The following is a 57,671-nucleotide window of genomic DNA, read 5'->3' as shown; positions in this document are numbered from 1 at the left end:
CGGCGAACTGGACGCGGGTGGGCTGTGCGACGTCAGGCCGTACCGCGATCCCGTCGATGGTCAGCTGCTCACCGTAGATGTCGCTGATCCTGAGCGCGCCACCGCAACCGCTGCCCTGCTCGGAGAGGAAGTAGTTGAAGCTGGTGCGCGCCAACCGGACCCAGCCACTGCCGGTACGGACTTCGAGGCGCGCCAGCGGATTGCGGTGGCCGATGACCTGGATGCCGCACCAGTACTGGCTGGACCCGGTCTTGTAGCGGATCGAGATCGGGTCGGCCGTGGCAGGGCTCAGCAGGCTCCACGTGATCGGGATCCGGCCGGCCACGGGGGCGGCGAGCTTGGCGAAGGCCTGGGGGCTGAGGTCGAGTTGGCCGGGGAGGCAGTCCCCCGGGCATTCGTTGGTGATCCGGACCGTGACGGAGGCCCCGCTCGCCGCGCGGACGAGGATGTACGCCCCGCACGCCATGGACGTCTCGTAGTCGGCGGTGTTCATCGCGGCGGTCATGACGTCGGAGGTCGGTCCGTACAGGCAGGCGCCGTCGCCGCTGCCGGTGTCGTAGAAGGTGGCGACGCCCGTGTAGGTGGTGCCGGGCCGGATCCGGCCCGCCAACGGCGCCGCGCCCGAGGCCGGCCGGGTTGCGCCGCCACCGCTCGTGGCCGGGGGCGTGGGCTTGGATGTGGGCTTGGACGTGGCCTTGGGCTTGGGCCTGGGTTTCGGAGCCGCCGCGGCGGTCGGGGTGGCCGTCGGGGTCGGGGACCGGGTGGCCGAGGGCTTCGTCGGGGACGGCGTCGGCTCCGGCGTCGTGGGCGGGGCTGCCGCCCGGGCGCCGGCGGCGGACGTGGCCGCTCCGAGCCCTTCGTCGGCCTGGTGGTCGGGGCGGAAAGCCACGACCAGGGATATGACCAGCACGACGGCAGCCGCGGCGGCGCAGACGAGCAGGCCCCGCCGCTGACGCGGAGAGCGGCGCGGAGAACGGCGCGGGGAACGACGCTGAGATGGGGACGCCACGGCTGAGGTCCTTACCTGGTGCGGAAGTTCGTGTGCTCGATGTTCGTGTGCTCGCTGCGAGGCTCCGGTTGAGGCAGCTTCCGGCCCATAGTCTCCGCCGCGCCCCAAAAGGTTGCCGGGGTTTTCACCGATCCCACGGTTCTCTGCGCCGCCGGAAGCGGGTTCACCGGCCTGCCGGGCGACATCCGTATCCCGTGTTCATCCCAGCGGTGTGTCGTTCCCGCAGGTCACCGGCGCGTGGGCGTCCCGGCGTCCCAATCCGGAGCGAGGGGATCTGCTGCGGGACGCCCGCTGCCAGCATGACCAGCGGCCGGGGGCTCCCGGTCACTCACATGAGGGGGAACACCAGATGGGACAGAGGACGCTCCTGCGGGGTCTGACCCTCGCCGTTGCAGCGGTCCTGCCGATGGTCGGGCCCACGGCGGTGCAGGCGGCGCAGTCCGCGGCCACCGCGGTCGCGGTCTGCGGGCACACGAGCGCACAGCCCACACTGCAGCGGGGATCGACGGGTGACCCGGCGGTCGTCGAAGCGCAGTGCGAGCTCAGTCTGGCGACGAAGCCGAGCCGGTACACGCCGATCGGGGCGGACGGCTCGTTCGGGCCGGCGACGGAGACGCGGGTCAAGGAGTTCCAGCGGTGTGCCGGGCTGGGCGTGGACGGTGTGCTCGGCCCGCAGACCTGGGCGGCGCTGAACACCTGGGCCGCAGAGCCGCACACCTGCGCGACCCAGGGCACGTCGAGCACGGCCCAGACAACCCTGTGCGGCCACACCGACACACGCCCGACGCTGAAACGGGGCGCGAAGGGCATCGAGGTCAAGGAGGTGCAGTGCAGGCTGAACCTGGCCATGGAGGCATTCCACTACCCGCCGCTGACGATCGACGGCGACTTCGGGGGCGGCACCGAGTCCCGGGTCATCGAACTCCAGCACTGCGCCAACCTCAGCGCCGACGGCACGGTGGGCCCCAACACCTGGGCGAAACTGGTGGACTGGTCCAGCCGTAACACGTACTGCACGCCGCCGCGCCCCGCCGGCTACCCGATCGACGGCCTGGACACGGCCAAGTACCAGCACCCGGGCGGCGCGCCGATCGACTGGAAGGCCGTACGGGCCTCGGGTGTCGAGTTCGCGACGGTCAAGGCCACCCGGGGTCTGAACGTCACCGACGATTACCTCACCGCCGACCTCCAGGGAGCCAGGGCGGCGGGGCTGGCCGTCGCGCCGTACCACTTCTACACGGGCACGGCGGCGGACACGGGCGCAGCGCAGGCCGACCGGTTCATCGCCGCGGTGCGGGCGACCGGCTACACCGGACAGCGGGCGGGCGATCTGCCGCCGATCTTCGACCTGGAACGCATGGACGACGGCAGCGGCCGCTGCCCCACCTACGGCACGGTGGGCGACGCCAAGGTCTGGCTCGACCGGGTGGAGGCGGCCTTCGGCCGCGTTCCGATCATCTACACCCAGAAGTCCTTCCTGGACGACTGCCTGGGTTCGACCACCGCCTTCGCCCGGTATCCGCTGCAACTCGCGGACTACCGCCAGTCGATCACCCAGCCGCCGGTGCCGAACGGCTCGACGACCTGGGCGATGTGGCAGTACACCGACGCCGCGATCGTCCCGGGCATCCAGGCACCGGCGACCGGTGATGTGTTCAACGGCACCCAGGCCGATCTCGACCGGCTGGCCAACCGGTGACCCCGGCCGCCACCGCCGCCGTACCTAGGAGCGTCCCCATGACCGCCCGGTTCGCCCGCGCGTCCCTCGTCGCCCTGCTTGTCACCCTGGGCCTCACCGTCCCGGGGCCCGCCTCGGCCGCCACAGCCACCTCCTCCACCGCCGCCACGAGCTGTTACGGCGGAGCGGTCACGGTGCACTACGGGGAGGTGCGCGACTTCGGCCCGTACGTGACCACGAGCCGCTGCACGGACATCAACATGCGGATGACCGGCGGCGACGCCGAGTTCGGCTGGGCCTGCGTGCAGTTCGCGAGGGCCGGCGCCTGCAATTACTGGACCAAGATCGGCCGGAGCTGGACGACCATCGCCACCGACGTCCTGAACGGAACCAAGTTCACCGTGCCCAACGGCGTCGACCTGGAAGGCAGTTCCGCCACCTTCCAGATCGCCTTCTGACCCTCTCACCCACTTCACCGAACGGAGACCCACCATGATCAGGACCAGGGCGCTCGCCTCGGCTCTCGTCACCGTGGCCGCACTGCTGGGAGCGGGTGCCGCGCCCGCCGCCGCACAGGCCTCGGCCGCGGCGACCAGCTGCTACGGCGGCGCGAAGAACCTGAACTACCGCTACAAGGGGGACGGGCCCAGGGAGTACGGCCCCTTCACCACGTCCTCGCGGTGCGGTGACATCAACATGCGGCTCACCACGGACGACCAGAGCTTCCTGTACGCCTGCGTGGTGTTCGTCGACCACACCGACAAGTGCAACCACGACAACACGTACTCCCTCCACGGCACCCCGTGGGCGACCGTCGCCACCGACGTCAAGGACGGCACCCGCTTCGTCCTGCGCGTCGGCCCCTATGACACCGACGCGCAGAACGTGAACTTCCAGCTCGCCTACTGACCTCTTTCCGCTCCTTCTCGCACCACCGTTCCGAAAGGACGACGATGACCTTCCTCTTCCGTTCCGCCGGCGGCCGCTCCGTCGGCAGCCGCCCGCTCGACCGCCGCAACATGCTGCGCGGCACGCTGGCTGTCGGCGCCGGCCTGGCGTTCGGACCGCTGCTGCTCTCCGGTACCGCGCAGGCCTACTCGTGGTCGCGCACCATGAAGCAGGGTGACAACGGCGCCGACGTGCTGGAGTTGCAGATCCGGGTCGCGGGCTGGGCGGCCGACAGCGCGAGCCACACCCGGGTCGGCCTCGACGGTGACTTCGGCCCCGGCACGGCCGCGGCCGTCAAGCGGTTCCAGGCGGCGTACGGTCTCGACGACGACGGGGTCGCCGGTCCCAACACCCAGGCGAAGCTCAACGCGCTGGAGCAGTCGGACGGTTCCACGCTCCACTTCAACTGGAGCGAGTTCGTGGACCAGTCGAGCGGCAACTTCAACGGCGGCAAGGTGAGCGCGGCGGCCGCGAAGGAGAACGCACGGCGCTGCATGTACAAGCTGGAGGCACTGCGCAAGAAGCTGGGGGACAAGCCGATCACCGTCAACTCCGGCTTCCGCAGCATCGCCCACAACGCCGACATCGGCGGGGCCAGCGACAGCATGCACCTGTACGGCACCGCGGCCGACCTCGACGTGCCCGGCGTGGCCACCAAGACCGTCTACCAGAAGGCGGAGACCTGCGGCTTCTCCGGGCTGGAGAGGTACACCGTCGACCACCAGCACGTCGACAGCAGAGCGGACCTCGGCCGTGACTGGTGGTGGGAGAGCGGCACGATCTGACGGCGGCGCCGCCACGGACGAACGGACGAGTCGATGAGCCGATGCCTTGGGGGGCATCGGCTCATCGGTGTGTGCCCGCCGGGTGGATGTCCGGGATCTGCAAGCGCCCAGGTCTGCCACAGGAAAGACGGCGCTCGCCCCCGCGGGATTGACTTCCGGGAATTCCGCGACGAAAGAGGCCCCGCATGCCCGACACGCCCGCCGGAGAGTTCTGGAAGGACCTCAGGCCGATCGAGAACTCCCTCCGCCCCGACGCCCTCCCCGAGGTCTACCTGTCCAAGGTCGCCACGGACGACGACCGCTATTACGTGCCGTTCACCGAGACCGTCGGCTCCCGCCCGCTGTGGATCAACGTCAAGGACAACAGCTGGGCCGACATCCTGCGGGCGAAGGAGGCGGGGCTGGTCAACCGGCACTACCACCCGCACGAGGTGTTCGCGTACACGATCTCCGGCAAGTGGGGCTACCTGGAGCGGCCCTGGACGGCGACCGCGGGCGACTTCGTCTACGAGGCCCCGGGTGAGGGCCACACGCTGGTCGCCTATGAGAGCGGCGAGCCGATGAAGGCGTTCTTCATCGTCAAGGGCCCTCTCGTCTGGCTGGACGAGAACGGCGAGCCCGATGGCTTCTTCGATGTGCACGACTACATCAAGATGTGCCGCGAGCACTACGAGAAGGTCGGGCTCGGCGCCGACTACGTCAACTCCCTGTTCCGCTGAGCGCCATGACGCAAACCGCCGTCGCGCCGCACACCGGTTGCGAGGAAGCCGTATGAAGGCAGCCGTCTGGTACGGGGCCAAGGACATCCGCGTCGAGAGCGTGCCGGTGATGCCGCCCGGGCCCGGCGAGGTGACGATCGAGGTCGCCTACTGCGGGATCTGCGGGAGTGACCTGCACGAGTACGCCGACGGGCCGCACGCCATCCCCGTGGGCGACCCGCACCCGGAGTCCGGCGTGGCCGCCCCGCTCGTCCTGGGGCACGAGTTCTGCGGCACCGTCACCGAGGTGGGCGGCGGCGTCACCGGTCTCGTCCCGGGCGACCGGGTGGCGGTGGAGCCGCACTACCGGTGCGGCAACTGCCCGCGGTGCCTCGCCGGGGAGTACAACATCTGCCGCCATTTCGGGTTCGCCGGGCTCATGGGGCACGGTGGGCTGGCCGAGCACGCCACCGTACCCGCGTACATGCTGCACAGGCTGCCCGAACAGGTCTCCCTGGAGCAGGCGGCGGTGTTCGAGCCGGCCGCCGTGGCCCTGCACGCGGTACGACGGGCCGGGATCCGCCCCGGCGAGACCGTCGCCGTTCTCGGTCTGGGCCCGATCGGGCTGCTCGTGACCCAGCTCGCGGCCCGGTACGGCGCCGGGCGCGTCGTCGCCGCCGACCGGTCCCCGGCCCGCCGCGAGTTGGCGCTGCGCCTGGGAGCCGCCGACACCGGCACGGACCTCGCCGACGTCGTCGGCGGCGAGGGAGCGGACGTCGTGTTCGAGGCGGTCGGCTCGGAGGACACCCTGCGTGCCTCGCTGGCCGCCACCCGGCGGGGCGGACGGGTGATGTTCCTCGGCCTGACCGGCACGGTCCGTCTGGACGCCTTCGCCCTGGTGAACAACGAGCAGACGATCATGACCAGCGTGGGATATCGCGACGCCTATCCCGAGCTGATCCGCATGGTGGCGGAGGAAGGCGTGGACCTGGCGGGGATCGTCACCTCCACCATCGCTCTGGAGCACGTCGTACGTGATGGATTCGAGGCGCTGCTGCGCGGCGAGGAGCAGGTCAAAGTGCTGGTACGGCCACTCGTACAAACAAAGGAGCAGCGTCCGTGAGCGGCGAGTTCGTAGGGCAGCGGGCGTTCGTGACCGGTGGGACCTCGGGGATCGGCGCGGCCACGGCCGTCCTCCTCGCCGAGCTGGGCGCCGAGGTGACCGCACTCGGTCTGCCACCCGCCGACCCCGCCGACCTGCCCGACCACCCCCGCGTCCGCGTCGTGGAGCACGACGTACTCGACCGCGCCGGGCTGACCGATCTGCTGTCCACGCACCAGCCGCTGGCCGTCCTGGTGAACTGCGCGGGCGTCAGCCACGACCGCGAGGAGTACGACCTCGCCCGCTGGCAGCGGGTCATCGACATCAACCTCACCGCCACCATGGCCGCCTGTCAGGCCGCCCGCCCGGCCCTGGCCGTGAGCGGCGGCACCGTTGTGAACGTCTCGTCCATGTTCGCCTTCTCCGGCAGCAGGGACCGCCCCGCCTACAGCGCGAGCAAGGGCGGCGTTTCCCAGCTGACGAAATCGCTGGCGGCCGAGTACGCCGCCGACGGCATCAGGGTCAACGCCGTCGCGCCCGGCTTCGTGCTCACCCCGCTGGCCCGGGGGGTGCTCGACGATCCCGAGGTCACGGCCCAGGTGCTGGCCCGTATCCCGGCCGGGCGGCTCGGGCAGCCGCACGAGGTCGCCTCGGTGGTGGCGTTCCTGTGCTCGGCGGCGGCCTCGTACGTCACCGGCGCGGTCGTCCCGGTGGACGGAGGCTATCTGGCCGTATGACCCGTCACCTAAGCTGAGCCTCCCTGACATGCACGAACACGGGAGGTCACGTGTCCGTCCCCGCCGTGATCTCCCGGGCCACCACCGAGCACATCGCGCCCGCCGAGCGCATCCACTACTGGGAGGACTACAACCGCAGGGCCTTGGTGGGCCTGTCCTGCACCTCCTATTCCGAGCAGGGCCTGCTGGCCAGGCAGACCAACATCGAGGTGGGCGGACTGCGCCTCGCCGACATCTCCGGCAACGCCCACGCCATCGAGCGCAGCCCGCAGACGGTCAGGTCGGCGCCCAAGGACTCGGTGTTCGCGAGTCTCCTGCTCAAGGGGGAGGCGGTGTTCCTGCACGAGAACGGCTGCCTCGCGGCCACTGCGGGCGAGTTGTTCGTCTACGACACCCGAAGGCCGTATCTCTTCGGGTTCTCCTCCTCGATGCGCCAGATCCTGGTGGACGTGCCGCGTGATCTGTTCACGCAGGCGTGTGTGGGCGGCGGGTTGCCCGGGCCGATGCTGTTCGGGCGGGGCACGGCGCGGGAGGGCGCGCTCGTGGCCGCGCTGGGTTCCCGGCTCACGGGGCTGACCGCGCTGCGCGGCGGGCCGTACGATCCCGCCGACGCCGAGGGGACCGTGCTCGACCTGCTCGGGCAACTCGCCGAGGAGCGTACGGGCGGGAGGCCGGGAACCGACGTCTACCGGTCGCAGCTCATCGTGGCCGAGGACTACATCGACCGGCACCTGCACGACCCCTGTCTCTCAGCCGCGCAGGTGGCCGGCGTCATGGGCATCTCCGTACGGCACCTGGGGCGGATCTTCGAGTCGACCGGCAGGTCGCCGGTGCGGCACATCGTGGAACGGCGCATGGTCGGGGCGCGTCAGGAACTCACCGGCCCCGGGGCGCGGGAGACCAGGATCGCCGACGTCGCGCACCGGTGGGGGTTCTCCAGCCAGGCCCACTTCGCCCGTCTCTTCCGCTCCCGGTTCGGCCTCACCCCGAGCGAGGCCCGCGCGGAGGCGACGAAGTAGGACGTCGGCCTCCTGGCTTCCGCGGTTGACGGCCCGGCAGTACCAGGACCTCAGGCGTCGTCCGTTCCCCGGGTCGCGGCGCCGCGTGAGGTCAGTCCGGTCTCGTACGCGAAGACGACCGCCCGGGCCCGGCTGTTCAGCGTCAGTCGGTGCTCGAAATGCCGACCGACACCACCGCGTAGACGACGTCCGCCACTTGCGAGAAGGACCTGCGAACCGCTGTGCTCCACGTGCGCTGCGCGAACATCGTCCGAGCGCAGGCCAGGAGCGATCACTCCACCCGGCTCTCGGCCACGGCTACACCCCTGGTTGTACGCCGACAACCACCCTGGTTGCAGACGCGGTTCAACCCCTCGTTGGACGAGGGGGAACGGCCTTTCCCGCTACCTTTCCAGCTGAACGTCGAACGACCTGACCGCACACGGGGGATCACCATGCGTACCACCTACAAGAGCTGGAAGGCCTGCGCCCTGGGAGCCGCGGCCCTCACCGCCCTCCTCTCCACCACGGCCTGCGAGCCGGACGGCACGAACAACGGCACGGGCGCCATCCCGTCCACCCCGTCCGTCCCGTCCTCCTCGTCCGCCCCGCCGAGCGCGACCACCTCCACCGAGCCCACCTCCACCTCCACCCAGCCCAGCGCCAGTACGACCGACGCCTCGCAGGTATCGGGCGGCGGCTCGGGGAACTCCAGTGAGCCGAGCAGCAACGGCGGCGGTACGACCGTCACCGCCGCCTGCAGCGACGCGAACATCTCGATGGCCACGACGCTCTACGCACATGACTCGGCCCGCCACCTCCTCCTCACGGCCACCAACACCGGCGACAAGGAATGCGTCCTCTACCGGTACCCGATCGTCCGCTTCGACAACGGGCGGGAGGATCAGGTCGGCCCCATGGAGTCCGAGATGAAGACAGTCACGGTCGGGCCGGGCAAGAAGGCGTACGCGGGCATGCTCCTCTTCCGGACCGGCGCGCCGACCGAGGCCGTGGAGACGGTGACCGTCAGCCTCCAGGGCCGCGTCTCCAACGCCGACCCGGACAGCGCGCCGATCAAGGCCCCGCTGCCCGCCGAGGCCGACTTCCTGAACATCGACGACAACCCCGCGGTCTCGTACTGGAACGCCAGCCGCAAGACAGCCGAGAGCTACATGTTCAAGGCCGCCGGCGGCAACTGACCTCGTTGCGAGGCGCGTTGCGAGGCCCGGTCCGGACGGGGGTCGGGCCGGGCTTCGGGCGTTATCCCGTCCAGCCGGTCCACCGCACGGAGGCGTCGGTCGGGCAGCGCGTCGCCTGGTGGGCCGGCGCGGTCGTGGCCCGTCCCGCCCGCAGTACTGCCAGTACGGTGTCGTCCCGGTCCGCGCCGCCCCCGGTCCAGGGTGCGCCCGGTCCGCCGAATTCGTGGCCCAGCGGCTGAGCGGCGTATCCGGCCTCGGTCAATGCGAGCCACACCCGCATCAGCGCCACACCCGCGTCGAACCGGTCGGTGACTGTCCGCCGGGGGCCCCGCAGGACCAGTACTGCCCCGCAGTTGCGCAGTCTCCGGGCCCGGAGCCGGGCCGTCACCGTGGTGGGCGGCGTCGCCCATCGGGGCGGCATCGCCCGGCTCCCGAGGACGCGGCCGACGGCACGGGCCGCTCCCGAGACGCCGAGCAGATCACTCGGATCGCCGAACGAGCGTCGGCCGTCCTCGGTACGTGCCCGTTCCCTCAGCCACTCCCACAGCTCACCGTCGTCCGAGCGGCCGTCCTCCTGCGCGTCGAGTTCACCGCGGGCGAGCCGGTCCAGGGCCGTGGTTCCGGTGACCGTTTCCAGGGTGAGGTTCCGCTCGGTGCACGTCAGTTCGATCCGCTTCATGGTGGTCCCGTCGAGCGGTGTCCGCAGCAGATCGTCCCGGTGGGTGCTGCGCAGGCCGAGGGCTCCCTGCCGGGCGAGCACGTCCTCGCGCAGTCGGTCGCAGTGGAACCGGCCCGCGTACCAGTCCGCGTCACCCGGATCAGCGGCACAGGCCTCCCACTCCCCGTGTGCGAGGTAGGACATCGCCCCCAGCGCGCAGCCGAGGCTCTCCGCCCAGCCCAGCGCGTCCCGTGCGGCGGACGGCCAGCGCCCGGGGTCGGGCGCCAGGCGCACCGTACGCCCGTCGACCGGCTCGAAGCGCCAGGGCTGGGCGTTGTAGGTCGACGGTGCGAGCCGGGCGCCCCGCAGCACGATGGCGAGCCGTTCGGGGAGCGGACGCCCGGGCGGGGTCGTGGACGCGGGCGCGGGCGCACTCGGGCGGAGACGGTCCGATGCCTGAGCCGCTTCCCGGGCCGCCGCCGCCCGGGATGCCGTCCGGACCGCTCGCAGGGTCCGCGCGAGTTCCAGTGGCATGCGGGCCCGGTGGGCGAGCGCCGCCGCGCGGGGCATGGCCGCGGCGTGCAGGTCCACGGTGACGACGTGCCGCGTTCTGCGGTTCATCAACAGGTCCAGGACCACTCTGCTGCCCAGCGCGCCCATGCCGAGCACACAGTAGGAGATCTGCGGCCAGGTGCCGCCGTTGGACAGTCGGTCGGTCATGACCGGGAGATAGTCGCTGGGGAAATGGGTCCTGCCGAACCACCGTACGGAGTCCCAGACGCGGCCCTCCCGGTGGGCCTCGGCGGTGGCGGTGCCGTAGAAGGGCACGGGACGGCGCCGGTAGTCGAAGACGTACACGGCCGGTTTCCCGCCGAAGTCGGCGCCCGCGACGACGGGGATGCCACGCTGCGCGGCACGCACATGGAGCTGGTACTTGACCCACGCGGACATCGCCGGGTCGATGGCGTCGAAGGCGACATGGACACCGTCCAGTGCCTCGTCCAGGTTCTCCAGCGTCAGCCCCTCCGGACAGACGGTCACCTCGGCGGACGGGTTGATGGCCCGCACCCGCCGGGCCAGCACCTCGGGCTTCGGCAGGCCCGCGTCGGCGAGCACACAGGCCTGCCGGTTCAGGTTCGTGACGTCGAAGTGATCCGGGTCGGCGAGCCGGAAACGCATCACGCCGAGCCGTGCCAGCGGTTCCACCACCGCGCCGCCGACACTGCCGCAGCCGGCCACGAGCACCGTCGCCGCGCGCAGCGCCGCCTGCTCACGCTCGTTGACGATGCCGAGGTTGCGGGTCACCGCCTCGGCCCCGGTCACCGCCACCGCGATGTCCGACAGGTCTGTGCCGTAGGGGTTCGTGTGATGGGGATCCGTGTGATGGGGATCCGTGTCATAGGGGTCCGTGTCATGCGTCATGGCGGAGCCCTCCCTCCGTACGCCGGGCGCGGACTGTTCTGGTCGGGTGCGTCTGGGGGCGGGCGCTCATGGTGTGCGTTCGTCGATCAGCCGGAGCAGCTTTCCCGTCCGGGAGTTGACGACGAGCCCGGCGGCCGGAACGCACTCCACCGTCAGCGGGTTGATCAGCCCGGCCTCGACGTGCTCCGCGAACATCGGGCGGATCTCGTCGAGCCGGCTCGCGACGGCCTTGCCCACGGTGTCCGGGTCGCCGAGGTCGCCCGCGATCCGCACCACCAGCTCGTCCCGGGTGTCCTTGCGGCGCTGCACCACCTGCATGCCGACGAGGGGCCGGCCGTCCGCGACCTGTTGCACCACGGCGCGCAGATCCTCCAGGTACACGGTGATCGGCCCGACCCGGGCGCCCTCGTCGGAGCGGCCCAGCAGCCGGAACAGCCCTTCCTCGCGGTCCACCCAGGCGCCGCGGTCCCCGGTGGGGTACCGGATCACGGGCATCAGCCGGCGGGCCAGATCGGTCACGACCAGCCGTCCGGGCCGGCCCGGTTCCCTGATGGGCTCGCCGGTGTCGTCGTCGACGATCTCCATCACGGTCTGCGGCCGGTGGGTGCGGTGGACCCGGGGATCGGGGTCGTCCGCCACGGGTGCTCCGAGCATGCCGCCGTCCACGCTGCCGTAACCCATGGAGCGGATACGGGCGTTGGGGAACGCCGTTTCGAGGAGCGGGCGTTGGTCCTCGTAGAAGGACTCGCCGCCGAACATCACGAGGTGGACGTCGGGTGCGGGGCGGCCCGACTCGGTGAGCTGGGCGGCGAGTTGGCAGATCGTGGTCGGCGGCCCCAGCAGTGCGGTGGCGGCGAACTCGTGGATGACGTGTGCCGTGTACTCCAGCGGGGCGGACGCGATGGGCAGGTGCACGTTCGGTACCGACGACTCCTGCAGGCACAGCACGTTGAACAGGAAGCTGGCGTACAGCTCCCCGGCGTAGAAGAGGTTGGCGACCCGGTCGCCGGGGCGCAGTCCGGCCTGCTCGAAGCCGTTGCCCTGCAGCAGGCTCATGCCCAGCAGCTCCTGCCGGGTGTAGACGGAGAGTTTGGGCTCGGTGGTGGTGCCGCCGGACTTGAAGACGATGCCTTCGGTGAGCGGGCCGGTGAGCACCCGGCTGTCGTGGGCGGTGTTGGCGCCCCAGAAGGACTCGTGGTCCAGGACGGGCAGGTCCTCCAGGACGACGGGGCCGGACGGCACCTGGGCGTACAGGTCGCGGTAGTAGGGCGAGTGCTGACGGACGAAGTCGACAAGTTCGGTGAGGTCGTCGGCGTAATACGCGGACGCCGACACGGACTCGGCCACGGACTCGGCCACGGACTCGGACTCGGACTCGGCCACGGTGAAACCTCCTTGGTTCGCGGGGAAGGGAGGGAAGAGAGGGGAAGGGAAGGGCGGAGCGTCTCAGCCGTCGTCCTCGGTCAGTCCGAGGCCGAGGTCGGTCACGTGGTAGATGCGGGTGCCGTCGGCCCACAGCCAGGCCTCGGCGACGGCGTAGGGCCCGCGTTCGGTCTCGCCGGTCTCGGTCACCTCCAGTTCGACGGTGATCGTCCTGTTGCGCGGGGTCACCTGGCCCCGGTACTTCCAGGTGACGGGCCGGCCGGGGAGCACCGGTTCGAAACGCGGCCGGCGCAGACCGTCACCGAGGCCGCTCTCCACGGCGTAGAACTGGAGAAGCTGGTACATGGCCTGCACGCCCAGTGATCCCGGCTGGACGGGGTCCTGGAAGAAGTGGGCCTTGAAGAACCAGTCGTCGGCGTCCACGTCCTTCTCCGCCCGCAGCCGCCCGAGCCCGGCCCGTCCGCCGTCCGGCCACCAGCCGGTCACCCGGTTGAGCATCAGCAGCATCGGACCCGGCAGGTGGAGCGGGCCGTCGAAGTACTTCGCGGGCCGCGGGCCGAGCTCGACACGGAGGTCGCACGGCCGCTCCAGGGCGCGCCGTTCGTCGTCGGTCGGCGGCAGCCCGATCTGGTTCTCGAACGCGGCCGGGGGGAAGAAACCGAACACGGTGGTGAGCGAGAACACGGGCTCGCCGTCGGCGAAGCACTCCACCCCGAACGTCTCGATGATCATGTCGCCGCTGTGCGCGATGTCGAGCAGCCGGGTCCGGGTGCGCAGGACGCGGGTGCCGGGCCGGATCTCGCCCAGCACCGTTCCCGTGCCGTCGAGGTTGCGGAACAACAGGTCCTCGTCGTGACCGAGGGCGCTGCCGACATACGAGGCCAGCCAGCCGCTGGCCTGCAGGACGACCTCCATGAGCACCCCGAACGGCATGACGGGGAAGCCGTTCTGCTCGAAGTACCAGACCTCGTCCGGCACGTCGTACTCCACCTCCACCGCGCTGCCGGCCTCCGGTACCCAGGCGGGACCCTCCACGGCGACGGCACGGCTCATGAAGTGGAACGGCGGCCCCGGCAGCCGCGCCAGTCGGCGGGCGCTGTCGAACGGGGCGTAGGCGGCGCCGAAGGCCTCGCTCGGTTTGCCCCACGCGCAGGCGAGCATCGAGGCGTAGTCGTAGCGGAAGCCCTGGGCCTCGGCGATCTCCGTCGTCGGCTCGTGGTGGCCCGCGAGACCGGCGAGGGCGTGGTGCGGGACGTGCGCGCCGGTCGGCTGGACGGCGGCGGGCCCCAGCTGCCGCCAGTGGGTCAGCGGCCAGTCCGGGACGAGCCGCAGCCGGATGCCGCGCGCATGGAAGGCCTTGACCCCGTCGACCGTGCACAGCACGTCCGCCACCAGCTCCGGTTCGGGTCCGGCGGACATCCCCGACACGAACACCTCGTACGTCAACTGCGTGCTGTCGGGCGTCACTTGCCCTCGGCACAGCATCGGCACCGGGCTGCCGGGGGCCGGTTCGAAGCGCCAGCCGTCGTGGTCGACGGTGCAGCCGAGGGCGGCGAGGTGGAACGCCATGGCCTGCAGACAGCCCTCGAACATGAGGGTGCCGGGCATGCACGGGTCCTCGGGGAAGTGTCCCTCGAAGAACCAGTCGTCGCGTGAGACCGGGGTGACGGCGCGCAGGTAGCCGCGGCCCCAGGGGCCGCCGGTGGGGTCGAACTCCGGTATCTCGTGCAGGAGTCGCATCCGCCCGTCGCCGGTCCGGGGCGAGCGGATGTGGGTACGGGTGAGTTCCCAGCCGGCGCCGAAGCAGTCGACGGGCCGGCCCTCGGCGAACGCCCGCACCGCGTCGGGACCGAAGGAACGCGCCGGGGAGCTGACGGGCGGTGGGTCGAGCGGCAGCGCGGGGTCGGGGGTCTCGGTCTCCGGATCCCACAACACGCCGCCGGTGCGCGCGAGTTCGTCGTCGGTGAAGAAGCCGGCCTGGCCGCCGCGCATGCTCAGCCGGAGTTCGCCGTCGACGTAGCAGTCGTAGTGGAAGAAGAACAGCCGGATGCCGCCGTGCTCGCCGTGGCCGTCGATATGGATCTCGTAGCGGAGGGTCTCGCCTGGGAGCGGCGGGCTGCCGTGGTAGGTCAGTTCGCAGCCGAGGAGACGGTAGACGCGTTCACCGCGGTTGAGGAGATCCACACCGAGCCAGCTGATCAGCAGCAGGTCGGCCTGGCCGGCCTCGACCATGATCCCGGCGGGCATGCGTCCGCACGGGTCGAGATACCAGCTGTCGAGCCGGACGTCGGTCTCGGTCCGGATGGTGCCGGTGCCCATGGACCCCGGTTCGGCGTCGATCCCCGTGACCCGGTCCGCGAGCAGCATCGGCGGCGCGGGCATCCGGGTCTGCCGCCGGTACTGGTCCTGCGGGGCGAACAAGGGGCCGAACAGGGCGGACACCGGGCCGGTGGCGAGACGTTCCAGGTCGGCGCGGGTGAAGACGGGGCCGTGGGGCCCGGCGTCCGCTGCGGGGGCCTTGGTAGCTGCGGGGGTCTTGGTAGCTACGGGGGCTTCCGTGGCCGCGAGCGTCACCAGTGCTGGAGGCGGTGGCATCGGGAGCGGCGGCGAACCGACGGCGTTCAGATGAGCCGCCAGGAGGTGTGCCGCCGCCCGCTGACGTGTCGCCAGGAACTCCTCGTGTACCCGGGCCTGGACGGCGAGGAAGTGACGGTGGGCGGAAATGGCGTGGTGCTGCGCCTCCATGACCGCGGTCATCGCGGGGTGGTGCGTGAGGGCGCCGGGGGCCGGGACGGCGCCGCCCCGTGGAGCGGGGGTCCGGGCCTGGGCGGGCGACATAGCGGCGGCGGCCGGTGAAGGGAGCAGGACCCGCGCCGGGGCCTCAACTACCCCTGGATCAACAGGTGTTGACGTGTCCCGAGCCACAACTGTGACCGCACCAGGCGCCGGCGTTCCCGGCAGCCGGGGTGCCCTCGCCATCACCTCGTGGGACGGTGGCGTGCCGGGATCGGGCAGTCGTATCGCCGGTGAATGCGCGGGCAGGGTGAGCCGGCGGCCCGCGGGACGGGGCTCGGGCCGGGCAGCGGCCAGCCGGTCGCACAGGGCGTCGGTGTCCGCCTCCACTCCCGCCGCGACCAACTCCAGTGCGGCCCGCAGAAGTTGGCCGATGCCCCGGCCGGCAGGAGCATCCAGGGACACCGCGACGTGCTCGCGGTCCCCCAGGACCCGCCTGATCCATGACGCGCAGTGGCTGCGGGGACCGTGTTCGACGAAAACCCGGACACCGTCCTCCCAGGCCTGTTCGACGGTACGGCCGAAGTCGATCGGCCCCAGGGCCTGTTCCGTCACGGCGTCGGCCGCCGCGTCGGCGCTCGCGCGGTACCAGCGGCCGGTGGAGCAGGTGTAGAAACGCACTCCCACGTCCGTGGTGGGCAGATGGTGCATACGCCACCAGGTGTCCCGGATCTCCGCCAACTCCGGTACGTGGGCGGCAACTTGGTAGGGAATGTGCAGCGCCTGGGTGGTGCGCAGGCGGTCCAGGACCCGCAGACAGCCGTTCGCCTCGCCGCCGAACACACATGAGTCGGGGGTGTTGACGACCATCAGGTGAACCCCGGGCTCGTCCCCGATGGCGGCCCGCACCCGTTCGACGGGCTCCTCCACCTGGTAGCTCGCCCAGGTGGTGCCCTCGACGCCCAGCTTCCGCCAGGCGCGGCGCGGCACCTTCAGCTCGCCCACCACGCCGTCCGCGAAGAGCTCCGCCCGCCGGGCCTGCGCGGACAGGCTCGTGACGTCCGGCCAGGCGCCCAGCGATGCCAGCGCGCTGGACTCGCCCGAGGAGTAACCCAGCGAGGCATGCGGTTCGATCCGCAGCAGCGTACGAGTGATCCGGGCGTGCAACTGGCCGAGTACGGACGCGCCCCAGATCTGGTCCAGCGCGTGCCCGGGCCGTGGCTGCTCGCCCTCGTGGGCCCAGCCCACCAGCCCGTGCAGCGGACCGCTGCGGTCCTCGACGGCGGCAAGCAGGTCGGGGAAGGCCAGCATGACGTCGGCGCCCATACCCGCGTACGCCATCGAGCCCCCGGAGAAGACAAAGGCCACCTCTCCTCCCACGGGCCGGTCGCGGAAGGCCGTGAAATCAGGCCGTACGCCGTCCTCCCCGGCGAGCCACCTCCGCGCCGTCTCCGTACGGTCGGCGAGATCCTCGGGGCCGGCGGCGGCCAGCGCCAGCCGGGCCGGGCCGTCGGCCGACTCACGCCCCTCGACGAGCGCCCGCACGACCTCCGCGCGACTGTCTCCCGAGAACACATGGATACGGTGCGGGAGTTCGGTGAGATACGGGGCCCGGTCGGCGGCGCGCAGCCTTACCTGTCGGGCAGGCCCGCCGAGCGGTTCCACGCCGGCGACGGCGGTCCGCGGGCGCAGTGCGGGCCGGGCCGGGGCACCGGCCCGCGGGACGGCCCGGTGGTGCAGGGCCAGCACCGAGGACACCACGGCGAGCAGTCCGTTCGCGGCGTGCGCACGGCCGAACAGATCGGCCGGATCGAAGTGATCCGGTGTGGCGTCCGGTTGCGTGGGGTCCCCGACGGTCCACCGCCGCGCGGCGGCATCATCCCGGTCCTGGGCCTGTCCCTGGGCCTGTCCCTGGCCCTGTCCCTCAGGCGCGGGCGCGTCCGTCAGTTCCGTGTCCAGTAGCGCGAGAACGGTGTCGTCGGCGGCTCGTGCGTCGGCGAGTCGCTTGAGCACCAGTACGACGGCCGCGTCTCCCGGCCGGTCGTCCCGGCCGAGTTGGGACAGGGCCGCCCGGTGGACAGGCTCGTGCGAGAGGTCCACCGCGCCGACCAGCACGGCGTCGGCGTCACCCGCGCGCAGCGCACGCGCGCCGACCTCGAGCGCCGCCAGACCTGAGGCCTCCTCCGCGCTGATCGTGAACCCTGGTCCGGACAGGTCGAGTTGGGCACTGATCCGGTTCGCGACCACATTGGGCATGGTCCCCACGACTGCGGACGCGGACTGGGCCGGCTGCACGGCGTCCCGCAACTCGCGTACGCGATCGAGGGTGCCGTTTCCGTTCTCGGACAGCAGTTCCGGGATCCGCCAACGCGTGATGTACCGGGCCACCTCGGGATCGCAGCCCATGCCGATGAGCACCATGGTCCGGTCGCCGGGCAGGGTCGTGCGGTCCGCGGCCTCGCGTGCCACCTCAAGGACCAGGAGCTGCTGGGCGTGGGTGCTTTCCAGGTCCAGCGGCGGGAACCGCAGCCCGTCCAGGGCCACTTCCACGGTCTCCCGTGCGGCGTCCCTGCGCTCCCCGCCGAACAGGGCATCCCGCAGATCGTGCAGATCCCGGCCGTCACCGACCCGCGCGCCGACGGCGACGACAGCGACCGGTTCGGGCGTCCGCGCGGGGCGCGTCGGCGGGGGGAACGCCGGGGCTCCGCAGTCGTCGCCGGTCCACGCGTCGACGATCAGGTGGGCGTTGTTGCCGCCGAAGCCGAACGCGCTGACCGCCGCACGGCGCGGCCCCCTCCACTCCTCGGGTTCCTGCAGCAGCCGCAGCGGAGTCCCGGAGAGCGCCGCGAGGGGCTCGTCCGCGCCGACCGTCGGCGGGCGGATCCCGGCGCGCAGCGCGCCCAGCGTCTTCAGCAGACCGGCGGCGCCGGCGGCGGTGATCAGATGGCCCACATTGGACTTGGCCGAACCCGTCGGCAGGTCCGCCGCGTCGGCGAACACCCGCGCCGCGCTGCGTACTTCGACCGCGTCACCGACGGGCGTACCGGTGGCGTGGCATTCGAGCAGGCCGACGCTCTCCGGGGCGATGCCCGCGGCTTCGTAGGCCTGCCGCATCGCACGTTCCTGGCCGTCCTCCGACGGGACGAGCAGCCCGCTGCCCCGGCCGTCGTTGGACAGGCCCACACCGCGGATCACCCCGAAGACGGGCGCACCTGCGGCGAGCGCGTCGTCGAGGCGCATCAGGGCGACGAAGCCGGCGCCCTCGCCGGGCACGAGACCGTCGGCGTCCCGGTGGAAGGGCCGGCTCGACCCGCTGCGGCTCATCGCGGCCAGGCTGCAGAAGCTCACCTGGAGAAAGAGGTCGTCCGCGCGGTTCACCCCGCCCGCCACCATCAGGTCGGCCCCGCGCTCCTGGAGCTTCCGGCAGGCGAGCCCGATCGCGTAGAGCGCGGAGGCGCAGGCCGCGTCGAGGGCGAACCCGCCGAGTCCCAGGCCGAGTTCACGGGCGGCGAGATGTGCGGGCAGACCGGACATGAAGCGGTTGCGGGGATCCGGCGGCGGGCCGCCCGACGTCAGATGCTGGTCGCGGTACTGGTCGCGCAGCCAGATGTGTTCGGCGTAGGACGCCATGCCGGTGGTGGGGAACGACAGGTTGCCCAGCACCAGTCCCGCGTTGTGCAGCAGCCGGTCCTGGCCGGCCTCCCGCAGTGCGGCGGCGGCGCCGTGCCACGTCCAGTGGAAGACGGGGTCCAGCGCCGGGTCCAGCGGACCGGAGGCGGTGAAGTCCGTGACATAGCCGGCGGTCCGGCTCCAGGTCCGGTCCGTGCAGTCGGCCGGATCGCCGAGTGCCCAGGCGTCGGACAGGCGCCGGCGGTCCGGCGGGGTGTCCCGCAGACTGACCCGGCCCGCGAGGACGTTGTCCCAGAAGGTGTCGGGGTCGGGGGCATCCGGCATGACGCAGCCGCGTCCCACGACAGCGATCGGTTCGAAGCGCATGACTCCGCTCACCTCCGGCCTCGCTTCCCGGCGGGTACCGGACGCGTTCGTACGGGACGGTCGCCGCCGGAGGCGGAACCGGAACGGGAAGCGGTGGTGACCTTGGCGGAGTCCGGAGCCCCAGCCGGGGCGGGGGCCCGGGACGGAGAGTCCGGGCGGCGGACGAGGGTCACCCCGAGCAGTTCCGTGTGCACCGACCCGTCCGGCCCCAACAGGGCTACGTCGCAGGAGACATCGAGGTCCCGTGCCGCGCCCCGGGCGAGCACCACACACCGGGCGCCCTCACCCACCGGGCCCCGGCCCGTCGTCCGGACCTCCACCGCACCCATCGGCAGGAACGCTCCGTCGTGCGCGTACTCGGCCCACTTCAGGGCGAGTTGGAGACCCGCGTCGACCGCGGCGGGATCGGTGTGCCAGCCCTCGCCGGTCCACTCCAGTTCACGTACGCCGCGTACGAGAGCGGCGGCGCCCGTCGCGGAGATCCCCTCCAGGGCGGTGATCGCGTGGAACGCCGGCCCGTGGAACAGCACGTGGCCGTCGTAGATCTCCTGGATCTCCTGGTCCGGAGGGCTGCCGAGATCCCCCACGTCGTACCGGACCGGCTCGGTGAACGGCCGGTCCGCTTCCGTCAGTACCTCGACCGCCGCCCGGTAGTGCGGCAACGCGGCATCACTGGTGAGTTCCAGGACGAGTCGCGACGACACGGGGGCCCCGGTCGGATCCGCCAGGCCCCGGACCCTGAGCCGTTGCCCCTGCCCCTGCCCCTGCCCCTGCCCCGAGGACGCGTCTGGTCCGGCGAGGCCGATCCGGCTGAGTACCTCCAGGTCACGCAGGACGAAGCCCGGTGCGTCGGGACGCCAGGCCCGGGCGGCGCCCAGGAACCACTCCATGACCAACGCCATCGGCACGACGGGGATCGCGGCGACGCTGTGGTCCACCAGATACGGGTGGGAACCGATCCCTACCTCGATGTCCCCGGACACGGCTTCCGCCGGGGGCGCGCCCAGCGAAGCGGAGACGTCCGCGTCCCCGGCGGTCAGGGTGATCCGCACCCGCGCGGGATCGGGTTCTTCGTGCAGTTCCCGGAGCAGAGCCCGGGCGCCGGCGTCCGTCGGGATCAGTGGCACGCCCTGCTCACGGAAGTGCTCCCGCAGCTCCGGTCCCACCATGCCGCCGTCCCAGGGACCCCAGGCGATCGACTTCACCAGGCAGTCCGGACGGTTCACGGCGACGGTGGACGCGACCTGCGCCAGGACCTCGTTCGCCATGGCGTAGTCGGCCTGGCCGGTGTTGCCGAAGCGACCCGTCACGGAGGAGAACACACACACCAGGTCGAGCGGATCGTCCGCCGTCGCCGCGAGCAGCGCCCGCAGTCCTTCCACCTTGGTGTCGAAGACGTCCGCGAACTGCGCGTCGGTCTTGTCGGTCAGCCGGCTGTCCGCGAGGACGCCCGCTCCGTGGACGATGCCGCTGATGGGCCCGAACTCCTCGCGCGCCGTGTCGAGAGCCCGGTGCAGTGCCTGCGGGTCGCGGGTGTCCACAGGCAGATAGCGCACCCGGGAGCCGGTCGCCTCGATGGCGTCGAGGGTCGCCCGGATCTCGCGGACCGCGAGTACCCGGACGGCTACGGCGGCCAGCTCCGCCGGAGACAAAACCGTGCCGCCCTGTCGGCGGGCCTGGGCGGCGAGCAGCCCCTTGAGCTGCTTCTCGTCCGTGGCCCCGGCCAACCCGGCTGGTTCCTCGGTGAGTTCGGTGCGGCCAAGAAGGACGATGGACGGCAGATGAGCCTCGGCCAGGGCGCGCAGCGCCACCGCCGTGACCCCGCGGGCGCCGCCGGTCGCGACGATCACGGAGTCCGGGCTCAGCGGTCCTGCGTGTTCCTCTGTTGCCTCGCCCGGTCCGGCGGGCGTGCTCTTGTCCCGCAGCGCCCAACGGGTGCCGTCGGCGCGCAGTCCGATGTCACTGGCCGAACCGCCGCGCAGCAGTTCGGTGGCGAGTACCTCGGCGAGGGCGTCGGCGTCGCGGTCACCGCGCTCGCAGTCGACGGCCTTGACCCGCGCGTCGGGCCACTCCTTCGCGGCGCTCCTGGCAAGCCCGGCCGCCCCGCCGAGCCAGGCCCTTTCACCCTGGCCGCCACCGAGCCCGAAGTCGCCTCCGGTGTCCTGGACGGTGACGAACACCCCGCCGCGGGCGGCCAGTTGCCGGGCCACGGAACGCGCCGCGCCGAAGATCTCCCGGTTGACGGAGGTCGCCGCCTCGGCGGAGGTGACGGGGCGCAGACCGGTGAGCAGCACCACGCCGCCGCCCTCCGCGTCGGCCACATCGGCCGCATCTGCCAGCAGTGCCTCCGTCACGACCGCGGCCCGGACACCGCGTTCCCCCAGCCGGTCCACCAACCTCCGGGCCACGCCTGTCCCCTCGTCGGTGACGAGGACCGGCCCGTCGCGCAGTCCCGCCAGCTCCATCCCCGGGAGCGGCGCGGCCACCATCACACTGACGGCCCGTGCCAACGGGGGTGGCGGCGGAGCCTGTTCCAGCGGGGCCTGTTCCTCGACCGCCCGGGGCGGCGGCGCGGACAGAGCGACCGGCGCGGCGCCCGACTCGGCTTCACGAAGCTTGTCGGTGATCTGCTGGAGGGTGCGCAGGGGGGCGAGTTCATGGGCGTCGACCCGGGCGAGCGCAGGCACACGCTCACGCAGGACCGACAGAATCTGCACCCGCTTGATGGAGTCAATACCGAGATCCGTCTCCAACTCCATCCGAAACTCCAGGATGTCCGCCGGGAACCCCGTCTTCTCAGCGACCACTTCCATCAGCAGTGCACCCACGTCCAGACCCGGGGCGACCGGGACTGAGACCGGGGTGGGCATGGCTGCGGGACTGTCGGACTGCTGCGCCTCCCGCAGTTTGTCGGTGATCTGCTGGAGGGTGCGCAGGGGGGCGAGTTCATGGGCGTCGACCCGGGCGAGCGCAGGCACACGTTCACGCAGTACCGACAGAATCTGCACCCGCTTGATGGAGTCAATACCGAGATCCGTCTCCAACTCCATCCGAAACTCCAGGATGTCCGCCGGGAACCCCGTCTTCTCAGCGACCACTTCCATCAGCAATGCGCCCACGTCCAGACCCGGGGTGGCGGGAGCGGTCTCCGTCGTCGTGGTGGGCGTTGGCGTCGGCGCTGTCGCCGCTTCGGCCTGTGGTGGCACCGGCGGCGGTGTGAACACCGCTGCGGGTACCGGTAGTTGAGGTGACGGCGGGATCAGGGGAGCCTGGGCCGGAAGCGGGGTGCCACCGACCGTGCCGAGGGACGATGCCTCCAGCGTCCGCAGGAACTGCACATGGCTCTCCGCCATGGTCCGCTGGAACTCCGTGTGCGCTTCGGCCGCTTGGCGCTGGGTCTCCTGGAAGGCAGACAGCCAGGGATCGGCCGGAGCCGCTCCGACGGACGGCGCCGGCGCGAACCCGGGCTCCGTGCCCACCTCGGTCAGCACTGCCGCTGGGGCGGGGACGGGGACGGGCCGGGGCAGTGCCTCCGCTCCCCCGGGCGGCGGGTAGAGCGCACCGTGGTTGGCGCCGGAGATCGGCACGGCCATCCGGGGCCGGGGCCGGGAGGGGGACTGGACCTGGGACTGGGACTGGGACTGGGACTGGGACCTGGAGCGCGAACTACCGTCGTCCTCCTCGTGCGTCTCCGACGCCCGGCCCTCCGCCCACAGTGCGTCCAGGTCCACCGCGACACCGGACACCGCCAGGGTGCCCAGGGCCTGCTGGAGCGCTGTGACGCCATGCACGCCCCGACGGTCCAGGCTGAGGGCCAGGTGTTCCCGGCCGTCGAGGATCTCCCCGGTCAGTCCGGTCAGCGTGGACCCCGCCCCGACCTCGACGAACGTGCGTACCCCCGACTGGTACATCGCCTCGACACCGGCGACGAACCGTACCGGTGACAGCAGATGACCGGCGACCCGCTCCCGGATCAGCGCGGGGTCCTCCGGGTACGGTTCCGCGTCGGCGTTGCCGTACACGTCGAGCTTCGGCGCCCGCAGGTCCAGGTCGTCCAGGAACTCCGTGAACGGCTCGACCGCACCGGCCATCAGCGGAGTGTGGAAGGCGCCCGACGCCCGCAGTCGCCGGACCGGGACACCCTGCGCCCCGAGCCTGCGCTCCAACTGGTCCACGGCGTCGGCCCGTCCGGACAGCACCACCTGGCCCGGAGCGTTGTCGTTCGCGGCCCACACCGTGTCCTCGAAGCCGTCGAGCAGCGTGGCGACGTCCTCGCGCGAAACCCCCATCACCGCGAGCATGGCGCCCGGCTCCTTACCCGCGTCACGCATCAACTCCCCGCGCCTACGGGCCAGTCGCAGCAGCACCTGCTCGTCGAGGACTCCGGCGGCGTGCAGCGCGACCAGCTCACCGAAGCTGTGCCCGGCGACGCAGTCGGGCTCGACGCCCGCCGCACGCAGTACGGCGAGCAGTGCGACGCTCTGCACGGCGAGCGCCGGCTGCGCCCACTCGGTGCGGGTGAGCAGGTCCTGTTGGGCGGCGCGGCTCTCCTCGGCGAAGGCGGGAACCGGGAACACCACCCGGTGCAGAGGGAGTTCGGCGTCGGGTTCATGCCCGGCCGCCCGGTCCCAGGCCTCCCGGGCCCCGGGGAGATGGATGGCGAGGTCGGCGCCCATACCGGTGTACTGGCTGCCCTGCCCGGAGAAGAGGAAGGCCGTCCGGCCGGGCGCGGTGGGTCCGGTGCGGTAGGTGACACCGTCCGGCGTGGTCAGCGGGCGGTCGGGATCGCGGCGGATCAGTGTGCCCAGCGACTCCAGCCGCTTCGCGAGCTCCTCGGGACCCGTGGCGGTCAGGGCGAGCCGGTACGGATCGGACGGACGGAAGGCCCGCTGTGCCGCCAACGCCGCTCCGGCCCACGTGCCGTCCGTGGCCTCTACCGCCAACTCCCTTGCCTGCGTGAGGAGTTCCTCCGCCGAGGACGCCCCGAAGACAAGCAGTTCGGTGGGCACCGTCCGGGCCGGGGGAACCGGACGGGACCGCACCCCTGGCGCGGGAACGTACTCCTCCAGCGTGAGATGGAAGTTGGTGCCACCGAACCCGAAGCTCGACACGGAGGCGCGGCGGGGCTGCGACGCGTCCTTCACCCAGGGGCGGGCCTCGGTGTTCAGGTACAGCGGGCTGTTCTCCAACTCCAGTGCGGGGTTGGGCTGTTCCACCTTGATCGTGGGCGGCAGTACCTTGTGCCGGAGCGCCATCACCGCCTTGAGCAACCCGGCCGCGCCCGCAGCCGACTTGGTGTGCCCGATCTGCGACTTCACCGAACCCAGCGCACACCACTGGCCGTCCGTACGGCCCGATTCCTGGAACACGGTGCGCAGTGCGGTGAACTCGGCGGCGTCACCGGCCGTGGTCCCGGTACCGTGCGCCTCGACGAGTTCGACGGTTTCGGGGCCGTACCCGGCGGACACGTAGGCCCGCCGCAGCGCACGCGCCTGCCCCGCGGGTACGGGCGTGTAGATGGCGCTTCCCCGGCCGTCGGAGGAACTGCCGATCCCGCGCAGCACCGCATGGATCCGGTCACCGTCGCGTTCCGCGTCGTCGAGCCGTTTCAGCGCGAACATCACCAGCGCCTCGCCGAGCATCGTGCCGTCGGCGGCGTCGGAGAACGGCCGACAGTCCCCGGAGCGCGAGAGAGCCGGGGTCTTGCTGAAGCACATGTACATCAAGATGTCGTTGAGGGTGTCGACGCCCCCCGTGATCATCAAGTCCGCGGTGCCGACGGCGAGTTCGTTGGCGGCGGCGGTCACCGCGGCGAGGGAGCTGCCGCAGGCGGCGTCCGTGGTGTAGTTGGAGCCGTGCAGGTCGAAACGGCTGGCGATCCGCCCGGCGACGACATTGCTGAGCACCCCGGGGAAGGACTCCTCCTGCCACGGCACGTAGTGGTCGGCGATCCGGTCACAGATGTCCTGGGCCCGCTCCTCCGGAATACCGCTCTCCCGCAGCGACTTCAGCCACACCGGACGCTGCATACGGTTGCTCATGGTGTGCAGGAGCTCCAGCGCGGCCGTACCCAGGATGACCCCGGTCCGCTCCCCGTCGAACCGCTCGGCTCCGCTCAACCCCGCGTCGGCCAGCACCCGTTCGGCGACCGCGAGGGCGAGCAGCTGGGTGGTGTCGGTGGCGGGCAGCGCGTTGGGCGGGATGCCGTACGCCGACGGGTCGAAGTCGATCGCGGGAAGAAACGCGCCGCGCCGGGCGTACGTCCGGTCCGGCGCGGCCGGATCGGGATCGTAGTAGTCCTCGATGAGCCAGTGGTCGGCGGGCACATCGGTGATCAGGTCCCGTCCGGTGAGAACGTTCCGCCAGAACCCCTCGGCGTCAGCGGCACCGGGAGTCAGCGCGGCGGTACCGACGACGGCGATGGGAACGTGACGCGGGCGATTCTGCCGGGCTGATCCGGTCGGCCCCGTTGAGCCGACCGCCACGGAACCGGCGAGGCCGGACGAACCGGCCGCCGCAGAAGCGGTCGCCCCGGACAACTCGGCCGGGGCGAAACCGGCGGGGCCGGAAGACTCGGCCGACGCGGAACCGGCGAGGCCGGACGACGCGACCGGAGCGAACCCGGCGGGGCCGTCCGAGCCGGCCAGCGCGGAACCGATAGGTCCGTCCAAGCTGGCCGGCGCGGAACCGGTGGGGCCTGACGAGCTGGCCGGTGCGGAACCGGTCGGCCCGGACGAGCCGGCCGGGGCGGAAGGGGTGGGGCCGGATGACGCGGTCGGTGCGGTCATGAGGGTTCTCCGTCTGCAGCATTGGGGGGATGCCGGGCGGTATGGAACGGCATGCGGGCGATACGACGGTGTTCGAGTGCTGGGCGGGGCCGGCCTCCGGAGCCGGAGCCGGAGCCGGAGCCGACCCCGCCTACTCAGGAGAGGCCGGTCGGTGCGGCGGACTGCCGGATCCGGCAGCCGAGCCGGTTGGCCCGAGGCGAGTGCCCCGGACGGTTGGCCGAGGCGGGTGGCCCCGGACGGGTGGCCCGGGGCAGTTGGCCCGAGGCGGGTGGGCCGGTGTGCGAGCCGGGGGGCTCAGGCCAGTGGCCGGGGCCGGTAGGCGAAGGCGGCGGTGGGCAATGGCACGCCGTGGCTGCGCAGTTGCTGGGCGCGCGTGACCACGGCGGCTCCTTCGAGGAGGTTGAGCGCGATCTGGACCACGGAACGGTTCTCGGGCAGCGCGAGGAAACTGCCCTTCGTCCAGCGGTTGAAGGCACCCATCGCGGGACCGCACCAGATCTGGTAGTCGGTGCGCCGGGCCGCCTCGCCAGTGATCGCCCAGCGGCTCGACTGCCCCAGATAGGAACGGAACAGCAACGCCATACGGTGCTTGGGATCCCGCTCCGCCCGGTCGAGCTGTCCCGGATCGCGGTCCTGCCAGTACTGCCGGGTGCTGCTCCACAGCTCGGCGACGGTGCCGCCCAGCACATCGCGCTCCAGCCGGCCGCGGACGTCCTCGGGGATCGCCTCCAGCGACTCGCAGGTCCGGTACACCTCGTAGAGTTGGTGGGCCCGCGCGGGGAACATCGTGCCCCGGCGCAACACCTGGAGTTTGACGCCGAGTTCGAACATGTCGGACGCGGGTGCCATGGTGACGTCCGCGACGTCCGCCTGACCGAGCAGGCCCTTGCCCTCGTCGGACAGCCCCGCCTCCAGGGCCACCTGGTTGACGGAGCCGGTGACCACGTACGCCGCGCCCATGGCGTACGCGGAGGCCAGCGCCTCCGGGGTGCCCAGGCCGCCGGCCGCGCCCACGCGCGGCGGCACCCGGTAGCCGTGCCGCGCCGCGAGTTCGGCGCGCAGCGCGAGCAGAACGGGCAGGAGTACGCCCAGTGGCCGGTTGTCGGTGTGGCCGCCGCTGTCGGCCTCCACGGTGAGATCCTCGGCCACGGGCACATGGGCCGCGAGGTCGGCCTCCCGTTCGGTGATCTCGCCGCGCTCGACGAGGACCCGGAGGACAGCCGGCGGGGCGGGCGACAGGAACTGCTCCGCGACCTCGGGCCGCGACACCTTCGCGAAGATCCGGGTACGCCGGACGATCACACCCGACGGGTCGGTGGTCAGTCCCGCCACGGCACAGCGCACCACCGCGGGGGTGAGTGCCATGAACGCGGACGCCGACACGGCGGGCACGCCCCGGGTGACGAGGAGGCCGGCCACCCGTTCCTCCAACTCCGGTTCCTGCGGGGAGTGGATCAGGTTGACTCCCCAGTTGCGTCGGTCGCCGAGCCGCGCCGCGAGGTCGGTCACGGCCCCTTCGACGGCCTGGTGGTCCAGTCCGCCGGCTCCGAAGAACCCCATGAGATCGGCCCGGGCCAGCGCGACGACCATGCGGGTGGTCGCGATGCCGTTGGCCATCTCACCGCCGACGTACGGGAATCGGACCCCGTGGGCGGTGCAGAACGAGGGATCGCCCAGCCACTCCGGGTAGAGCGGCGGCAGCGTGCCGAGGACCTGGTGCAGACCGTCGGCGGCCAGCCGGGTCCGGGCGGCCTCGGTGCCGGGGGCCAGGCCCATCCGGCCGGTGGATCGTTCCTGCACGATGTGCGCGGCTTCTCTGATGCGGTGCGCGCGCCGCACCAGGGCGTCACCCGCGAAGTCGGGGGCCCACGGGTCGATCGGCGCGGTGGCGGCGACGCCTCCGCCCGGAGTGGGTGCGCCGCTTTCGGTGAGCACACTCTCTGCAACCATGTTCCGTCCTTCGCCGGCATGGGTCGTTCCGCCGCGGCGCGCCGGTGGCAGCCGCGGTGCTGGGGAGTGAGCGGGGGCCCGCGCCGACCGGGGGGAGCGGTACGGGGCGGCGCGGGCGGTCGTGGGCGGCCCTAAGGGCCGGAGGGGGAACGGAGGACGCGGTCCTCGGTCCAGTCGATGGTCAGCTCCCGGCGGGCGAAGAGCCAGGAACCGTTGGTACGGCGGTAGGTGTCGCGGTAGCGGATGGACCGCACCCGCATCCGGTCCGGCCCGTCGGCGGGGTAGATCTCGTGCGCCAGGCAGTACGTCTCCCCGGTCGCGCTGTCCCCGGCGAGCCGGACCAGGTGGTTGCCGACGAAGTGCGTGGTGACACGACACGGCTCCAGCACGGCCAGCGCCCTCGCCCAGCCGTCGCGCCCGTCGAGCACGAGGGGCGCCCGACCGCTGCCGGCCGGCCGTACGAGCACCAGTTCACCCCCCTCGTCGAACAGTGACGCGAACAGCTCCGCAGTCCGCCGGTCGAGGGCGTACGCGTACGTGTCGACGAGCTGCCGCAGATCCATCCGGTCCCGCAGGTCCCGGAGTTCCCGTAGGTCCTGCCCGCCGTCCGCGAGGACGACGGAGTCGCCCGGCGCACGTGCGCCGAGTGGGTCGGTGGGGTCGGTCGAGTCGTCCGCGAGGGGTTCGGCCGGGTCGGCCGGGTCGCTCGGGGCGTGGGGAGAGCTCAGGTCGGTCAGGTCTGTCACGTGCTCCACCAAGCGGGTTGGGGACGTGGTCCTGGGTGGTACCTGCGTGGTACCCGGGTCAGCCGTCGAAGGGGTCCGTGGGTACGGGCAGCGGCAACCGGAGCCCGTTGATGACGCGTTCGCCGATCGGCCCGAGCAGCGCGTGGAGCCGGCGGGTGCGCGCCGGGCCCAGGGCGTTCCAGGGCGCCGCGGCGAACCGGTCGGTGAGCTCCTCCACGGTGCCCCGGGCCACTCGTCCCTCGGGGGTGAGCTGCCCGTCGGCGTCCAGCAGACCGCGCTCGCGCAGCCTTCGCTCGCCCTCGGCCCACTCCTCGTCGGTCCAGCCGCGCCGGGCCTGGATGTCCTCCCGGACCTCGCCGCCGGCCGCGGTGATGCTCACCAGCGCCTCGACACCGTCGAATCCGGCGTGGGTCAGCGCGGCGACATGCCCGTCGCCGCGGAACTCCCGCAGTGTGGTCGCCGCCTGCCACAGCGCCAGATGCGCTGCCGTGGGCCGTTCCAGGGCGGCGTTCGCGGCACCGAGCGGTCGCCCGGGCACGGTGCACGCCCCGGCGGCGTCCGTCGCGAGTGACGCGGCCTCGGCGAGTTCCGGCCCGTCGACCATGTCGCCCAGTACCGCACGCAGCGCCGCGTCCACCCCGGCCAGCCGCGCGGCCAGCACCTTCTCGGGCGCCGCCGTCTCCCACACCGCCGGGACCGCCGCGGCGACCAGACTCGGCCGGAAGTGATAGAACGCGGCGGTGACCGCGGGGGCGGTGACCGCGCCGAGCGGTGCCGCGCGTCCGCCGAAGTAGCCACGCCAGGTGCCGCTCAACCCGACGCCCCGGAAGGCCTCGTAGACCTGGGGCGCGTAGTACAGCACCACGTGGTACGGCTCCAGGACGTCGTGCAGCACCCGCGCGGGGTCCCGGCGCGCCACGGCCGGCGCGCTCATCGGGAGGCTCCTTCGAGGAGCGCCTCGCCGGCGTCGGCCGCGGAGACCGACGTAACCGCTGTTACCGCCGATTCCGCCGTTTCCGCCGCATCAGGCGCGTCCGGGGCCGCCGCCGGGAAGTGCAGCAGTCCCGGCAGCCCCCGTTTGTCGATCTCGTTGGCGATCATCAGCCGCTGGACCTCGGAGGTGCCCATCCAGATCCGGTCGACGCGCACATCACGGTAGAGACGCTCCACCGGGTTGTCCCGGATGAATCCGCGCCCTCCGAAGATCTGTACCGCCCTGTCCACGACCCGTCCGGCGGCCTCCGTGGCCGACACCTTGGCCATGGCCACCTTCGCGTTGAGTGTCTTGGGGTCCCCACCCTGGTCGATGTCCCACGCGACCCGGTGGACCAGCATGCGGTTGACGGCGATGTCCGTCGCGGAGTCCGCCAGCATGGCCTGGATCAACTGGTGCTTGATGATGGGCTTTCCGCCCTGCACCCGCTCCCGCGCCCAGTCCGCGGCCAGCCGCAGGGCACGCTCGGCGGCACCCACCGCGTGCGCCGCGACCAGCACCCGTTCCTCGAAGAACGTCGCCTGGACCAGCGCCAGTCCGTCGCCCACCGACCCGAGGACGGCGTCGTCGCCGACCTCGACGCCGTCGAGGGCGAAGTGCGGGTGCTCGAAGGCGAAGTTGTGGGAGTAGCGCGGGGTTTCGAGGAGCCGTACACCGGGCGTGTCCTTGTCGACGAGGAACATCGTCGGAGCTCCGTCGGGCTGCACCACGGCCAGCACGATCAGGTAGTCGGCCACATCGCCCATGGTCACGAACCACTTCTCGCCCGTGATGCGGTACCCACCGGGCCTGCGTTCCGCCACAGTCGCGATCCGCCGGGGATCGGAGCCTGCCTCGGGTTCGGTGATGGCCCGCGCCCCGAACCGCTCGCCGCGGTTCTCCGGGAACAGATAGCGCTCCCGCTGCTCGGGGGTCGAGGCCAGCAGTGCCGCGGCGGTGGGGCGCCACACCGCCGCCCACAGGCCGTTGGTGAGCGTCCCCAACTCCTCTTCCACGGTGACCTGTTCGGTCCAGTTCAGCCCGGCGCCACCCCACTCGACAGGCGCGTTCATCGCCTGCAGACCGCTGTCCAGCACGATCCGGCGCAGGGCGTCACGGCTCTCGGGGCCGAGGCCGCCCGCCGTCTCGCACTCGTCCTCGTAGGCCTCGATCTTCTGAGCGAGACTGACAGCGCTTTCCTTGAGCCGGACGAGACGCGGTGAATAGGAGAAATCCATCGGGAGTGCCTCTCTGGGCGTGCGAACGCGCTTGCACACAGTGGCTGTACGGGGCGGCGCGGGTCTCGCGCCTCGGCCCTTGGAACGTGTCGGAACGTGAAGAGGACCGACCGGCCCAGCCCCTGGACCGAGTAGTGCGTCCTGGCCGGGGCCGGGATACACAGCTTTTCAACAGGTCCCACCATGACCGCAACCCGTCCCGCCCGGCTACCCCCGCATGAGGGGGAAGCGGAAGAGGGCATTCGACAGAGGGGCCCTCGTTTGCCGACATCGAAGATCGTGCCGACGGGGTGTCAATGACGGAGAAACGAAGGTCGGGGCACTGGCACCATCCCGGCGAGGCCGGTCGTGGTGTCGTGGTGTTCGTCATGGCGCGGTCAGACCGCCCGTACGCGGGGCTCCCGGTTCGGGGTCTGCGGGCCCTGGACGTAGGCGGCGATGAACTGCCCGACGCGCGGGTCGGCAGCCGTGTCAACGCTGAACTGGTGTCCCCACGCGGACAGCATGATCGTCCCGGACCGGCCGGGGACGGGGCTCCGGCCTTCGAGGAAATCACCCGCGAGCAGCCCGGGCAGCAGATCCTGCCGGACGGACGCCGGACCTGATGCTGATCACCGCCCTGCGGCGGCCCAACCCGACTTGCACCTGACGCTGGCGTCAGGTTTTAGCGTGGCTGCCGTTGGCGCTCCGCAGCTCTCCACGGACGTCACCTCTCTACGTCAAAGATCTTCCGCGCCTGCTGTGAGCAGGTGCGACCGACACATGGAGTACTCATGCGCGCAGCCGTTTACCGCTCACTCGGCGGCCCGGACGTCGTCGAGGTCGCCGAGGTCGACAAGCCTGTTCCGGGCCTGAGCGAGACTCGTATCAAGGTCCAGGCGGCCACGCTCAATCCGACCGATGCGGCGGCCTGGAGCGGGGGCTACTTCCCGGCTCCGCCGGAGGGCGTCGCCTATGGTCTCGGCTGGGATGTCGCCGGCGTTGTCGACGCTGTCGGCCCGGGTATCCACTGGACGCCGGGGCAGAGCGTCATCGCGTTCAGCCACGGCTTGCCCCTGGGGCTGAACCGGGGTCAGGCCGAGTACATCGTGGTTCCTTCCCAGGCGATCGCCGCGGCGCCCGCAGGTGTCGACCCCGCCCACGCCGCCACCATCCCCCTCAACGGCCTGACCGCGGCCCAATCCGTCGAACTGCTCGGCATCCAGGCAGGGCAGACCGTGCTCGTCACCGGCGCGGAGGGGGCGGTCGGCGGCTACGCGGTGCAGCTGGCCAAGCGCCGGGGAGCTGTGGTCATCGCGAGTGACCTCTCCCCCGACGGCGAGTTCGCGACCGCGGTGGCGGGGGCGGATGTGTACGTACCGGCGTCGCAGCCACTGGTCGATGCCGTCCGCGCGGTGCGTCCCGAAGGGGTCGCCGCCGTCCTGGACACGGCCAGGCTCGGGCAGGCCCTCATCGGGGCGGTGGCGGACGGCGGCAGGTTCGTGACCACACGGCTCGACGCCCTGCCCCAGGCCGAGCGGGACATCCGGGTGCTGCTGACGCAGGTCGGCCCGGACGCGGCGATGCTTTCGACGCTGTCCGACCTGGCCGCGGCGGGAGACCTCGCGTTGCGCGTGGCCAAGACCTATCCGCTGCAGGATGCTGCGAAGGCTTACGCGCACATGACCGAGGGTGGGTTCCAGGGGCGCATCGTCCTCACCATGGAGTGAGCGCGAGGCCCGTTCGTACGGCCGGGACACGGCCGGCCGGGGCGGAGGCCCCTCCCCGGCCCGGGCGTGCCCGCAGGCGGACGAGGTTCCGCGCGCAAACGGCCCCGCCGGGGCAACGGCGGGGCCGGGCGCTGAGGCAGCCCTGCCGCACACGCCTCGTGAGCGATGTGTGCGGCAGGGCTGCCTCAGGCGGTACCGGTGGTACTGGCGGCGACGCCGGTGCGTACGGGGTGGCAGTGGTCGGGGTGGCTGGAGTCCGTCGCCACGGTGATGATCTCGTCGAGGCGGGCGCGCACCTCGGTCAGGTCGTTGATCTGACGGTCGATGCGGGCCCGTTCGGTGATGAGGCTGTCGGTGAACCCGGAGGGCGCATCGCCCTCGTTCATGCACCGCGGCAGAACCTCGCGAACGAGCCTGCTCGACAGGCCGGCGGCGTACAGCTGCTGGATCATCCTTACCCGCTCGACCGCGCCGTCCTGGTACTCCCGCTGTCCCCCGCCGGTCCGCGTGGGGCCGAGCAGCCGCTGCTCCTCGTAGTAACGCAGCGCCCGAACACTCACCCCCGCCTGTTCGGCGACCTCTCCGATCCGCATGACTGCTCCTTTGCTGGTTTTCTCGGTGCTGCGTGTCCCACCAGAAGTTATATCTGACGTCAGCGTGAGGTTTCAGCCCAACCGGTGCCGAACATCTCCTGAGCAGGGAGGGGCGGGGTCAGTGGCGCGGCAGGAGGGTGCGCAGGCGGGCGGCGTGCTCGTCGATCGACTGGGGACCGTTGCTGGTGAGCAGGCGGACGCCCTCCTCCCAGATGACCTTGATGGCGGTCGGGTTGGTGGTCGTCTCCACCTTGTAGCCGGCGTTCCTGAGGGTTTCGTCGATGAAGTAGCCCATCCGCACCTTCTTGCCGGGGATCTTGAGGTAGCCGTTGCTGAGGACGAAGAGTTCGGCGGATTTGGCGACCGTGGTCACCCGCACGCCCTTGAAGGCGTGGTCGAGGTCGGTGATGGCGGTGCCGTCAGCACCCACCCGGTACTTGGCCGAGGCCATGGCGATGGGGGCGTGGCAGATCAGCGAGATCAGCACCTGGTTCTCCCGCAGGGTGTGCAGGAGTTCGCCGAGCCAGGGGTTGTCGACGAAGTCGACCATGGGCGCGTGGCCGCCGGGCATGTGCACGAAGTCGAACGCGCTCAGGTCGAAGGCGTCCTCGGGGTCGCGGTGTCTGAGCACGAGCTGCTCGATGGACTGGTAGGTGTGCTCCGGCAGGTCCTGCATCGACTTGACCAGGTCGTCCCGCAGCACCACGACTTCCTTGTCACTGCCCGGCAGCGACTCGGAGACGGGCAGGCGGCCCAGGTAGCGGCGGGCGAGGGCGAGTTCGCTGTCCCGGCGGGCGACGAGTCCGGGCCGTTTGGCGCGGAAGGTGTCGACATCGAAGCGGAACGCCTGCGCCGCGGTGGCCGAGACCGTTGCGGAGCTGAACTTGTCCGCGGCGTGCATCGACAGGCCCAGACCGTTGATCTCCAGCTGCGGGACGAGCCCGCCGGGCGTTGCGAAGGTGAACTCGTACTCGTCGCCGAATTCCTTGAGGACCTGTGCCAGCTCGACCAGGTAGAACCCGGTGGAAACGCCGGGGTGGTCTGCCGGTTCGGTGAGCGGCAGGACAGCGGCCGACGGGATGACGATCAGTGCCTTGGGCTTGGACGAGGCGGTGGGGGTGTTCATGGCATGCCTTCTCTCGCTCTGTGGGCAAGGGGGACCGGAGGAGGGGCGCTCCTCGGAACAGGTCGTCGGGAGCGCCCGACAGCAGCCACGCTAGAACCTCACGCTAACGTCAGGTGCAAGTCCTTGCGGGTATGAGATCGAGTGGTTGGCAACCGCCGAGCACAGGCGCAGTGCAAACCGGGTACAAGCCGAGCACAAGCCGAGCGCACGTGGTTACGAGGATGTTCGTGATCCCGGGTGAAGCAGAGGCTGTCGGCCGGCAGAACCGCCCTGCCCGAGAGACGGTTTCGGCCGGCCCTCGGCCGACTGGACCGCTCGCGGCGTGCGCCGCTCCATCACGGCGTGGGCGGTCGCGGTGAGGCGGGACGCGGCTGGGCGGGCGTCGGGGAGCCAGGCCAGCACGAGTTGGGTGGTCGGGTACCCGTAGACGGACACTGCCCGTACGGTTCCGCCGAGGCGGTCGCTGACGCTGTCGCCCACGACGACCACGAGCCGGCCGAGCGCGACGCGGTCGACCATGGCGTCCAGCGCCTCGTTGGGCAGTTCCGCCTCGTACCCCGGCAGCGCCTCCACCTCGGCGAGGGTCAAAAACGGGCGGTCGGCCAGAGGGTGGCCCGCCGGGAGCAGGACGACCGGCCACTCCGGGCCGAGCTCCATCAGTTCGAGGCCGGGGGTGGCGACCGACTGGCACATGAGGGCGACGTCGGCGGTGCCGTCCCGGAGGGCACCGATCTCGTCGTAGGTGAAGACAACATCCGCGTGCACGCCGTCCGGGCCCTCCGGGCCGGCGGCGAGCAGCTCGGGCAGGATGCCGGGGGCGGCGGCCGGCCGTGCCGCGATGGTGACCCGTTGCGGCTCGGCGGCTTTACGCGTCTTGCGCAGGGCGGTGTCCATCGCCGCCAGGATCGTGCGGCACTCGGCCAGGAAGACCTCGCCCGCACCCGTCAGCGTCACCTGGCGTGTGGTGCGTTTCAGCAGGGGGACGCCCACGCGCCGCTCCAGCTGGGCGATGGCGCGGGACAGGGGCGGCTGGGTGATGCCGAGGCGTTCCGCGGCCTGGCCGAAGTGCAGCGTCTCGGCCACGGTCACGAAGTAGGCGAGCTCCCGGGTCTCCAGTTGATTCATGCATCCAAGGTATTACCTGTTGCCCAGACAGTCATTGCTCCGTAGCTGACGCCCTGGTCAGCTTGGTCGTGCGCCTCCCGGGCCCCGGCCGGTCGAGGTGCTTGCGCCGTGCCGACCCGCACGCATCACGCATCACGCATCACGAGAGGCAGAGCTGTGAAAGCCGTTCAGTACCAGAGCTTCGGTGGACCCGAGGTCCTTGAAGTCGTCGATGTTCCGGATCCGAAGATGTTCGCCGATCTCGTTCTGGTGAGAATCGAGGCAGCCGCCCTCAACCCGGCGGATCTCGCATTCCAGGCCGGATACGTGGACCCTGTCGTGGACTCCCTCTTCCCCGTGATCCCCGGATGGGATCTGGCCGGGGTCATCGAGCAGACCGGACCCGGGACGACGGGATTCAGGTCGGGCGACGAGGTGATCGGCTTCGTCCGCGACAAGGCCATGCACTACGGCACCTACGCGGAGAAGATCTCGGCGGAACCGCGCCAGCTGGTGCGCAAGCCGAGGAACCTGAGCTGGGCCCAGGCCGCCGGACTGCCGGTCGCCGGGCTCACCGCCTACCAGGCGATCGTGCACGGCCTTGAGGTGACCGCCGGCGACACCGTCCTGGTGCACGGGGCGGCGGGCGGCGTGGGACACCTCGCCGTCCAGATCGCCGTCGCGCGGGGAGCGCGGGTGATCGGGACGGGTTCCGAGGCCAGCCATGCGTTCATCGAGTCCCTGGGCGCGACGCCCGTGCTCTACGGCGACGAGCTCGTCGAGCAGGTGCGCAAGATCGCCCCGGACGGGGTCGACGCCGTCCTCGACACCGCCGGACGCGGCTCCCTGGCCACGACGCACGCGATCGCCGCCCTCGGCGCACGGGTCGCCTCCATCACACGGTCCACCACCGAGTACCCAGGGACCATCGACCTTTTCCTCCACCTCGACGGCGACGACCTGACCCGGCTGGTGGAGCTCGCCGAGGAGGGCAAGCTCACCGTCCACGTCGACCGGACCTTCCCCCTCGACCAGGCCGCGGAGGCCCAACAGCAGCTGGCCGGCGGCCACACCCGAGGCAAGATCGTCCTGGAAATCCGTAGGGAGGCCTGAGAGACATGGCCGGCAATCCAGTCATCACCGCGGTCACCGACATCGCCTCTTCCCCCGACGAGGTGTGGAAGGTACTGACCGACTTCGCCTCATACGCCCAGTGGCACCCCGTGCTGCGTTTCGTCGATATGCCGACGGAAATCCTCCCCGGAACCCAGCTCCGGGCCCAGGTGTCCACGGGAACCGAGACCGACGGCGAATACAGCTTCACGGTCGTCCACTACGAGGCACCGCGACGGCTTGCCTGGGAGGGCGGCATTCCCGACGTCCTCACGGGACGGCACTCCTTCGTCCTCGAACCATGTGACGGCGGGACGCGCTTCACGGAATCCGAGGAGTTCACCGGCACGGCAGCCGTGGAAACCGTGGAGCCCGCCCGGTCCCAGATGGAGGAGGGCTACGCGAGCTACGGCAGGGCCCTGAAAGAACGGCTCCTCACCGGGCACTGACACCCCCCACCCACTCCGTCCCCGCACCACGCCCGCGGTCCCCAGCTCCCCACGAGCCTCGGTCCGCGGGCAACGGGTGTGCCCGAAAACCCAGACTCGCCACCCCAAGGAAAAGCAATGAACAACACGCTCGGCATCATCGGAAGCGGCAACATCGGAGGCGCGGTCGCCCGCCTGGCCGTCAACGCGGGAATCGACGTGGTACTCAGCAACTCACGCGGCCCCGAAACCCTGCGAGCTCTCACCGACCACCTCGGCCCCCGGGCACGCGCCGCCACCCCGGCAGAGGCCGCCGCAGCCGGCGACTGGACGGTCATCGCCGTCCCCTTCAGCGCCGTACCCCACCTGCCCGCGCACGCCCTCGCCGGGAAGACCGTCATCGACACGAACAACTACTACCGCCTGCGGGACGGCGTCATCGCCGAACTGGAGACGGGCAGCCTGACCGCGGGACAGCTGTTCCAGCGGTACGTGCCGGGCGCACGAACGGTCAAGACGTTCAACACCATCTACTTCGAACACCTCATCTCCCTCGCCCGCCCCGCCGGGTCCCCCGACCGCAGCGCACTCCCCGTCGCCGGCGACGACGACGCGGCCAAGAAGTCCGTCACCGCCCTCCTCGACCGCCTCGGCTACGACACCGCCGACGCCGGAACCACGGCCGAGAGCTGGCGCATCCAGGACGGCAGCCCCGCCTACGTCCTCCCCTACCTGGCCGACCCCCGACTGCCCTTCTTCCGCGACCCGGGAAAGCCGGCCGGCACCAAGGAGATCCACACGGCCCTGGAACAGGCACACAACAGGCCCTGAGAAGGACGCCGCCCGACCGTGCGCCTGAGCCTGAGGTCTTCTCAACCTGGTTGAGTGCAGATCGAGTTGGCGGGAGTCCGGGTGCGGGTGGAAGTGGAACTCCTGATTGGATGAGGCTGGCGACAAGTACGAGTTGCGGCCTTGCGCCTGACCAAGATCGCGTCACAAAAACGGTAGAAGCAGGCGGACCAAGAATGGATCTCATGGGAACGACACAGGGCCGTCCGGTGGCACCCGAGGAAGACATCCAGGTCGCCTCAGGACGGACCAGGTGGTGGATGGTCGCCCTCATCCTGGGTCTGCCGGCACTTCTCGTCATCGGCTTCCTCGTCATGGTCGCTGTCTGGGTACTGGCCGACGACTCCTCCGGGACTGAGCAGCGACCTTCCCGCACTCTTCAGGTGAGCGTGGGAGACGAATGGGCCGGAAGCGCTCCTACCTCGTCCCGTACATCGACGATGTGACACCGAGGGCCTTGCCCGTACCAGCGTCTGCGCCCGCGGATTCCCTCCCTGCGGACGGCGGCTACACCTGACCACATGAACCACATGAAGCACGGAACACCACCCGAGAGGACCGAGTGACCGCTCGGGGCAGTTCGGCTGAGCCCCTATGACTATCGCTGTCGCCAGGGCGGCCCGCCCGACACGGGGGTGCGTGCCGGGCAGGCCACTGTGGTGCCACTGTGGTCCTGGCGTCCTACTTGATGCCGATCTCGGCCAGCTGCAGGCGGAACTTGGTGGACTCGTCGGACGCGGGGGCGCCGAGCTTGGTTGCCGTCAGGCGCAGGTAGCGGCCGGTGGTGGAGGTGAGGGTGTAGGTCTGGGCGGCTCCGCTCGGGTTGGACTGGCCGGTGACTGTACGGGCGGTGGTGTAGGTGCTGGATCCGTCGGGGCGGGTCTGCATCGTGAAGTCGACCGGGAAGTTCGCCGAGCCGCCGCCTGCTCCGCTGGCGTCGGTGCGCGGGTGGAGGGTGACGGAGCCGATGGCTCGGTCGGCGCCGAGGTCGACCTCGATCCATACGGGTGTGGCGCTGACGTCGGCGGCGGGGAAGTCGATGCTGGTGAAGCCCTTTGCGCCGGTGACGCTGGTGGTGGTGCCTTCCAGGATGCGGGTCTTGCCCCAGTCGCTGTTCTCCAGCGTGTAGTTGGCCGTGACAGTCGTCGCGGCGGTGGGGACGGTGAGTTCGGCGAGTTGCAGGCGGAACTTGGTGGACTCGTCGGACGCGGGGGCGCCGAGCCTGGTGGTCTGGAGGCGGAGGTGGCGGGCGGTGGTGGTCTTGAAGCCGTACGTCTGCACCAGCCCCTGGGGGTTCGCCTGGCCGGTGACGGTGCGGACGGTGGTGTAGGTGCTGGATCCGTCGGGGCGGGTCTGGATGGTGAAGTCGACGGGGAAGCCCGCCGTACCTCCGCCCGCCGCGGGCGTGTCGGTGCGGGGGAAGAGCCGTACGGCGTCCAGGTCGGTGTCGGCCCCGAGGTCGATCTCCACCCACACGGGGTTCGCGGCGACGTCGGCGGAGGTGAACTCGTTACTGGTGTATCCCCTGGCACCGCTGACGCTGGTGAGCTTGCCGTCGGTGAGCCGGTTCTTGCCCCAACTGCTGTTCTCCAGGGCGTTGTTGCTGGTGACCGTCCGACCCAGGGCCAGGTTGTCGAGGCGGCCGGTGCCCGTCGCCGCGAACGTCCACGTGCCCGGCTGGACCTTGAAGTAGACGTACGAGGAGTCCTTGCCGTCATAGCTCAGACCACTGACACTGCCGGTGGAGGAGCCGCCGGTGAAGACGGTCGTGCCGTTCGCCTTGATGACGGGCTGGGAGCCGCCGTAGGTGGGCACGCCGACGCGGGCCGTCGTGCCGCTCGGCGAGGTGAGCGTCAGGGTCACCTGGGTGCCGTCGCGGGTGATGCCGAAGCGGATGTCGCCCTGGATGGTGGGCACGACGGTGTTGATCTTCGTGAGGGTGCCGGTCTGGGGGCTGACGTCGTAGGTCTCCCAGCCCGCCGTGGTGGGGCGCACACCCGCGGCGTAGGCGGACAGCGCATACAGCGGGGCACCGTTCCAGGCATGGTTGTCGGTGCCTTCCGACTTGACCCACACCTCCCACAGGGTGTGGCAGGCGGGGTCGGCGACCTGGGCGGCGTAGCGGTTGCGCATCCGCTCCTCGGCGACGGTGGCCGCGCCCATCAGGTACAGCGCCTCCAGGACGTAGAACTCCGTGTAGGGGCTGGCGTTGAGGTGGTTGCGCAGCACGTTGGTGATCGCCGGGTAGTGGTTGGGGGTGGCCAGGCCCGCGACGACGGCGAGGGCGCCCGCCCGGTCGTCGGTGTCGCCGTTGTAGCCGGGTGAGCGGTACTCGTTCTTCGTGGAGTTCCACAGCAGGGTGTCGAAGTTGGCCTTGATGCTGTCGCGTTGGGCCTGCCATCCGGCGACGTCGCCGGTGTTGCCGCTGAGGGCCGCGAGCTTGGCGGCGGTGTCCAGGGCCAGGTAGTACCAGCAGTTGTTCAGGACCCGGGTGTCGATGTTGCTGCCCCAGTCCTGCCAGTCCCAGTCCCCGGCGCGGTGGGCCACCAGACCGTCGCTGCCCAGGCTCCACAGGTCCAGGTACTTCTTCACCGCCGGGTAGGCGGCGGTGACCGTGCTCGTGTCGCCGGTGTAGAGGTGGAACGTCCAGAACGACCACACCGAGGCGAGCATCTGGTTGGGCAGCTCGGCGGTCCAGATGGTCGAGGGCATCGGGGAGTACAGCACACCGCCGGACTCCTGCCAGGACACCAGCTGCGAGATGGCCTTCTTGCCCAGGGCGTGGGAGTTGGTGTCGAAGGTGTAGAAACCTTCCTTCAGCTGGTTGACCACGTCGCCCCACCACTGGGCGCGTTCGCGGGTCGGGCAGTCCATGTAGTTGTCCCGCATGTTGACGTACATGGTGCGGGCGGCCTTGGTCCACACGGTGTCGAAGAAGGCGTCGTTGCTGGTGAACGACCCGTCGAAGTCGGTGTCGTACCCGCTCTCCCGGTACTTGAGATCGACGATGGTCACGCCCGCCGGGATGGTGTACCGCACGGCGGTGCCGCTCATCCAGCCCAGCGCCTCGAACTCCTGGACCCCGCCGGTGCAGACGTAGGTGGCGCGGACGTTGAAGATGGTGGCCTGGTCGATGCCCACCAGGCCCTTGCCGTCGTCGTAGTGGTCGGTCTGGACACCGATCACGGCTCCGGCCGGGGCGTCGACCTTCAGATACGGCGTGACCTGGATGTTGGACGGCAGGGTGGCCGAGATGGCGGTGGAGCCCTGGCCGGTGGCCGGGAGCGAGGCGGCGTTGGTGTAGGACTTCAGGCCGGAGTAGCGGAACTGCGGGATCGGCCGCTCGACGAGGCCGTTCCAGGGAGCGCCGCCGGCGGCACCGAAGTCGGTGGGCGCGCTCCAGGCGCTGTCGTTGTAGCCGGCGGACTGCCAGTCCGTCATGGCGGTGGCGTTGCGGGCGTCGTAGTAGACGTTCGATTCCGGCAGCCGGAAGTTGACCTGGGTGCCGCTGGTGTTGTTCGAGTAGCCCGGGTGGATGGTGTGCTTCCAGCCGGTGTCGCTGACCAGCCGGGTGGTGGTGGAGCCGGTCGTGATGTCGGACTGGAACAGCAGGCCCCCCTTGCCGCTGCTGCTGTGCGAGAAGCCCTGCTTGCCGAAGTACCGCACCAGGAGTGCCACCGTGTTGGTGCCGCTGGTCAGGTACGGGGCGAGGTCGATCTCGTCGTAGTAGGTGTCCGTACGGTTCGGGCCGCGCTTGAGGCCGCCTTCGAAGACCACGAGTGTGCCGTTGACCCACAGCCAGTACTTGGAGTCGGCCGCGATCTGGGTGACGGCCTTCGAGGGTGCGGAGCCCAGGGTGAACGATCTACGGAAGGCCACCCACTGGTTCGCCGAGCTGGACGACGCCCAGATCCACTTGGCGGTCCACGAGACCGCCGCGGACGCCGCCGGCGCAAGTCCGGGGAGCACCAGGGAACCCAACGTGGGGGCGAGGGCCACGGCTATGGCCGAGCGCAGAGCAGACCGGCGCGTTACATCGTGCATCGCGGGCTCCTAGGAGATGTGCGGGGAGGGCAGCAAACGCGTCGGCAGCCCGGAGTCGAGAGGGATCGGAATTGTCGATTCCGGGATCTGAAACGTTTCAGTCATGTGTTTGCAGGCGAGATCCTTGCCCCGTTCACCGTGCCGTGTCAATGGTCGTGCAGTCGACATTCTCGCGAGCGACCCGAGTCCGTGGAAAAAGTCTCCGCAGTTCAAGAGGGTGGCGCGTCGATGCCTCCGTGCCTTGAGTGGGCACGGGCGCGAACGCCGGGGAGCAAACTCGCCAGTTCCATTGACGCGCTCTCGACCGACATCTATCTTCTGCTCGAACTTGCGAACAATGTTCGATTTTTCGAACCGTGACCGTCAAAGCACTACTCGACGTCCCACGTCACGCGGGAGCCTGTCCCGCCCCACCGGTACGGAGGCCGGGCCTCACCCTCGACCCGACTTGCACCTGAACATGGCACTCCAGAAAGACAGGAACGCAGATGCGCGCGGTTCTCGCTCGGCTGGCGGCGATATTCGTCGCCGCCAGCCTGCTCTTCACAGCCCAGGTCGTGACCACACCTCAGCGGGCCGCCGCCGCGGACCCGGGTTACCTGATGACGCACTTCATCGGGGAGGGGGCGACCGGTCAGCAGATGTACTTCTCGTACAGCGCGGACGGTCTGAACTGGACCGATCTCAACGGCGGCGGGATGACCCTGCGCTCGACCGTGGGCACGCGCGGGGTGCGTGACCCCGCGCTGGTGCGCTCACCCGACGGCAGCAAGTACTGGATCATCGCCACCGACCTGTGCATCGACTGCGGGCAGACGTGGAGTCAGTCCATCAACGACGGCAGCCGCAACCTCGTGGTGTGGGAGTCGAGCGACCTGGTCACCTGGTCGGCGCCGTGGCTGCTCAACGTCGCGGGCGCGATCCCCGACGGGCGCAACGCCTGGGCGCCGGAAGCCATCTGGGATCCGGCCAGCAACGACTACGTCCTGTACTGGGCGACGAACAAGCCCCTCAACGGTGCGACGAAGCACCGCATCTACTACGCCCACACCACGAACTTCCGCACGATCACCACCCCGCAGATCTACATCGAGCGTCCCGGCACCCAGGAAATCATCGACACCCAGATCGTCGAGGTCCCCTCCGGCGTCGGCAACTACCGCTACGTACGGGCCTCCGGCGACGGCCAGATCACCCTTGAGGGCAGCAACTCGATCCTCGGCACCTGGACCAACCTGGGCAACCTCTCCGGCATCGGCCTGACCGGTTCGCAGGTCGAGGGCCCGATGTGGATGAAGTTCCGCGACCGCAACGAGTGGACCCTCTACCTCGACCAGTACGCGGCCGGAAAGGGATACATGCCGGTCGCGACGACCAACCCGTCCGCCACCGGCAGCTACCAGCTCCCCACGTCGGGAACCTACTCCCTGGGCGGCAACAAGAAGCGTCACGGCTCGATCCTGAACCTGACGGCCGCCGAGGACGCCCGGATCCAGGCCCGCTGGGCGAACACCCCGGCCAAGCGACTGCAGTCCTTCAACTTCCAGGACCGCTACGTGCGGCACACCAACTTCGATGTGCGCATCGACCAGAACGTCACCAACGACGACGCCAAGTTCCGGCCGCGACCGGGCCTGGCCGGATCCGGCACCGTCTCCTTCGAGTCGGTCAACTTCCCCGGCTACTACCTGCGCAGCGACGGAGCCGACTTCCAGCTCGTCTACAACGACGGCACCACCCAGTTCGCCCAGGACGCCACCTTCCGCCAGGTCGCCGGACTCGCCGACTCGTCCTGGTCCTCGTTCCAGTCGTACAACCACCCCGACCGCTACATCCGCCACTACGCGTTCCAACTGAAGCTCGAAACGATCACTACCGCGACGGGGCGCAGCGACGCCACCTTCCGCTTGACGAGCTGACCGGACAACGAGGCTGGTGCTCTGAGACGATCTCGCGCCTGCTGCCCGCCCTCCGCGAGGAGGTGCAGGCAGCAGGCGCGAACTGTCCCGGTAACGGTGACCAGCAACGTCGCAGCGACGTCCGAATACCCCGTTCTCCTCATGATCCTCCGGCCGGCTCCGGCGATCGCGGAGTGGGCCTAGGCTGTTGTCAGGGCCTGAGAAACAGGGGAAACAAGGGATCATGGTGATTGGGGACAAGTCCATGTCCGGACGGCCCCGGCCGTCGATGGCGGATGTCGCTCGTCACGCCGGTGTCGCGCCGCAGACGGTTTCGCGCGTGTCCAACGGTCACACCAACGTCGACCCGGCGACCAGGCAGCGGGTCGTCGAGTCGATGGAGGCGCTGGGCTACCGGCCGAACGGAGCCGCACGCGCGCTCAAGAGCGGGCGGTTCAACACGATCGGTGTCATCACCTTCACGCTCCAGACGTTCGGAAACACGCGCACGCTCGACGCCATCGCCAGGGAAGCCGCACGCGCCAAGTACGCCGTCACCCTCATCCCCGTGTCGGACCCGACCATGGGCAGGGTTTCCGGTGCCTACGACCGGCTCAGCGAGGCAGCCGTCGACGGAGTGATCCTCGTCTTCGAGGCGCATCTCCTGGACGACGCGGAGTTCAGCCTCCCACCAGGGGTTCCGATGGTGGTCGTCGACTCCGACACCGGCCCCGGTTACACCGTGGTGGACACCGATCAGGCACAGGGCGCCCGTCAGGCCACGGAACATCTGCTGGAACTCGGCCACCAGCAGGTATGGCATATCGCCGGACCCCCCACGTCGTTCTCCGCGGCCCATCGGGTCGAGTCCTGGCGGCGCACCCTGCAGGAGGCCGGCATCGTCCCGCCCCCGGTGCTGTACGGCGACTGGACCACCCGGTCCGGATATGAGTACGGGCTGGCTCTGGGGCGAAGGCCGGAGGTCACGGCGATCTTCGCCGCGAACGACCATATGGCGCTCGGTGTCATGCGGGCCCTGCACGAGCTCGGCCGCCGGATTCCCGACGACGTCAGCGTGGTGGGGTTCGACGACATGGAGGAGACCCATGCCTTCTGGCCGCCGCTGACCACCGTGCGGCAGGACTTCGCCGCGGTCGGCCGGCTCAGTCTTCAGAAGCTGCTGAGCAAGATCGGCCGTACGGGGCCCGACCTGATCGACAAGACCCTGGTCCCGACCCGACTGGTGGTCCGCGCGAGCACGGGAGCGCCGCCGCCCTCACCGGAAGGCGAAGCGCGGCGAAGCTGACGCGCGCGGGCCCGGCGAGGGTACTCGCCGGGCCCGTGCGGTTCGGATCAGTGGTCGATCGGATCAGTGAGCGAGGGGAACAGGTCCTGGTCCTGGTCCTGGTCCTGGTCCTGGTCCTGATCCTGGAATCAGCTCCTGGTCCACTGCTGGTTGCTGCTTCCGTTGCAGTACCAGACGTCGACCGCCGTGCCGTTGCCGGTGCCTGCTCCGGCCGCGTCCAGGCAGAGCGCAGGGTTCGCGACGCTGGTCACGCTGAGGTCCGCGTTCACGTTCCACTGTTGTGCCGCCGCGCCGGTGCAGTCGGAGATGATCACGGGGTCTCCCGCCGCGGCTCCGGTGCCTCCCAGCGTCATGCACTTGTTGCCGTAGACGGTGAGCTGCTTGTCAGCGTTCCAGTTCCAGATCTGGTTGCCGCCGGCGTTGCAGTCCCAGAGGTCGAGCTGGGTGCCGCTGGTCGTGCTGAAGCCGGGCACGTCGACGCAGCGGTTGGAGCCCACTCCGCGCAGGACCTCACCGGGAGGCGCGGGCGGCAGGTTGTTGACGGGCGGGGTCTTGCCGAAGCCGTAGCCCCAGCGCAGCAGGGCGACTCCGGTGGCGCTGTTGTCCACCAGGTTGCCCTCGGAGTCCAGCGACTCGATCGAGTAGGCGTCGCCGAACCTCAGCCCCGGCCAGTACACCAGCCCCATCCCCTTGCTGCGGGCGGTGTTGGCCACGGCCGCGAGATACGAGGTGTAGATGTTGCCGTTCCACGCGCCGTAGTTCAGACCGATGGTCATCGGGGAGCCGGCCTCGTCGATGATGGTCCGGCCGGCGTACTTGCCGATCCGGGCTTCGAGGTCGGCGACCCAGTCCGCCTGCTGGGTGTAGCTGGCCCAGAAGCCGTAGAAGTGCAGCGACAGCAGTGTTCCCCGCAGTGCGGGGGCCGCGCCGACGCCGGTGACGTTGTCGTTGTAGCCGGTACCGCTGATCACGACGCGGCCGCGCGGGACGTCCTTGTGCGCGGCCAGCCAGCCACTGGTGACGGACACCCACTGGTCCAGGGTGTAGCCGTGCGGCTCGTTCATGGGCTCGAAGTACACCCGCGGGTTGTACTTGTACTCCCGCACCACGGTGTTCCACATCTTTTTCCAGGCGGCCGTGTCGTCGACCAGCCCGTCCTTGCTGCTGTCGGCCTCCCAGTAGCTGACGATGACCTTGTCACCGTAGGCCGTGGCCGCGTCGATCGTCGCCCGGTACGACTTCCACCAGGTGGTGCCCACGGTTGCCGGGTTGATCGGCAGGCGCAGCGTATTGGCGCCCAGGTTCTTCTTGAAGCCGCTGACCATGCGGCCCGTGGTGCGGTACACGGTGCGGTAGTCGTCGGTCACCTTCAGCCCGCTGGGCACCACGGCGTCACTGGCGTAGTTGTCCCGCGGGTCTGCCCAGTTCACCCCGCGGAAGTCACTGGTACCGCCCTTCGCCGCAGGCTTCGCCGGCGCGTACGAGGCGGCTGACGTCTCGGCGGCCGACTGGGCGAGGGCGGGGGTGGGGGCGGTCAGGAACATGAGTGTCGCGCCGAAGCCGGCCATGAGCACACTGGCCAGTCTTCTCGACCTCGTCGGGGTCTTGGTCATGTCGTCTCCAGTGACGGGAATCGCGGAGGGCGGAGTGCGGGTTCGCCACCTGAGCCGAGGCAGTGATGAACCAGGGTCCGGATACAGACACTCGGACCCGTGTAAACCGGCCATGGTTACGTAACCATGGCCGGACAGTGGCACGACGCCCGCACTGGTGACAAGACCCGTGACAGATCCGAAACACGCCGGACCCTTTCACTGGGCCCCGAGTTGTCCAGTGCCGCGTAGCGCCTTACGGGGCGGCGGCGGGTGCGGGGTGCAGGGGGCGAGCCGAGGTTCCGCCGGTCCTGGGCGCCGAAGGTGGACCAGAGGGCCGCGGTGAGCAGGAGGACCCACACCCCGCTCGCCGTCATCGGTGACACATCCGCCGACGAGGTCAGCTCACTTCTGCGTGCCGGAGTCACCGGCATCATCAACCCCCACATCCAGGCGGGCCTCTTCGTGGCGGCACTCGACCTGATAAGCAAGGGCGGCACAGTGATCTCCTCGCCGTCCACCCCCACGAAGATCTCCGCCGCCCTACCGGGTCCCGCGCTGGACCAACTCTCCACGAGGGAGCGCGAGATCCTCACCCTGCTCGCGACCCAGCCGGACAACCAGACGCTGGCCCGGCTCCTCGGCATCAGCCCGTTCACGGTCAAGTCCCACGTGAACCGGATCCTGCCTAAGCTCGGCGCCTCCTCCCGCGCCCACCTGGTCACCATCACCATCGCCTACGAAAGCGGACTCGTCAGTCCCGGCCTGCCGGCCGTGCGCACGCCCGCGTACTCAATCGTCGACGGCTCGTCGGCAGGGAACTCCGCAACCAGGTCGGGCCGTACAGGGCGGTAACTCAGCCGTGCGACCAGAAATGGCGGTAGCCTACAATTAACTATCCATGGAAGATAATTCTTCGGAAGACGAGTGATGGCTGACGCTGACCTGAAGCTGCTGTACCGGGAACTGGTCTCGCTGGAGATCGAGCTGTGGGACGGCATCGAGGGGCGATTGCGGGCCGAGTACGACCTGCCGCTGACCTCGTTCGAGGTACTGCACCTGCTGCTGCTGCGGCCCGGGCGGCGGATCCAGGACATCGCGGAGGAGTTCTCGATCACGGTGGGCGGCACGAGCAAGGTGGTCGACCGTCTGGAGGCGGCGGGCCTGTGCGAGCGGCGGGCCAATCCGAACGACCGCCGTTCCTCGATCGTCGAGCTGACGCCCGAGGGGCGGAAGCTGGTGGGCGGGGCGCTGAAGGTCTTCGAGGAGGAGCTGGAACTGCGTATCGGGTCGGTGATTCCCGAGCAGTCCGTACGCGAGGTGACCGCGGTCCTCGGCACGCTGCGGGCAGCCGGACGCGCCCTGGCGGCGGAGCGGAAGGCCGCCGCGCAGACGCCGGTGCCGGCTGTGCGGGCGCCGAAGCAGCCCGGCCGACCGTCATCGTGACCCGCGACGGCTCCGCAGTGCCCGTGCGTGGGTTGATGAGCCGGGGCCGGGCCGGACGAACACAGCCCCCGGTTCCGTTCCCGGTCCCGGTTCCGTTCCCGTTCCCGTTCCCGGCCCATCAGCGCACGGTTCAGTCGGCGATGCCGGCGAAGGCGATGACTTTGTCGATGCGGCCGCGAACGAGGAGGTTGCCGGGGCCGCCGTTGCGTGTGGCGTACTCCTCGGTACGGTCGTCGCCCATGTAGCGGGCGCCGAGGAGGCCGCCCCAGCGCAGCATGTCGTCCGGGTCCTCGGAGATCGCCGTACGGCCCTGGAGGAGGACGAACGCGTACGGGGGCCGGTCCTCGTCGACGCAGAGGGCGAACCGTCCGTCGCGGGCAAGGTTTCGGCCCTTGACCCCGTTCTTCTCGGTGGTGAGCACGATGTCGTCGCCGTCGAGGAGGAACCAGACCGGTGTGACGTGGGGGCTGCCATCGGCGCGGACGGTGGACAGCTTGCCGGTGCGGGTGCCGTGCGTGACGAACGCCCGCCACTGCTGCTCGGTCATCTTTCGCATGTGGGCGCCTTTCGTGTGCGTACGGATCGGCTCGCGTGGTGCCCGAGGCCGAGTCGGCCTCGGGCAGCGCAGGTTCTAGCCCCAGAAGGCGTCTTCGGCGGCCGGGTCGGCGGAGAAGAGCCACATCTCTGTGATCTTGCCGTTCTCGATGCGCAGGAGGTCCACGCCTTCCATGCTCATCGACGCGTCGTCAAGGCGGCCGCTGAAGTGGATGGTGGCGGCGACCAGGTCGCCGTTGCCCATCAGCGTGTGGATCTTGTCGATGGCGAAGGTGCCCCGGCTGGTCTCCATCATGCCGCCGAGCATCTGGAAGACGGCGCCCTGGCCCTTGTGCTCGCCGGAGAACTGGTTGGCGCCGGGCTGGTGCCAGACGATGTCGGCGTCGAGGAGGCTGCCGAGGGTGGCCATGTCTCCGGTCTGGACGGCCTGGAAGTAGGTGCGGGCGACGTCGATGTTCGTGCTGGTCATGGTGCTTGCTCCTTGGGTTCTTGTACGGGGTGGTGGCTAGCGGGCGAAGTCGAGGCGGTCGGCGGGGCCGGCTTCGGTGAACGCGGCCTCGATCTCGTTTCGCCCTTCCTTGAAGTGGGCCCAGCTGTCGAAGTGCGCGGGGACGACCCGGCGGACGCCGAGCAACTTCGCGGCCTCGGCGCCCTGGGCGCTGTCGAGGGTGAGCAGGGCGTTGTCGAAGGCGAAGGCCATGCGGGCGCCGCCGAGGAAGAGTGGAAGGGGAAGGGTCGTCGGCCGTGCTGCGGGGCAGGTCATCCGGCGAGTGCCGTGCGGCGGCCCGCGCAGCCGGTCAGGGGGCGGGTGCGGAGAAGACGCCGAAGTGGTTGCCGGCCGTGTCCTGCAGCCGGGCGAAGCTGAGGCCCGCAGAGTCGGAGACCGGCTCCATGAGCACCTTGGCGCCCAGTTCGCCGGCGCGCTCGACGGTCGCGGCGACGTCCTGGACGAGGACGTAGAAGATCGCGTAGTTCGGGAACTTGCCCTCCGACTCCCACACGCCGCCCGCCGGCTGCTGGGCACCGGGCGGCATCACCGAGTGATAGGTGACGCCCGGGGTGTTGGTGTTGAGGGCGTAGTTCCAGTCGAAGAGCTCCCCGTAGAACTCCTTGACCTTCTCCGGCTGGTCGGTGCCGAACTCGAACCAGGCGACCGAGTTGAAGGCGGGAACGGTCATGACACTCACTCCTTGACAGCCCCGTATCGGGACAGAGGGATCGGGGTCTGCCTGCTGGAGCAGGCAACCAGGGCTCCGGATCGGCCGCTCACCCAGCAAACCATTTAGATTCCATGGAATCAACTTCCAAAGATTATTGTTCCATGTGATGCAGGTTTGGTGTCCAGAGAGGAAGCCCGTCATGGAACCGGTCGAGATCGAGGCGAAGACCCTGATCCAGAAGTCGAAGACCCCGTCGAACGACTACGTGATCAACCCCTACACCGGCTGCGTTCTGGGCTGCGCGTACTGCTTCGCCTCATTCGCGGGGCGCCAGTTCGGCCGGTCGGCCAAGGAGTGGGGCGACTACCTGTACGTGAAGAAGAACGCCGTCGACCTGGCCCGCAAGGAGCTGGCCCGGATGCCCGAGCACAAGCGCCACGGCACGATGCTCCTCAGCTCGGTCACGGACCCCTACCAGGGCCACGAGACGAAGTACCGGCTCACCCGAGGCATCCTGCGCGAGCTGAAGGCGGTCGAGTACCCGGGCCTGGTCCGCATCCTGACCAAGTCGCCCGTCGTCACCCGCGACATCGACCTGCTCACCAGCCTGCCCCGGGCGGAGGTCGGCATGACCGTGACCACCGCTGACGACAAGGTCAGCCGCTGGCTGGAGGTGCGCGCCCCGCTCGCCTCCCGCCGCCTGCGCACCCTCACAGAACTACGCGAGGCCGGCATCCCCACCTTCGCCTTCGTCGGCCCGCTCCTGCCCCACTTCGCCACTCAGCCCGAACTCCTGGACCACCTCTTCGGGCAGCTCGTCGAAGCGGGCATCACCGAGGTGTTCATGGAGCACATCAACCTCAAGCCGTACATCCGCGAGCGCATGGACCAGGTCCTCGCCGAGGAACCCGACGAGGTGCGCGAGGCATACGTACAGGCCCGCACCAAGGAACACCGCGAGCAGCTCGACGCGATCGTGGCCGGCCTGCTGACCAAACACGGGCTGCGGCTGCGCTTCGACGAGGTCGTCCACCACGACGACAACGACGCCCTGCGGCAGAGGCTGGCCGGCCCGGTGTGAGCGCGTCGCGCAGGCGTCGCAGCAGCCGGTTCGAGTGATCCCTCAGGGCCGTTTCCCCCGCCGCCTGCGGCCGGCCGAGGAGTGCAGCCTCAGGGCCGGTCGCGCCGCAATGGGGCCGGGCCGCTGCTCTCCCGCACGATCAGCTCCGGCTCGGCCCACAGAGGCAGGGCCGGGGCGGTATCGGGTTCGAGGAGCCGGTGGAGCAGGCCGAAGCAGCCCCGGCCGAGGCCTTCGAAGTCGAGGCGGACGGTGGTCAGGGCGGGGTGTGCGTAGGCGGAATGGGGGGCGTCGTCGAAGCCCACCACACTCAGGTCGCCCGGCACGTCACGGCCTGTCTCCCTGGCCGCGCGGAGTACGCCGAGTGCCAGGTCGTCATTGCCGCAGAGCACGGCCGTGACCGACGGGTCGACCAGCAGCGAGCGGGCGGCGAGGTAGCCGGAGCGAGGGCTCCAGCCGGCGTCGAGCGGTTCCGGCAGTGGTTTGCCGGCCGCCCGCAGGCCGTCGCGCCAGCCTTCGGTGCGCTGGCCGATGCGGGTGGTGGAGGATGGGATCGCCAGGTAGTGCACGGTCTCGTGGCCGAGGCCCAGGAGATAGCGGGTGGCCTGAGCGGCGGCGGCCCGGTCGTCCAGCCAGAGCTGGGGCCGGTCGCCGGGGCGGCCGTCCTCGGGCCGTTCCACCGCCGCCGCTGCCGGGAACCCGGCGGGCAGTGCCTGCCATGCCCGTACGCCCGGTGCGTCGAAGGCGATCACCAGCACCGCCTCCCCCGGCCTGCTGACCCGGGCCGCGACATCCGCTGGCTGCTGGGCCGAGCCGGTGTCGAGCACGCTGATCTGGACCGTGAAGTCGGCCGCCCTCGCCGCCTCCTCGATGCCCTTCAGAGTCGTCGAGGCACCGTACAAGGAGGTGTCGGAGGTCAGCACGGTCACCGAGCGCACCGCACCGCCGGCCAGTGCCCGGGCCATCCGGTTGGGCGTGTAGCCCAGCTCGGCGATGACGTCCAGAACACGGGCCCGGGTCGACGCCTTGACCTTGGGGTGACCGTTGACGACCCGGGAGACGGTCTGGTGGGACACGCCCGCTTCCCTGGCGACGTCCCGGATGCTGACGGTCTTCGGAGCCCGCGGTCCCTCTCCGGAGCGGGGGGCGGGGGTCGCTTCCTGCATGGCGGGGACGGCTCCTCGTCGGTACTGGCTGGGCGGTGACGGCGGCGTTGGACCAGGCGTTCCCCTTGTCCGCGGCCTCCATCAGGGGCGGTCGGCCGAACCGGACCTGGTCGAAGGGGTCGAGCACCTTCACCCTGTGCGTGGACGAGGAGACGGTCAGCAGGATCGACGGCCATACCGTACCCGCAGCGGTGCTGATCTTCTTCGGCCAACCCGATCACCGTCACCTGACGGGATATCAAGAGAAATTTCCACGCGGAGTATTGCGAGGGCCGAATGTTACCGTTCACACTGCTCCCTGCGTCACTGACGCGTTAACACTGAATGTCGGGGAGCAAAAAAATGTGAACGGTAACATTTCCCGGCCGTAGTGAGCGCCTCTGCGTCACCGGCCAACACCTGCCCCGTCCGGCCTGATGGCCGAACTGCCTCATCTGTTCGCCTCTTGGCATGCGCCTGAGGCAGGTGCATGCCCACAAGTCCGCATCTGCTGCTGCATCTGCTGTCGTCCATTCGCATCAGGAAAGGGTTGGTTCCATGCCTTCAGGGAAATCCGCCGCGCCCCACTGGACAAGACGTATCGCCGTCCAGGCGTTGATCCTCAGCATGGCTCTCGCCGGGCTTGTGGCCATGGGCGGTGGCCGGGCACCGTCGCCGGACCTCGGCCGGACCGAACCGGTCGCGGTGACCACCAACCAGGTCGCGGTTACGCCGGCACCGATGGGCTGGGCCTCCTGGAACAGCTTCGCCAGCAGCATCGACTACAACACCATCAAGGCCCAGGCCGACGCACTCGTCTCGTCCGGCATGGCCGCCGCCGGCTACAAGTACGTCAACATCGACGACGGCTGGTGGCAGGGCGCCCGCGACGGCAACGGCAAGATCGTCACCGACGAGAGCCTGTTCCCCGGCGGTATGAAGGCCATGGCCGACTACATCCACAGCAAGGGCCTGAAGGCGGGCATCTACACGGACGCGGGCAAGCAGGGCTGCGGCTACTACTTCCCCACCACCAGGCCCGCGGCGCCCAACACCGGCAGTGAGGGCCACTACCAGCAGGACATGCAGACGTTCCAGGAGTGGGGCTACGACTTCGTCAAGATCGACTGGTGCGGCGGCAACGCCGAGGGCCTCGACCAGGAGACCACGTACAAGGCGATCAGCGCCGCCAACGACGCCGCGGCCGCGATCACCGGCCGCAAGCTGGTCCTGTCGTTCTGCGAGTGGGGCACCGGCAACCCCTGGAACTGGGGCGCGGGAACGTCCCCGATGTGGCGCACCAGCACCGACATCCTCTTCTGGGGCAACAGCCCGTCCGCGGCCAACATGCTGACCAACTTCGACAAGACGCTGCACCCCTCGTCCCAGCACACCGGGTACTACAACGACCCCGACATGCTGATGGTCGGTATAAACGGCTTCTCCGCCGCCCAGAACCGCACGCACATGAGCCTGTGGGCGATCTCCGGCGCCCCGCTGCTGGCCGGCAACAACCTCGCCACCATGAGCTCCACCACCGCGTCGATCCTCAAGAACTCCGAGGTCATCGCCATCGACCAGGACGCCCGCGGCCTCCAGGGCGTCAAGGTCGCCGAGGACACGAAGGGCCTGCAGGTCTACAGCAAGGTCCTGTCGGGCACCGGCAAGCGTGCCGTGCTGCTGCTCAACCGCACCTCCTCCGCCGCCCCCGTCACCGCCCGCTGGGCAGACCTGGGCCTGACCACTGCCGCCGCCTCCGTACGCGACGTATGGACGGCGACGAACGCGGGCAGCTCCGCGACGAGCTACACCACCAGCGTCCCGGCGGGCGAAGCGGTGCTGCTCACCGTCTCCGGCACCGAGGCCTCCGGCACCACCTACGAGGCGGAGTCCTCGTCCAACACCCTGGCCGGTAGCGCCGCCACCACCGCCTGCGCGAACTGTTCGGGCGGCTCGCGGGTCGACTGGGTCGGCAACGGCTCCGCCAACACCCTGACGTTCAACGGCGTCAGCGCCCCGGCCTCCGGCGTGAAGCTCGCCACCATCGCCTACGTCAACGGCGACACCACCGCCCGTACGGCGACGCTGCAGGTCAACGGCCAGCAGCCCACGGTGGTCTCGTTCCCGCCGACCGGCTCCTGGACCACTCCCGGCACCGTCTCCGTGCTGGTCGGTATGGCCAAGGGCTCCAACACCATGAAGTTCTCCAACAGCGGCGGCTGGTCGCCCAACCTCGACGCCGTCTTCCTTCAGGGCATCGCGGGCACCGACGGCAACGAGATCATCGGGACCGGCTCCAACCGCTGCCTCGACATCGCCAAGAACTCGATCACCAACGGCACCCAGCCCGCCCTCTGGGACTGCTTCGGCGGACACAACCAGACCTTCACGTCCACGTCGCGCGGCGAACTCGTGGTCTACGGCAACAAGTGCCTCGACGCCGACAACAACGGCACGACCAACGGCACGAAGGTCATCATCTGGGACTGCACCGGCGGCACCAACCAGAAGTGGACCGTCAACTCCAACGGCACCATCACCAACAACCAGTCCGGCCTCTGCCTCGACGCCGTCAGCAACGGCACCGCCAACGGGACCAAGATCGACCTGTGGACGTGCAACAGCGGGACCAACCAGAAGTGGACGCTCAACTGACGGACTGACGGACTGACGGACTGACGCCACACTCCGTCCCGATCGGCGGGCGGACCGGATTCTCCGGTCCGCCCGCCGATTCATTCGCACGCCGTCATGATCGAGGCCGCTCGTCGGTGGTCGGCCACTGCGGGAATCGCGCCTCCTGCGGTTGGCGAGGTTGCGCTTCGCCGGATGCGTCTCATTGAACGCGCCGGGCGATCCCGGTCGCCCTGCCCATCAGCCATTCGAGCGGGCCTCGCTGGAAGAAGCGGGACCAGATGGTGGCGAGAACCCAGTTGCCGACCCCTGACGCAGCCGGAAACACGTTCCGTGGCGATGCCCTGTGTGGCGACGGAAGACGGAACGGGTCAGTTCTCGAACAGGCTTCGGTTGGACCGCGGTGGTTCCCCTAGGGAAATCCCCTGGTCTTTCGTCCGCCACCGCCCTACCGGGACCTTCGCCGGACCTTCGCCGCCCCTGTGCAACAGCTGTGTCCCGGAAATATGACGGAACGACCGCAAATCCTGGCACAGCGACTCCCGCTGCTACGTTCGCCAACGGATCACCAAGAGGATCGGCCACCGAGGCCGTCCCTGACAGGGGAGGACCCATGGCCTACGAACACTCAACGAGCCGTAGCAGACCGGGACATCGCGCGGCGGTCGCGGCGGTCCTGCTCACGGCGCTCGGCACAGCAGCGCTGACCGGCTGCGGTGGCTCCGCGAAGAACACCGCGACGCAGGAGACGCAGAAGACGCAGGACAAGGCAACCGGTACCGCCGCACCTTCCGCCGACCCCAGCACGGCGACAACGGCCCCACCGGCGGAGTCCACCCCGACGCCCCCCGCAACCCCCACAGCCCAGGCGGCCGCCAAGACATCGGCTGCATCGTCGCCCGCCGCGGACTCCGGCGCGGACTCCGCCGCAACACCGGGCTGCGACCACAAGATGCCGATCTCACCGGACGAGGTCGCGGTGTACCGCTACACCCCCGAAGGCGGCAGCCTCAACCTGATCGTGAAGGCCGGCGCCTGGGGCTGCCCCGACCCCGACGCCGACGGCCCGGCGTTCGAGACGACCGGCAAGGAGTACGACCTGCCGCTCGACCAGGCCGCTTACATCACCGCCACCAACCCGATCACCGAAAGCAGCGAGAACCAGCACATCGGCGTGCAGGAACTTCTCGACTGGCTGGAGACTCATCCCAACTCCGGCCTGGTCTTCAAGTACCACGCCGGCGCGGACGGAACGGTCGACAAGCTCGAGCAGGAATTCACCCCGTAGCCCCCACGGCCCCCACGGCCCCCACGGCCACCCCGGCTACCCCGGCTACCCAGCCCCGCAGCCCGGCCCCCGGCCGCAAGTGGAACGTCATGCACATCACCTCACCCGTAACCCGACGCCGGTCCAGAACCGCCGGCGTCGTCCTCGCCACCGCTGTCTCCGCGACGTCGATGCCGACCGGGGCCCGCTCTGCTGACCTTGAATGCGTGATGTCGTCGTCGTGGGACCGGGATGAGTCCGGTTCCGGTGAGGCAGCCGTCGAGCACGTCACCACGGAACCAGCCCGCAGCGGATTCCGCTTCCAGCGCACTGAAGCGCGGCGGTCCAGGTCGAGCAGTGCCACCAGGCATGAGTACCGGCATGAGTACCGCTGACAGGATTCGGCGGCGGCAGCCGATCGGCGGATCCGGCGTTCTGCCGAGCAGTTGCGGCTCAGCCGCGCGGCCCCGCGCCGTGCAGGAGTGTGTCGATGACGAGTGTGGCCTGTTCGTCCGGGTCCTGTGCGGCAGGGTCCTGATCCGCGCCGGGCCTGTTGAGGGCTTCGCTGAGGAGGGCGTAGTACACCTGCCGCGTCCACTCCAGGTCCGCGTCCGGGGCGAGAAGCCCCTCGCGCTGTGCCCGGTTCAGGAGTTCGACGGTGCGGGCGTCGATCTCCGCCCAGAGTGCGGCTGCGGCGACGGTGTGGGCCGTGGCGTGGCTGAGGGTGTAGCGCCAGGTGTTCTTGACCCGCATCACGTTCACGGTCACCCGGTACAGCGCCACCAGCGCGGGAGCGGCATCGGGCCGGGCTTCCTCAATGGCGTCGATGAGCTGCTGCTTCGCGGAGACGGCCAGCGCCTCCAACAGCGCCTGCCGGTTCGCGAACCGGCGGTGCACCGTGATCCTGGTCAGCCCGGCCGCCTCGGCGATCTGCTCCATGGAGGCGCCGGCATCCTGGGCGAGGACCCGCTCGGCCGCCTCCAGAATCGCGCGCACACTGCGCTCGGCATCTGCCCGCAGTGCTCGGCCCATGTCTGTCTCCCGTCTCGTCGTTCACTCCTGGTCCCTTGCAGAGGATACGTGAACGCTACGGGTATGCCATTAATTGATTCTTCAATGTTTCCATTTGGGAATTAGCTGATACTTTAATGAAACTGATAGAGGTTGACGCATCGGTCGACATGTCCGTTCCCCTAGCGTCCCAGACGGCCGGTACACAGGTACCGGCCGGGATCGGGCGCCGCGCACATGACTGCCAAGAACACAGTGGAGCTTCCCTTTGACAGACCGCGCCGTAGGCCGACGCCGTCGGGCTTTGTTCCTCTTGTTCTTTCTGCCGGGCATCGCCCTGTCGTCCTGGGTCACGCGCACCCCGGATGTCCGTGATCAACTGGGCTTGTCCACCGGGCAGATGGGGCTGATCCTGTTCGGCCTGTCCGTGGGTTCCATGATCGGCATCCTGTGTTCCGGCCGTTTCGTGTCCCGGTTCGGCACCCGGCCGGTCATCGCGCTCGGCACTCTCCTGATCATCGCGGGCACGGTCGTCATCGGTGCGGGCAGCGCCGTGCGGTCGGCACCCCTGG

Annotated in this window: 42 protein-coding genes and 2 pseudogenes (2 of these 44 running past the window's edge); 22 read left to right on the top strand and 22 right to left on the bottom strand. The window is 70.2% G+C overall.

Annotated elements, in window-relative coordinates:
- Positions 1–1,009, bottom strand: partial view of an expansin EXLX1 family cellulose-binding protein gene (locus OG734_RS34235; RefSeq protein WP_330291290.1) — the 5' portion only. 8 nt of this gene lie to the left of the window's left edge; 1,009 of the gene's 1,017 nt are visible here — the first part of the coding sequence; its start codon is at positions 1,007–1,009; its stop codon lies off the left edge, out of view.
- 349 nt (positions 1,010–1,358) lie between these two features.
- Here OG734_RS34235 and OG734_RS34230 point away from each other — a divergent pair, with 349 nt between their 5' ends.
- The 9 genes from OG734_RS34230 (at position 1,359) to OG734_RS34190 (ending at position 9,154) form a co-directional block, all read left to right on the top strand.
- Positions 1,359–2,708 (top strand): GH25 family lysozyme, encoded by a 1,350-nt coding sequence (locus OG734_RS34230; protein WP_330291289.1) that lies wholly within the window; start codon positions 1,359–1,361, stop codon positions 2,706–2,708.
- A 38-nt stretch (positions 2,709–2,746) separates the two neighbouring features.
- Complete coding sequence (locus OG734_RS34225; protein WP_330291288.1) at positions 2,747–3,145, top strand: hypothetical protein; 399 nt, start codon at positions 2,747–2,749, stop codon at positions 3,143–3,145.
- Between the two features lie 34 nt (positions 3,146–3,179).
- Positions 3,180–3,596, top strand: a complete 417-nt coding sequence (locus OG734_RS34220; RefSeq protein ID WP_330291287.1) for a hypothetical protein — start codon at positions 3,180–3,182, stop codon at positions 3,594–3,596.
- A gap of 44 nt (positions 3,597–3,640) precedes the next feature.
- Positions 3,641–4,420, top strand: coding sequence for a D-Ala-D-Ala carboxypeptidase family metallohydrolase (locus tag OG734_RS34215; RefSeq protein WP_330291286.1), 780 nt, complete (start codon positions 3,641–3,643; stop codon positions 4,418–4,420).
- Positions 4,421–4,605: 185 nt separating this feature from the next.
- Positions 4,606–5,139: a 2,4'-dihydroxyacetophenone dioxygenase family protein gene (locus OG734_RS34210; protein WP_330291285.1), complete on the top strand. Its 534-nt coding sequence runs from the start codon at positions 4,606–4,608 to the stop codon at positions 5,137–5,139.
- A gap of 52 nt (positions 5,140–5,191) precedes the next feature.
- Positions 5,192–6,241, top strand: coding sequence for a 2,3-butanediol dehydrogenase (locus tag OG734_RS34205; RefSeq protein WP_330291284.1), 1,050 nt, complete (start codon positions 5,192–5,194; stop codon positions 6,239–6,241).
- Positions 6,238–6,957: an SDR family NAD(P)-dependent oxidoreductase gene (locus OG734_RS34200; RefSeq protein ID WP_330291283.1), complete on the top strand. Its 720-nt coding sequence runs from the start codon at positions 6,238–6,240 to the stop codon at positions 6,955–6,957. The genes OG734_RS34205 and OG734_RS34200 overlap by 4 nt, the downstream gene beginning before the upstream one ends.
- 50 nt (positions 6,958–7,007) lie before the next feature.
- Positions 7,008–7,976 (top strand): helix-turn-helix domain-containing protein, encoded by a 969-nt coding sequence (locus tag OG734_RS34195; protein WP_330291282.1) that lies wholly within the window; start codon positions 7,008–7,010, stop codon positions 7,974–7,976.
- A 434-nt stretch (positions 7,977–8,410) separates the two neighbouring features.
- Positions 8,411–9,154: a DUF4232 domain-containing protein gene (locus OG734_RS34190; RefSeq protein ID WP_330291281.1), complete on the top strand. Its 744-nt coding sequence runs from the start codon at positions 8,411–8,413 to the stop codon at positions 9,152–9,154.
- A 61-nt stretch (positions 9,155–9,215) separates the two neighbouring features.
- On the opposite strand, the gene OG734_RS34185 is transcribed toward OG734_RS34190, so the two are convergent.
- The 9 genes and pseudogenes from OG734_RS34185 to OG734_RS34145 form a co-directional block, all read right to left on the bottom strand.
- Positions 9,216–11,234 carry a ThiF family adenylyltransferase gene (locus tag OG734_RS34185; protein WP_330291280.1) on the bottom strand — a complete coding sequence of 673 codons (2,019 nt, stop codon included), beginning with the start codon at positions 11,232–11,234 and terminating at the stop codon, positions 9,216–9,218.
- A gap of 66 nt (positions 11,235–11,300) precedes the next feature.
- Complete coding sequence (locus OG734_RS34180) at positions 11,301–12,617, bottom strand: phenylacetate--CoA ligase family protein (protein WP_330291279.1); 1,317 nt, start codon at positions 12,615–12,617, stop codon at positions 11,301–11,303.
- Positions 12,618–12,680: 63 nt separating this feature from the next.
- A complete protein-coding gene (locus tag OG734_RS34175) occupies positions 12,681–19,346 on the bottom strand; it encodes a beta-ketoacyl synthase N-terminal-like domain-containing protein (protein WP_330291278.1) in 6,666 nt (2,221 codons plus the stop codon).
- Between the two features lie 8 nt (positions 19,347–19,354).
- The gene (locus tag OG734_RS34170) at positions 19,355–26,134 is read right to left on the bottom strand and encodes an SDR family NAD(P)-dependent oxidoreductase (protein WP_330291277.1); all 6,780 of its coding nucleotides are present in this window, start codon (positions 26,132–26,134) and stop codon (positions 19,355–19,357) included.
- A 294-nt stretch (positions 26,135–26,428) separates the two neighbouring features.
- A complete protein-coding gene (locus OG734_RS34165; RefSeq protein ID WP_330291276.1) occupies positions 26,429–28,084 on the bottom strand; it encodes a PfaD family polyunsaturated fatty acid/polyketide biosynthesis protein in 1,656 nt (551 codons plus the stop codon).
- A gap of 131 nt (positions 28,085–28,215) precedes the next feature.
- Positions 28,216–28,830 (bottom strand): nuclear transport factor 2 family protein, encoded by a 615-nt coding sequence (locus OG734_RS34160; protein WP_330291275.1) that lies wholly within the window; start codon positions 28,828–28,830, stop codon positions 28,216–28,218.
- 58 nt (positions 28,831–28,888) lie between these two features.
- Positions 28,889–29,764 carry an SCO6745 family protein gene (locus tag OG734_RS34155; protein WP_330291274.1) on the bottom strand — a complete coding sequence of 292 codons (876 nt, stop codon included), beginning with the start codon at positions 29,762–29,764 and terminating at the stop codon, positions 28,889–28,891.
- Positions 29,761–31,041, bottom strand: coding sequence for an acyl-CoA dehydrogenase family protein (locus OG734_RS34150; protein WP_330291273.1), 1,281 nt, complete (start codon positions 31,039–31,041; stop codon positions 29,761–29,763). The genes OG734_RS34155 and OG734_RS34150 overlap by 4 nt, the downstream gene beginning before the upstream one ends.
- Before the next feature lie 366 nt (positions 31,042–31,407).
- Positions 31,408–31,577: pseudogene (locus tag OG734_RS34145) on the bottom strand (DUF3105 domain-containing protein); the annotation flags it as partial.
- A gap of 237 nt (positions 31,578–31,814) precedes the next feature.
- On the opposite strand from OG734_RS34145, the gene OG734_RS34140 reads away from it, so the two are divergent.
- A complete protein-coding gene (locus tag OG734_RS34140) occupies positions 31,815–32,750 on the top strand; it encodes an NADP-dependent oxidoreductase (RefSeq protein ID WP_330291272.1) in 936 nt (311 codons plus the stop codon).
- A 185-nt stretch (positions 32,751–32,935) separates the two neighbouring features.
- Here OG734_RS34140 and OG734_RS34135 read toward each other — a convergent pair whose 3' ends face one another.
- The 3 genes from OG734_RS34135 to OG734_RS34125 all read right to left on the bottom strand — a co-directional run bounded on the left by OG734_RS34135 (position 32,936) and on the right by OG734_RS34125 (position 35,594).
- A complete protein-coding gene (locus OG734_RS34135) occupies positions 32,936–33,343 on the bottom strand; it encodes a MerR family transcriptional regulator (protein ID WP_330291271.1) in 408 nt (135 codons plus the stop codon).
- A gap of 118 nt (positions 33,344–33,461) precedes the next feature.
- Complete coding sequence (locus OG734_RS34130) at positions 33,462–34,469, bottom strand: DJ-1/PfpI family protein (RefSeq protein WP_330291270.1); 1,008 nt, start codon at positions 34,467–34,469, stop codon at positions 33,462–33,464.
- 213 nt (positions 34,470–34,682) lie between these two features.
- Positions 34,683–35,594 (bottom strand): LysR family transcriptional regulator, encoded by a 912-nt coding sequence (locus OG734_RS34125; RefSeq protein ID WP_330291269.1) that lies wholly within the window; start codon positions 35,592–35,594, stop codon positions 34,683–34,685.
- 156 nt (positions 35,595–35,750) lie between these two features.
- On the opposite strand from OG734_RS34125, the gene OG734_RS34120 reads away from it, so the two are divergent.
- The 4 genes from OG734_RS34120 to OG734_RS34105 all read left to right on the top strand — a co-directional run bounded on the left by OG734_RS34120 (position 35,751) and on the right by OG734_RS34105 (position 38,409).
- Positions 35,751–36,686 carry an NADP-dependent oxidoreductase gene (locus OG734_RS34120; protein ID WP_330291268.1) on the top strand — a complete coding sequence of 312 codons (936 nt, stop codon included), beginning with the start codon at positions 35,751–35,753 and terminating at the stop codon, positions 36,684–36,686.
- Between the two features lie 5 nt (positions 36,687–36,691).
- The gene (locus OG734_RS34115) at positions 36,692–37,135 is read left to right on the top strand and encodes an SRPBCC domain-containing protein (protein WP_330291267.1); all 444 of its coding nucleotides are present in this window, start codon (positions 36,692–36,694) and stop codon (positions 37,133–37,135) included.
- A 78-nt stretch (positions 37,136–37,213) separates the two neighbouring features.
- On the top strand, positions 37,214–37,945 hold the full coding sequence (locus OG734_RS34110) for an NADPH-dependent F420 reductase (RefSeq protein ID WP_443064972.1): 732 nt from the start codon (positions 37,214–37,216) through the stop codon (positions 37,943–37,945).
- A gap of 203 nt (positions 37,946–38,148) precedes the next feature.
- Positions 38,149–38,409, top strand: a complete 261-nt coding sequence (locus tag OG734_RS34105; RefSeq protein ID WP_330291265.1) for a hypothetical protein — start codon at positions 38,149–38,151, stop codon at positions 38,407–38,409.
- 235 nt (positions 38,410–38,644) lie between these two features.
- Here OG734_RS34105 and OG734_RS34100 read toward each other — a convergent pair whose 3' ends face one another.
- Positions 38,645–42,007 (bottom strand): alpha-L-rhamnosidase-related protein, encoded by a 3,363-nt coding sequence (locus OG734_RS34100; protein ID WP_330291264.1) that lies wholly within the window; start codon positions 42,005–42,007, stop codon positions 38,645–38,647.
- 488 nt (positions 42,008–42,495) lie between these two features.
- Here OG734_RS34100 and OG734_RS34095 point away from each other — a divergent pair, with 488 nt between their 5' ends.
- Positions 42,496–43,926, top strand: coding sequence for a glycoside hydrolase family 43 protein (locus tag OG734_RS34095; protein ID WP_330291263.1), 1,431 nt, complete (start codon positions 42,496–42,498; stop codon positions 43,924–43,926).
- A 223-nt stretch (positions 43,927–44,149) separates the two neighbouring features.
- Positions 44,150–45,211: a LacI family DNA-binding transcriptional regulator gene (locus OG734_RS34090; protein ID WP_330291262.1), complete on the top strand. Its 1,062-nt coding sequence runs from the start codon at positions 44,150–44,152 to the stop codon at positions 45,209–45,211.
- A 128-nt stretch (positions 45,212–45,339) separates the two neighbouring features.
- On the opposite strand, the gene OG734_RS34085 is transcribed toward OG734_RS34090, so the two are convergent.
- Entirely contained in the window at positions 45,340–46,824 is a 1,485-nt protein-coding gene (locus tag OG734_RS34085) for a ricin-type beta-trefoil lectin domain protein (protein ID WP_330291261.1), read from the bottom strand.
- Between the two features lie 321 nt (positions 46,825–47,145).
- On the opposite strand from OG734_RS34085, the gene OG734_RS34080 reads away from it, so the two are divergent.
- Positions 47,146–47,658, top strand: a complete 513-nt coding sequence (locus OG734_RS34080) for a response regulator transcription factor (protein ID WP_330291260.1) — start codon at positions 47,146–47,148, stop codon at positions 47,656–47,658.
- A gap of 75 nt (positions 47,659–47,733) precedes the next feature.
- Complete coding sequence (locus OG734_RS34075; protein ID WP_330291259.1) at positions 47,734–48,249, top strand: MarR family winged helix-turn-helix transcriptional regulator; 516 nt, start codon at positions 47,734–47,736, stop codon at positions 48,247–48,249.
- A gap of 130 nt (positions 48,250–48,379) precedes the next feature.
- Here the strand turns inward: OG734_RS34075 and OG734_RS34070 are convergent, their stop codons facing one another.
- The 4 genes and pseudogenes from OG734_RS34070 to OG734_RS34055 form a co-directional block, all read right to left on the bottom strand.
- Complete coding sequence (locus tag OG734_RS34070; RefSeq protein ID WP_330291258.1) at positions 48,380–48,805, bottom strand: PPOX class F420-dependent oxidoreductase; 426 nt, start codon at positions 48,803–48,805, stop codon at positions 48,380–48,382.
- Between the two features lie 75 nt (positions 48,806–48,880).
- The gene (locus tag OG734_RS34065) at positions 48,881–49,273 is read right to left on the bottom strand and encodes a nuclear transport factor 2 family protein (RefSeq protein ID WP_330291257.1); all 393 of its coding nucleotides are present in this window, start codon (positions 49,271–49,273) and stop codon (positions 48,881–48,883) included.
- Between the two features lie 36 nt (positions 49,274–49,309).
- Positions 49,310–49,525 (bottom strand): annotated as a pseudogene (locus OG734_RS34060) (MBL fold metallo-hydrolase); the annotation flags it as partial.
- 76 nt (positions 49,526–49,601) lie between these two features.
- Entirely contained in the window at positions 49,602–49,982 is a 381-nt protein-coding gene (locus OG734_RS34055; protein WP_330291256.1) for a VOC family protein, read from the bottom strand.
- Positions 49,983–50,163: 181 nt separating this feature from the next.
- On the opposite strand from OG734_RS34055, the gene OG734_RS34050 reads away from it, so the two are divergent.
- Positions 50,164–51,045 (top strand): SPL family radical SAM protein, encoded by an 882-nt coding sequence (locus OG734_RS34050; protein WP_330291255.1) that lies wholly within the window; start codon positions 50,164–50,166, stop codon positions 51,043–51,045.
- Positions 51,046–51,134: 89 nt separating this feature from the next.
- Here OG734_RS34050 and OG734_RS34045 read toward each other — a convergent pair whose 3' ends face one another.
- Complete coding sequence (locus OG734_RS34045) at positions 51,135–52,208, bottom strand: LacI family DNA-binding transcriptional regulator (RefSeq protein WP_330291254.1); 1,074 nt, start codon at positions 52,206–52,208, stop codon at positions 51,135–51,137.
- Positions 52,209–52,745: 537 nt separating this feature from the next.
- Between OG734_RS34045 and OG734_RS34040 the strand changes: the two genes are divergently transcribed.
- Entirely contained in the window at positions 52,746–54,842 is a 2,097-nt protein-coding gene (locus OG734_RS34040) for an RICIN domain-containing protein (protein WP_330291253.1), read from the top strand.
- A gap of 181 nt (positions 54,843–55,023) precedes the next feature.
- Here the strand turns inward: OG734_RS34040 and OG734_RS34035 are convergent, their stop codons facing one another.
- Positions 55,024–55,149, bottom strand: a complete 126-nt coding sequence (locus OG734_RS34035) for a DUF418 domain-containing protein (RefSeq protein ID WP_330291252.1) — start codon at positions 55,147–55,149, stop codon at positions 55,024–55,026.
- Between the two features lie 285 nt (positions 55,150–55,434).
- Here OG734_RS34035 and OG734_RS34030 point away from each other — a divergent pair, with 285 nt between their 5' ends.
- Positions 55,435–56,109 carry a hypothetical protein gene (locus OG734_RS34030; RefSeq protein WP_330291251.1) on the top strand — a complete coding sequence of 225 codons (675 nt, stop codon included), beginning with the start codon at positions 55,435–55,437 and terminating at the stop codon, positions 56,107–56,109.
- A gap of 432 nt (positions 56,110–56,541) precedes the next feature.
- Here OG734_RS34030 and OG734_RS34025 read toward each other — a convergent pair whose 3' ends face one another.
- Positions 56,542–57,120 (bottom strand): TetR/AcrR family transcriptional regulator, encoded by a 579-nt coding sequence (locus OG734_RS34025; RefSeq protein ID WP_330291250.1) that lies wholly within the window; start codon positions 57,118–57,120, stop codon positions 56,542–56,544.
- Between the two features lie 247 nt (positions 57,121–57,367).
- On the opposite strand from OG734_RS34025, the gene OG734_RS34020 reads away from it, so the two are divergent.
- Positions 57,368–57,671, top strand: partial view of an MFS transporter gene (locus OG734_RS34020; protein ID WP_330291249.1) — the 5' portion only. The gene runs 974 nt beyond the window's last position; only the first 304 of its 1,278 coding nucleotides appear in the window; its start codon is at positions 57,368–57,370; the stop codon falls past the right edge of the window.

It is taken from the genome of Streptomyces sp. NBC_00576 (assembly GCF_036345175.1).
Taxonomy (GTDB): Bacteria; Actinomycetota; Actinomycetes; order Streptomycetales; family Streptomycetaceae; genus Streptomyces.
The sequence above is the reverse complement of the archived record's forward strand: the minus strand, read 5'-3'. Positions and strand labels throughout refer to the sequence as shown.

Excerpts from the sequence above, each read along its gene's own strand:
- OG734_RS34230 (WP_330291289.1), top strand. The coding sequence starts at position 1,359 with ATGGGACAGAGGACGCTCCTGCGGGGTCTGACCCTCGCCGTTGCAGCG.
- OG734_RS34225 (WP_330291288.1), top strand. The coding sequence starts at position 2,747 with ATGACCGCCCGGTTCGCCCGCGCGTCCCTCGTCGCCCTGCTTGTCACC.
- OG734_RS34220 (WP_330291287.1), top strand. The coding sequence starts at position 3,180 with ATGATCAGGACCAGGGCGCTCGCCTCGGCTCTCGTCACCGTGGCCGCA.
- OG734_RS34215 (WP_330291286.1), top strand. The coding sequence starts at position 3,641 with ATGACCTTCCTCTTCCGTTCCGCCGGCGGCCGCTCCGTCGGCAGCCGC.
- OG734_RS34210 (WP_330291285.1), top strand. The coding sequence starts at position 4,606 with ATGCCCGACACGCCCGCCGGAGAGTTCTGGAAGGACCTCAGGCCGATC.
- OG734_RS34205 (WP_330291284.1), top strand. The coding sequence starts at position 5,192 with ATGAAGGCAGCCGTCTGGTACGGGGCCAAGGACATCCGCGTCGAGAGC.
- OG734_RS34190 (WP_330291281.1), top strand. The coding sequence starts at position 8,411 with ATGCGTACCACCTACAAGAGCTGGAAGGCCTGCGCCCTGGGAGCCGCG.
- OG734_RS34185 (WP_330291280.1), bottom strand. The coding sequence starts at position 11,234 with ATGACGCATGACACGGACCCCTATGACACGGATCCCCATCACACGGAT.
- OG734_RS34175 (WP_330291278.1), bottom strand. The coding sequence starts at position 19,346 with ATGCGCTTCGAACCGATCGCTGTCGTGGGACGCGGCTGCGTCATGCCG.
- OG734_RS34170 (WP_330291277.1), bottom strand. The coding sequence starts at position 26,134 with ATGACCGCACCGACCGCGTCATCCGGCCCCACCCCTTCCGCCCCGGCC.
- OG734_RS34165 (WP_330291276.1), bottom strand. The coding sequence starts at position 28,084 with ATGGTTGCAGAGAGTGTGCTCACCGAAAGCGGCGCACCCACTCCGGGC.
- OG734_RS34155 (WP_330291274.1), bottom strand. The coding sequence starts at position 29,764 with ATGAGCGCGCCGGCCGTGGCGCGCCGGGACCCCGCGCGGGTGCTGCAC.
- OG734_RS34150 (WP_330291273.1), bottom strand. The coding sequence starts at position 31,041 with ATGGATTTCTCCTATTCACCGCGTCTCGTCCGGCTCAAGGAAAGCGCT.
- OG734_RS34140 (WP_330291272.1), top strand. The coding sequence starts at position 31,815 with ATGCGCGCAGCCGTTTACCGCTCACTCGGCGGCCCGGACGTCGTCGAG.
- OG734_RS34135 (WP_330291271.1), bottom strand. The coding sequence starts at position 33,343 with ATGCGGATCGGAGAGGTCGCCGAACAGGCGGGGGTGAGTGTTCGGGCG.
- OG734_RS34130 (WP_330291270.1), bottom strand. The coding sequence starts at position 34,469 with ATGAACACCCCCACCGCCTCGTCCAAGCCCAAGGCACTGATCGTCATC.
- OG734_RS34125 (WP_330291269.1), bottom strand. The coding sequence starts at position 35,594 with ATGAATCAACTGGAGACCCGGGAGCTCGCCTACTTCGTGACCGTGGCC.
- OG734_RS34115 (WP_330291267.1), top strand. The coding sequence starts at position 36,692 with ATGGCCGGCAATCCAGTCATCACCGCGGTCACCGACATCGCCTCTTCC.
- OG734_RS34105 (WP_330291265.1), top strand. The coding sequence starts at position 38,149 with ATGGGAACGACACAGGGCCGTCCGGTGGCACCCGAGGAAGACATCCAG.
- OG734_RS34100 (WP_330291264.1), bottom strand. The coding sequence starts at position 42,007 with ATGCACGATGTAACGCGCCGGTCTGCTCTGCGCTCGGCCATAGCCGTG.
- OG734_RS34095 (WP_330291263.1), top strand. The coding sequence starts at position 42,496 with ATGCGCGCGGTTCTCGCTCGGCTGGCGGCGATATTCGTCGCCGCCAGC.
- OG734_RS34090 (WP_330291262.1), top strand. The coding sequence starts at position 44,150 with ATGGTGATTGGGGACAAGTCCATGTCCGGACGGCCCCGGCCGTCGATG.
- OG734_RS34085 (WP_330291261.1), bottom strand. The coding sequence starts at position 46,824 with ATGACCAAGACCCCGACGAGGTCGAGAAGACTGGCCAGTGTGCTCATG.
- OG734_RS34075 (WP_330291259.1), top strand. The coding sequence starts at position 47,734 with ATGGCTGACGCTGACCTGAAGCTGCTGTACCGGGAACTGGTCTCGCTG.
- OG734_RS34070 (WP_330291258.1), bottom strand. The coding sequence starts at position 48,805 with ATGCGAAAGATGACCGAGCAGCAGTGGCGGGCGTTCGTCACGCACGGC.
- OG734_RS34065 (WP_330291257.1), bottom strand. The coding sequence starts at position 49,273 with ATGACCAGCACGAACATCGACGTCGCCCGCACCTACTTCCAGGCCGTC.
- OG734_RS34055 (WP_330291256.1), bottom strand. The coding sequence starts at position 49,982 with ATGACCGTTCCCGCCTTCAACTCGGTCGCCTGGTTCGAGTTCGGCACC.
- OG734_RS34050 (WP_330291255.1), top strand. The coding sequence starts at position 50,164 with ATGGAACCGGTCGAGATCGAGGCGAAGACCCTGATCCAGAAGTCGAAG.
- OG734_RS34045 (WP_330291254.1), bottom strand. The coding sequence starts at position 52,208 with ATGCAGGAAGCGACCCCCGCCCCCCGCTCCGGAGAGGGACCGCGGGCT.
- OG734_RS34040 (WP_330291253.1), top strand. The coding sequence starts at position 52,746 with ATGCCTTCAGGGAAATCCGCCGCGCCCCACTGGACAAGACGTATCGCC.
- OG734_RS34030 (WP_330291251.1), top strand. The coding sequence starts at position 55,435 with ATGGCCTACGAACACTCAACGAGCCGTAGCAGACCGGGACATCGCGCG.
- OG734_RS34025 (WP_330291250.1), bottom strand. The coding sequence starts at position 57,120 with ATGGGCCGAGCACTGCGGGCAGATGCCGAGCGCAGTGTGCGCGCGATT.